Origin of the sequence: Microbulbifer sp. VAAF005 (assembly GCF_030012985.1) — a bacterium.
GTDB lineage: Bacteria > Pseudomonadota > Gammaproteobacteria > Pseudomonadales > Cellvibrionaceae > Microbulbifer.
Genome location: NZ_CP120233.1, coordinates 230686 through 288356 on the forward strand (window position 1 = coordinate 230686; position 57671 = coordinate 288356).

Consider the following 57671-nt stretch of genomic DNA (forward strand, 5'->3'; position numbering starts at 1 on the left):
CTTTGCAGCTTTCCAGGATTTCAATCGCTTCGGAGTAGTTGATGCGGGCGAAATCGTTGTCGACGATATTCTCCAGGCGGCTGATAGCCTCCTTGTCGATGCGCTGGGCAAAGAAGGCCATATCATCGGCGCGCTCTTCCAGTACCGCCTTGGATACATACTTCAGCATTTGCTCGGAGAGATCGGCTACATCTGCCAGGTCTGCAAAGGCAACTTCCGGCTCAACCATCCAGAACTCTGCCAGGTGGCGAGTGGTATTGGAGTTTTCTGCACGGAAGGTGGGGCCGAAGGTGTACACCTTGGACATGGCCAGGCAGTAGCTCTCAACATTCAGCTGGCCGGATACAGTGAGGAAGCTCTCTTCACCGAAGAAGTCCTTGCTGTAGTCCACCGCACCTTTATCTGTACGCGGCAAGTTCTCCATATCCAGGGTGCTGACCCGGAACATCTCCCCGGCACCTTCACAGTCAGAAGCAGTGAGAATTGGGGTGTGCACGTAGAGGAAGCCGTTCTCGTGATAAAAACGGTGGATCGCTTGGGCGATACAGTTACGTACGCGGGCTACGGCACCACTGACATTGGTGCGCGGGCGCAGGTGAGCGTGTTCGCGCAAGTGCTCCATAGTATGGCGCTTGGGGGACATGGGATAAGTATCCGGGTCTTCCACCCAGCCGACAACCTGGACTTCGGTGGCGAGCAGTTCGATAGACTGTCCCTTGCCTTCGGATGGTTTGATGGTACCGAGGATATCTACCGCGCAGCCGGTAGTCAGGCGCTGCACTTCTGACTGGTAATTGTGCAGGTGATTCTCAGCAACGACCTGGATCGGATCAAAGCAGCTGCCGTCGTGTACGGCCAGGAAAGAGAGGCCGGCTTTGGAGTCGCGGCGGGTTCTGATCCAGCCTTGAACGCGGACTTCTTCGCCCTCGCGACCGCTGGATTTCAATAGGCTATCTACGGATTCGACTTTTACTGTCATTTTCTATCGGTTTCTCATTAGTCCGGAAGGTGGTGTTCTGTCAGCTTGCCTAAAAGTTGACCACCCCACCAAGGTGAAGTTACGGCGGGCATATTGACTGGTTGTAGAGGGGAAATCCAGTCCCTTGGCTATCGGGCAGCTCTTCAAAATCTCCCTAAGGACTTTGAAGAGCTGTTATGGCCTCTATATTGGTGATGTCTCACCAGCGGATTGCAATGGGGGTGCCGATTTTTACGAGAGTCATAAACTCATCCATCTCGTCATTGGTAAGGGCAATGCAACCATCAGTCCAGTTAAAACGTTGGGTGATTGGAGCGAGCCAGCCGAGTCGATTGCGCTGGCCATGGACCATAATGAAGCCACCTGGCGAAACTCCCCGAGCCTCAGCTTGAGCGCGGTCTTCGGCATTGGGGTAGGAGATATGCATTGCCCGATAATAAGAGGAGTCTTCTTTTTTGTAGTCCAGCGTGTAGTGTCCCTCGGGGGTTTTTTCATCGCCTTCCTGCTGCTTGTGTCCTTGGGGTTGCCCGCCGAAGGCTACATGGTAGCTCTTTATAACCTTGTCACCATCGAGCAAGTGCATTTTGTTTTCGGACTTAATCACTTCCACCAGGGTGACTTCAGCCTGGGCAATGGTGGTTAATACAAAAAGCAGAATGGTGATGTAGCGCACAGCTTGTAACTCCAGTTGGAGGTGGTTGCTTCAGGTTACTGTGATATAAATTTTCCGAATCAGCAAAAAGCGGGGCTGAATTACCTTGCCGCTAGGGTGGGGCGTTTTACTTTGGATAAGGCAGGCAGCTTCAGTTGAGTGCCTGCCAGGATGCGCTAGATCAGCCGCTGGGCTTTTTCACTGTGTGTAGGACGGTGTCCTGCTCAAAGAAAACGTAGAACTCGCCGTATTCCCAGCGCGTGATAGCCGGTTCGCCAATTGGCCCCTCAATACCAAGGGGTTCTCCCAGGCGTGAGGTCACATCATGTTTTTTAAGCCCACGGACTTCTTCAATGGTGAGCTCCCCACCCTGGGTGCCTACGGGTACTTCAATGGTTGTCGCCTGGGCGCCAAAAGTAAGAAGTAGTGCCATTGAGCCAGCGAGACAATTCAATCCGCTGCGGAGTCTGCTGAACATTTTTTGTTCTCCGATGTAGATGTTCCATTAGCCGTCCCATTAAAACAGAATTTCCGCCAATGCTCCTGTTTTTCTTCACGTTTTGGCGTCAAGAATAGAAATAAATGCGCCTTTTGGGATGTTAGGTGCTACGAATTGACACCTATATTATTGCAGCGTTATTACATCGAATTTTGATGCGGCTGAACAGAAGACCACTTGGCTGGTTGTCTAGGCGCCTATGCTAGGCTGTTTATTATGCTTGGCTTGTCGAGCGGACAAGAATGAGGCTGGTTAATACCTTTTCAATTCTCGGCCTTCTTATTGGTTCCATCTGCTTTGCGCTCTCCCTTACGCCATCCCTTGTTCCTCGCAGTGACTTTATGCAAGGAATATTGGCCGGCGTAGCGTTCTTTGTTGGCTATGTCTTCGGGGTCATTCTTAGTTGGCTCTGGAAATATCTGGGTATTCCAAATCTGGCGGTTTCTCCATGGCAGAGGCGCTTATTTGATCGGAGCGTATTGGCTGTATGTCTCTTGGTTATCCTTTTATCTCTTTGGCAGGGAGTGAGGTGGCAGAACTCGATCCGTGCTCTTATGAGCATGGAGCGGGTGGGGTCCGTAGGACCGATTACTGTAGCTATGACTGCGCTCTTCATGTTCCTCGTGTTGTGGTGCTTAGGAAAAGGGTTTCAGCGAATAGTCCTCCTGGTGACTCGCTATGTGGAGCAGCATGTGCCGGAGCGAGTGGCGATGCTTGTGGGCGTGTTGGCGGCTGTGCTTCTTTACTGGGCTGTTTTTAATGGGGTGCTGTTGAAAGCAGGATTGTATGTGATTTCATCGACCTATCAGCGGCTAGATAATTCTTATGCACAAAGTATTCCCCCACCGGCGGACCCCAACCTTCCTGGCGGCGCCAATTCGCTGATCAAGTGGGATGATATTGGTAATCAGGGGCGACGGTTCTTAACGCTTGGGCCGACAGAGGAGCAGATACAAGAGGTGGCTGGTTCCGCAATACAGCCTATAAGGGTTTTCGTAGGGCTCGATAGCGCTTCGACGCCCATAAAGCGCGCTCAGTTGGCGCTGGAAGAGCTAAAAAGGGTAGGTGCATTCAGGCGTGAGATTCTGTTGGTGGCAACTCCAACGGGTGCCGGCTGGGTTGATCCGGGTGCCGTAAATTCCCTAGAGTTTCTATACCGAGGTGATACAGCTATTGTTGCGGCACAGTACTCTTACCTGCCTAGCCCAATAGCATTGGTGGCGGACGATTTAGAGGGAATCGAGTCGGCAAGGGTGCTGTTTAAAGTTGTCTATGACTATTGGGCCGAGTTACCGGAGAATGAGCGCCCCCGAGTTTACTTGTTTGGCCTCAGTCTTGGCGCCCAGCTCTCTGAAGATTCCTTCGATTTTTATGACATTATCGATGACCCAATTGACGGGGCTCTCTGGGCTGGGCCGCCCCTTGGTGTCGGCATATGGAGCCGGATTGTCAGGAATCGAGATCCGGGCACTCCAGCTTGGCTACCAGAGTTTAAGGGAGGGGAGGTGGTGCGTTTTGGTAATCAATATGGGGGGTATATTGGCCGTGAGCCTTGGGGGAGTTCAGGATTGCGTTTCTTCAGCATGCCAGTGATCCCATTGTATTTTTCAGTGTGCGCTGGGTGCTGGAAAGGCCCGACTGGCTGGATCAGCCCAGAGGGCCGGATGTGTCTCCAGACCTAGAGTGGTACCCGCTGGTCACAGGATTGCAGCTGCTTGCAGACTTAAATGTAGGGCTCGCTCCATTATCTTTTGGTCACCGGTATACCCCGCGGGGATATACCTTGGCATGGCTCGCTCTAACGGAGCCAGAGGAGTGGGATGAAGAGGCGCTGAAGCGTCTGGAGGCTCAGCTCAAGACTTACAACGTTCGGTAAGCTTGCCTAAATCTTTGGATTTCCTGACGTTTTTCCGTTTAAATCAACCCTATGTTAAAACCTGTTCCCCTATTTATTGGTCTGCGCTACGTGGCTGCTCGCCGCAGGCAGCAGTTTATTTCTTTTATCAATGGCTTTTCTCTACTGGGGATGGCCCTTGGTGTTTTTGCGTTGATCGTTGTCGCTTCTGTTATGAACGGCTTCGATCGTGAGCTTAAAACCCGAATACTAAGTGTTGTACCTCACGGCTTTGTCGAGCGGGAAGGCGGTCTTGTGGACTGGGAGACACCTGCACGGCAGTTGGAAGCTCTGCCACATGTCGAAGCGACCAGCCCTTTTGTGAATGGCTACGCCCTCTTGAGTGCTCATGGCAGCAGTCACGGTGCCCAGTTCCAGGGTGTGGAACCGCAAGCGCTGCGCAAGGTTTCTACCGTCGGTGAGCATATGGTGATGGGCAACCTGGATTTGCTCGAGCCCCGCAGCTACGGGGTGGTTCTGGGGCGAATCCTTGCCCATCAGCTCAATGTGATTCCTGGAGATTCGGTAATACTGACCCTGCCAGAAGTCAGCGTGACCCCCGCTGGTATATTCCCCAGAACAAAGCGTTTCACGGTTGCCGGTGTTTTCTCTGTGGGTGCGCAGGTGGATCAGAATGTCGCGCTGATCAATATTGAAGATGCTGCGCGCCTGACCCGGATGACGGGTAAGGTCCAGGGGCTGCAGTTGCGCTTTGACGATATGGACAATGCGCTGGGGCTTGTTTCTGTTTATGCAGATGAGCTGGGCGAGGGTTTTCAGGGTGAAGATTGGGGGATTCCCAGGGAAGTCTTTTCCAGGCAGTTAAAATGGAAAAGACCGTTGTCACGTTGATGCTGATGATTATTGTCGCCGTGGCCGCATTTAATATTGTCTCCGCATTAGTGTTGATGGTTGCGGATAAGCGCTCCGATATAGCGGTGCTGCGAACATTGGGGCTCACCTCACGTCAGATTATGGCGGTGTTTGTGATTCAGGGGAGTGCCATTGGCATTATCGGCGCTTTCGCCGGTGCTGTTTTAGGTATCGTGATAGCGATGAACCTGACTGAAATGGTGACCTGGATTGAGTCGGTGGTAGGCGCCAAGATATTTGATCCCCGTGTTTTCTTTGTTAGTTACCTGCCTTCTGAATTCCGTGTCGGCGATGCGGTGGTGGTGTTAGCGGCGGCAATTTGTATGAGCCTGCTGGCAACGATATTTCCTGCCTGGCGAGCGGCACAGATTGAGCCGGCGGAAGCTTTGCGTTACGAATAATTTATATAAGTCGGCCTGTTTTGGTGTGATTTATAGATGTTGAGAGACAGCGAATAGTTTGATGAATAGTCGAGTGGAAATAGATACGGAAAAAGCGCAGCCAGCTCCGGCCCCGGATGGTGCTGTTTTGGCTTGTCGGCAATTGCGCAAACATTATCGCCAGGGAGGTCGGGACCTGGAGGTTCTGAGTGGTGTTGAGCTTGAGGTAAAGCGGGGCGAGAAATTGGCCATCGTCGGCGCTTCTGGCTCTGGTAAATCGACACTGCTCAACTTGCTTGGTGGCCTCGATACCCCAAGCTCCGGTGAGGTCTGGGTTGCGGGTAAGAATCTCGCTGAACTCAACGCCAATGAGCGGGGCTGGTTGAGAAATAGCAGTCTCGGTTTTGTATACCAGTTTCATCATTTGCTTAACGAGTTTTCCGCCCTGGAAAATGTCGCCATGCCATTACTGATCGGCAAGCGTTCAGTTGCCGAAGCCCGCAAAGAGGCCGAGGCGATGCTCACAGCGGTAGGCCTGGGTGAGCGCATGGGGCACAAGCCATCACAGCTTTCTGGCGGTGAACGGCAGCGGGTGGCCATTGCCCGGGCACTGGTGACAAGGCCTGCCTGTGTTTTGATGGATGAACCCACCGGCAATCTGGATCGGGCTACGGCGGCAGAGATCCATAAATTGATGGATCGCTTGAATCAGGAGATGGGAATTAGCTTTGTGATTGTTACCCATGACCCGGATCTGGCGGCAGCCCTGGATCGCTGTCTGCATCTGATCGATGGGCGGCTGACTGCTGACTGGCACCAGGGTGATCATGTTTAAGCCTCTTCCCGCCTATATTGGGCTTCGCTATGCCGGTGCCCAGCGCAGAAATGACGATTCGGCCGGTTTGGTCTCATTCATTTCCGGTTTATCGATGATTGGTTTGATCCTCGGTGTTGCCTTGATGATTGTGGTGATGTCGGTGATGAATGGTTTTGACCGGGAGTTGCGCGAGCGAATCCTGGGAATCATGCCCCATGTCACTATTTACAACGGGAGCCCTGATGTGGATTGGGCCCAGTTGCGCCAACAATTGGTTTCCGACCCTGCGGTTCTCTCCGCGGCAGAAGTGTGGCAGGTCAATGCGCTTGCCAGGCGTGGGGCTGAAGTGACGCCGCTGTTGGTGCAGGGGGTCAACCCGGAGACAATTACCGAAGTCTCCAATATCGGGGACTTCCTTGAATCCTCATCCTTCGATGCCTTGCTGGACCCATCTGAACCGGGTGTGGTTCTGGGTAAAGGGCTCGCTGAGAAGTTGGGGGTTGAGGCGGGTGATTACCTTTCCCTGATTGTACCAAATAACGATAGTGCCACCGGTGCACGCAAGGCAGCCAGGGTTGCTGGATTTAAAGTGGCGCAGGTTTTTCACTCTGGCACTGTATTGGATCAATCTCTCGCCCTGGTTGCCTGGCAGCAGGCCAGGACTCTGGCTGGAGGTAGCGGTGGGGCAGGGGTCCAGTTACGGGTCAATGAAATGCTCGAGGCCAACTGGATTATGCGGCGTCTTCTGCAAGACCTGCCTCGGGGCAATTTCTACGGTACTGATTGGAGCCGAACCCACGGCAATCTCTACCAGGCTATTCAAATGTCCCGCAACCTGGTGGGGTTACTGGTTTTCCTGATTATTGCGATTGCCGCTTTTAATGTGGTTTCCACTTTGGTAATGGTGGTTATCGATAAGCATGCTGATATCGCCATCCTCCGAACTATGGGGGCCAGTACCCGGCAGATTTTGCTGACTTTTGTGAGTCAGGGGGCGCTGGTCGGGCTTGTGGGGGCTGTAGTTGGTGGTGCGTTGGGGGTGTTGGGCTCGCTGACGGTGACCAAATTGGTAGCGGGGCTGGAGTCATTGCTCGGCATTCAGTTCCTAAAGTCTGATGTCTATCCCGTGGATTATTTGCCGTCCCAGTTGGTATGGGCAGACGTGGCACTGGTTGTGGCGGCGGGCTTTCTGCTTAGCTTGCTGGCAACTTTGTATCCGGCCTTTAAGGCCAGTCGGGTTCAGCCGGCAGCAGCCTTGCGCAATGAGTGAGTCGGGCTGGGCTTTTGGGTAGGGTCTCAATTTTCAGAAGATATCTGCCGGTGCCCGCCGCAATTTTGGCTTGGGTGCTGGCTGCCTGTTTTACCTTGATGCTGAATGGGTGGTACCTACGGGTATTTTGTCCGCCTGATATGCGTAGTGGTTCAGTTTGCTACGCAGGGGGTGGGAGATCTGGCCCATTTGGATTGTTTCACTGGGAGCGGTGCTTTCAGCGTTTATGGTGGTGTGGGCGGCTGCGTTGGCTGCGGCTACCGCCAAAATTAAGGTGGCCCGCAAGGCTTTATTTGTTGGAGCTATTGCAGCTCTGGTGCTAGGTGCTCTTACCGAGTATTACCTGCAGGCATTGCTGGCAATTGCCTCAGGGGCTTTTGCCTGTTGGTGCCTGCAGAGGGGTTACAGTGGGAAAAGTTAACTGACCGCTGATCGCCTTTGGATTCGCAATTTCCATCTTTTCACAACGTGCCAGCGCCAGAGGGCACGCATGACAAAATAGGCCACTGTCGCAAAGAATGCCCCGGCAATCAGAGAGCCGGTAAATAGTGGCAGCCAGATCTTCCCGACTTCACTAGTCAACCATTCCCACGACAGTTCGATGCTGAAATCCACCGGTGGCGCCCCTAGAACCCAGGCGCCGAGCTTGTAAGTGCTAAAGAAAATAGCCGGCATGGTGATTGGGTTACTGATCCATACAAGGATCATTGACAAAGGTAGATTGCAGCGCAGCCAAAGTGCGAGCAGGGCGGCAATAACCATTTGCCCTGGCAAAGGGAGGAAGCTGGTAAATACGCCAACCGCAAATGCGACCGAGACTGAGTGTCGGTTCAAATGAAAAAGGTTGGGGTCGTGGAGAAGAGTCCCCAGAAATTTGAGGCCATTGTTGGCTCTAACTTCTTCGGGGCTTGGCAGCCATCGCCTGATAATACTCTTCGGCATAACTCTGTCTGTAACCTGGGTGGTGGCAGCCTAAAACAAGCGCTGTTCCGAGGCCTGGATATTCTATCTGTGGGATTTTCCCTAAGCCCCAAATAAAGCATAGAGCGCTCGCGTTAGTCGAACAGGCTCATCTGGCGCGGGCGCTATTATGCCCACTTAAACATGGCAAGACTACTGCTCTGTTGAAAGTCACCTATTTTGCCCTATTGTCAACAATCCTTAATGTTTAATCGTAGATGCCTGCAGTTGACGAGAGAATGCTGGTGATTTAATGTCATGCCCCATTAAGATTGTCGACAATCCAGGTCTTGCATGACTGTAGTTGGTACTGCCGGTTCAGCTTCAGAGGAACGCCAAAGCCTTGCTGAACGCTTATTTCTGACTTTGCGCGCTGAAATTGTGGAGGGGCAAATTGCCTCTGGCAGCAAAATTAGCGAGCCGGAACTGGCGCGCCGCTTTAATGCCAGTCGCGGGAGTTTGCGCGAAGCCGTGATGCGCCTGGAGTCTTTGGGGCTGCTGGAACGCAAGGTCAATGTCGGAGCCCGGGTTGTAGAGTTAAGTGAGCGCGGCTTACTGGAACTCTATGAAGTTCGCGAAGCCCTTGAGGGCATGGCCTGCCGTCTAGCAGCGGAACAGCGCACCGAGGAAGACCTGGTCGAGCTGCGCCAAATGCTCTATCACCATGAGCAGCAGGAAGAGCTGCAGGCCGGTAAGGCGTACTTCCAGCCGGAAGGGGATTTTGATTTTCATTTCCGTATCGTGCAGGCATCAAAGAATGATCTTCTGATCGATACCCTGTGCAATCGACTTTATTACCGTGTTCGTATGTATCGCTACCAGTTGGGGATGGCCAGTCCCCGGGCCCAACGGGCTTTCCGCGAGCACAACCATATTATTGAGGCCATTGAGGCTGGGGATGGTGAGCTGGCGGAGCTGTTAATGCGCCGGCATATCCGCGCCTCGAGAATAAACATTGAAAAGAAACTGAGGTAGAGCATGAGCCAAAAGCCTTCTGCTGGCGCGCGTTTCCGCGCTGCACTCGCCGAGAATCAACCGCTGCAAGTGGTTGGTACCATCAACGCCTATTCCGCCATTATGGCCGAACGTATTGGTCACAAGGCGATTTACCTGTCTGGCGCCGGTGTTGCCAACGCCTCCTACGGTCTGCCGGACTTGGGTATGACCAGTCTCGATAATGTACTGGAGGATGTGCGCCGCATAACTGCTGCCAGTGAGTTGCCGCTTTTAGTGGATATCGATACTGGTTGGGGCGGCGCTTTCAACATTTCCCGCACCGTTAAAGAGATGATCCGCGCAGGTGCCGCTGCGGTACACATCGAAGATCAGGTAGCGCAGAAGCGCTGTGGCCATCGCCCGAATAAAGAGATTGTTTCCAAGCAGGAGATGGTCGACCGTATCAAAGCGGCGGTAGATGCCCGTACTGATGACGATTTCTTTGTAATGGCTCGCACCGATGCCTTTGCACAGGAAGGGCTCGATGCAGCTATTGAACGCGCCCAGGCTTGTATTGAGGCTGGCGCTGACGGCATTTTCGCGGAAGCGGTTACTGAACTTGAGCACTACCGTGCCTTTAAAGACGCACTAAATGTGCCGATTTTGGCGAATATTACCGAATTTGGTAAAACCAAGCTGTATAACGCCAAAGATTTGGGCGAAGCGGGCGCAGATATCGTACTGTATCCACTGTCGGCGTTCCGTGCGATGAACCGCGCGGCGGAAAATGTTTATACCAGCATCCTGCAAAATGGCGATCAGCAAGCGGTTGTCGACACCATGCAGACCCGTGAGGAGCTGTACGATTACCTGAATTACCACGAGTTTGAGCAGAAGCTGGACGACCTTTTCACAAAGTAGGGACAAGCTGCCCGGTGCGAAAGCCGGGCGCTGCGCTTTCAATTGGATGAACACAGCAAATGTGTATACAACAGGGGAAATAAGAAGATGGTAGAGAAAGCATTGGGCGGTGCTGGTCTGCGCGGCCAGGTAGCAGGTAAAACTGCACTTTCTACAGTGGGCAAATCCGGTTCCGGCCTGACTTACCGCGGTTACGATATTAAGGATCTGGCCCAGCACTGTGAGTTTGAAGAAGTGGCCTACCTGATTTTCTATGGGGAATTACCCACTGAGGGAGAGCTGGCGGAATACAAGGCGCTGCTGAAAGCCAAGCGTGGCCTGCCGCAGGCATTAAAAGAAGTGCTTGAGCGCATTCCGGCTGATGCCCATCCTATGGATGTAATGCGCACCGGTTGTTCCATGTTGGGTAACCTGGAAGGTGAAGAATCCTTCGCCCAGCAGTTGGATAAAGCCAATCGCCTGCTGGCCGCATTCCCCTCCATAATCTGCTATTGGTACCGTTTCACCCACGACAATGTGCGCATCGAAACTGAAACCGATGACGACAGCATTGGCGGCCACTTCCTGCATATGCTGCGCGATGAGAAGCCCAATGAACTGCACGAGCAGGTCATGAACGTTTCCCTGATTCTGTATGCAGAGCACGAATTTAACGCGTCTACTTTTACCGCTCGCGTTTGTGCTTCCACTTTGTCCGATCTGTTCAGCTGCATCACCGGTGCTATCGGCACCCTGCGTGGTCCTCTGCATGGTGGTGCCAACGAAGCGGCAATGGAACTGATCGAGCGTTTCGCCAATCCCGACGAAGCAGAGAAAGAACTGTTGGGCATGCTGGAGCGCAAAGAGAAGATTATGGGTTTCGGCCACGCCATTTACCGCGAGTCCGACCCGCGCAATGAGATTATCAAAGGCTGGTCTGAAAAGTTGGCTGAAGATGTTGGTGATACCGTGCTGTACCCGGTATCTGTTCGCTGTGAAGAAGTGATGTGGCGCGAGAAAAAATTGTTCTGTAATGCAGACTTCTTCCACGCTTCCGCTTATCACTTTATGGGTATTCCCACAAAGTTGTTTACCCCGATTTTTGTAATGTCCCGGGTTACCGGCTGGGCTGCACATGTATTCGAGCAGCGCGCTGATAACCGCATTATTCGCCCGAGTGCGGAGTACGTAGGTGTTGAGCCCCGTACAGTAACTCCAATCGCTGAGCGCGGTTAATTTTCATTTCACTTTTGAAATGAGGCACACCCGGTGTGCCGGCTCCAGGTTGCCTTTGGTGAGTGGCCTGGAGCCACCCTCAGAAGAGATACGATTTTAAAAAAAGATTCGACTGATTTACCTGCTATGAATACTGATTACCGCAAATCACTGCCCGGTACAGACCTCGATTATTTCGATACCCGAGCCGCTGTTGACGCGATCCAGCCCGGAGCCTATGCCAAACTGCCGTATACCTCACGTATTCTGGCGGAAAACCTGGTGCGTCGCTGCGAGCCGGCAAAACTGACCGACTCCCTGAAACAGATTATTGAGCGTAAGCGCGAGTTGGACTTCCCTTGGTTTCCAGCCCGAGTGGTGTGCCACGACATCCTCGGCCAAACTGCGCTGGTAGACCTGGCCGGTCTGCGCGATGCCATTGCCAATAAAGGCGGTGATCCCGCCAAGGTAAATCCAGTTGTTCCCACCCAGTTGATTGTGGATCACTCCCTCGCGGTAGAGCACCCCGGATTTGAGAAGGATGCTTTTGAAAAAAATCGTGCGGTAGAGGAGCGTCGTAACGAAGACCGCTTCCACTTTATCAACTGGACCAAAACCGCATTTGAAAACGTCGATGTGATTCCCCCCGGTAACGGCATCATGCACCAGATCAATCTGGAGAAAATGTCTCCGGTGGTGCAGGTGCGCGAGGGCGTGGCCTTCCCGGATACCTGTGTCGGTACCGACAGCCACACGCCGATGGTAGACGCTCTGGGTGTGATTTCTGTGGGTGTTGGCGGCCTGGAAGCTGAGAGCGTGATGCTTGGCCGCGCCTCTTATATGCGTCTGCCGCATATTGTTGGAGTGGAGCTCACCGGAAAGTTGCAGCCGGGTATTACTGGTACCGACTTGGTATTGGCTCTCACTGAATTCCTGCGCCGCGAGCGCGTGGTTGGAGCCTACCTGGAGTTTTACGGTGAGGGGGCTTCCAACCTGACCCTGGGCGATCGCGCCACTATTTCCAATATGACTCCAGAGTATGGCGCTACTGCGGCCATGTTCTCTATCGATGAGCAAACCATCGACTATCTCAAACTCACCGGCCGCGATGATGAGCAGGTAGCTTTGGTAGAGAAGTTTGCCAAGGAAACGGGCCTCTGGTCCGACACCTTGAAGGATGCTGAATACGAGCGCGTACTGGAGTTTGACCTGGATACAGTGGGTCGTAACCTTGCTGGCCCCTCCAACCCCCACGCGCTGTTGCCGGCCTCGGAACTGGCTAATCGCGGTATCGCTAAAGCCTGGGAAGAGAAAGCCGGTGAGATGCCCGATGGTGCTGTGATTATTGCCGCGATTACCAGCTGTACCAATACCAGTAACCCGCGCAATATGATTGCCGCAGGCCTGATTGCCCGCAATGCCAACAAGCTCGGCCTGACCCGCAAGCCCTGGGTCAAGTCCTCCCTGGCACCAGGTTCCAAAACGGTAAAAATGTATCTGGAAGAGGCCGACCTGCTACCGGATCTTGAGCAGATGGGCTTCGGCGTAGTGGCTTTCGCCTGCACCACCTGTAACGGCATGAGCGGTGCCCTGGACCCGAAAATCCAGCAGGAAGTGATTGATCGCGATCTGTATGCTACTGCAGTCCTGTCCGGAAACCGCAACTTCGACGGTCGTATCCACCCCTATGCCAAGCAGGCTTTCCTGGCTTCACCGCCACTGGTCGTTGCCTACGCTATTGCCGGTACCATCCGTTTCGATATCGAAAAAGATGCGCTGGGATACGATGGGGAAGGCAACCCGATTACCCTGAAAGATATCTGGCCCAGCGATGAAGAGATCGATGCGATCGTACGTCAGAGCGTGAAGCCACAGCAGTTCCGCGATGTGTATATTCCCATGTTCGAAGAGCGGGATGCCGCAGAAGAGCAGGGCCACGCACTCTACGACTGGCGCCCGATGAGCACCTATATCCGCCGCCCACCTTATTGGGAAGGTGCTCTGGCAGGCGAGCGCAGCTTGAAGGGCATGCGCCCGCTGGCGGTGCTGGGTGACAATATCACTACCGATCACCTGTCTCCGTCCAATGCCATTCTGGCCAGCAGTGCTGCCGGTGAATACCTGGCGAAAATGGGATTGCCGGAGGAGGACTTTAACTCCTACGCGACCCACCGTGGCGACCACCTCACTGCCCAGCGTGCAACTTTTGCCAACCCGAAGCTACTCAACGAAATGGTGCGCGATGATAACGGCGAGGTCCGTCAGGGCTCCCTGGCTCGTGTCGAACCGGAAGGGCAGGTTACCCGTATGTGGGAAGCCATCGAGACCTATATGGATCGGAAGCAGCCTCTGATTATCATTGCAGGCGCTGATTACGGGCAGGGCTCCTCCCGTGACTGGGCTGCGAAAGGTGTACGCCTTGCCGGTGTGGAAGTGATTGTTGCCGAAGGCTTCGAGCGAATTCATCGCACCAACCTGATCGGTATGGGTGTATTGCCGTTGGAGTTTAAGCCGGGCACTACCCGTGAAACCCTGGGTGTCGATGGTACCGAGAGTTTCGACGTAATCGGTGAGCGCACTCCCCATGCCACGCTGACCTTGCTTATCCACCGTGCTAATGGTGAGACGATTGAGGCTCCTGTTACATGTCGTCTGGATACCGCAGAAGAAGTTTCCATTTATGAGGCTGGGGGTGTTTTGCAGCGCTTTGCCAAAGACTTCCTCGAAGCAGAAGCGACGGCCTGAGTTATGAAGTTTGCTCCTCAAGTGAAAATCCCCGCGACTTATATGCGCGGGGGAACCAGCAAGGGTGTTTTTTTCCGCTTGCAAGATCTGCCCGAAGTTGCACAAGTGCCGGGGCAGGCCCGTGACAACTTGCTCCTACGCGTGATTGGCAGCCCGGATCCATACGGTAAGCAGACTGACGGTATGGGTGGCGCTACTTCAAGCACCAGCAAAACGGTAATTTTATCGCCCAGCGATAAAGCCGATCACGATGTGAACTACCTGTTTGGTCAGGTTTCCATCGATAAGCCGTTTGTTGATTGGAGTGGTAACTGCGGCAATCTCACTGCCGCCGTGGGTGCCTTTGCGATCAATAGCGGTTTTGTAGAGCCCGCCAGAGTGCCAGAAAATGGCATCTGTACCGTGCGCATCTGGCAGGCCAATATTGGCAAGACCATTGTTGCCCATGTACCTATGACCAATGGTGAAGTTCAGGAAACCGGGGACTTTGAGCTGGACGGAGTGACTTTTCCGGCGGCTGAAGTGGAAGTGGAATTTATGGACCCTGCCGACGGTGAGGGTGCCATGTTTCCTACCGGTAACCTGGTCGACGATTTAGAAGTGCCCGATGTAGGTGTGCTCAAGGCCACCATGATCAATGCCGGTATTCCCACGATTTTCGTCAATGCAGAAGATATTGGCTACACCGGCACTGAATTGCAGGAGGCCATTAACGGTGACAGCAAAGCACTGGCGATGTTTGAGAGCATTCGCGTTCACGGTGCGGTAAAGATGGGATTAGTTTCTACCATTGAAGAAGCTGCCAATCGCCATCACACCCCTAAGGTTGCTTTTGTCGCTAAACCGCAGGATTACGCTGCATCCAGTGGCAAGGCAGTGGCATCTTCCGAGGTTGATCTCCTCGTGCGCGCCTTATCTATGGGCAAGTTGCACCACGCCATGATGGGCACGGCAGCAGTAGCTATTGGCACCGCTGCGGCGATCCCGGACACTTTGGTTAACCTTGCAGCTGGCGGGGGAGAACGCAACTCTGTTTGCTTCGGTCACCCATCGGGTACCTTACGTGTGGGTGCTCAAGCCAAAGAGGTCGATGGTCAGTGGACAGCTACCAAGGCCATTATGAGTCGCAGCGCCCGAATCCTAATGGAAGGTTGGGTGCGAATACCTGGCGATAGCTTTTAGGGCTTTAGTGATTTCTTTATAGGGGGCCTTTGGGCCCCTTTTTATTTTCCTTCTCTAAAAATTGATTAGGAATCGGTTTTAAATTTTTACTCCAATCAAATTTTATATTCCGCATATATTTAGCTTTATAGGAAAATATAAATTTCAGGTATTCTGACAGCAACTTTTCTTTCGGTTCTCCTATGTTTTTAGGTAGTTTTTTATCTTGGAAAAAGCTGTATTTTTATCATTGTGAGACAGGGCTTGCCTTAATAGTCACATCTAGGTCTGTTTAGATATAGCCTTTATTGCTCAGCGTACGTATATTTAAGGCCTGCTGCTGGGATGCGAGGCGTTGGGTAAGCAAGCAGATATTCTCTAAAAAACTCCCAATATTCGTAGAAAGCTGGTGTATGAATCCTACGGTTTCGGTACTTATTTGACTTGCTGGTCGCAACTAGTGACAACAAATTGTGAACTAGTCCTCTTTGTCCTAGTCGCGATCCGCTCTATCGTATCTGAGTTTCTAACGTCCCTTCTTTTTGAGATTTTAGCCTAGCCGCCGTACTGCCGACGGCCCTATGGGATGGCCATTCATTAAAAAATAAATGTGGCTTTCCTTTTGCAGCAGATTGGAGAGACATCAATGAGAATTAAAAAACCACTTACCTTTGCAATTGCAATGGCAAATGTCGCGGTAGTGTCGGCTTGGGCTCAGGAAGATAGCCAACAGGATGACGATTGGGCGCTGGAAGAAGTAACGGTTACCGCAACCAAGCGCGAAACCAATTTGATGGATACCCCCGTAGCGATCAGTGCATTTACGCAAGAAGAGCTTGATCGCCAGGGTATTAAGAATGTAAAAGATCTGGGCAACACTATCCCCAACGTGGATATTGGCTACGATGCCTCCCAGTCCTCCCCAGTAATTTCTATGCGCGGCGTGCGCTCTACTAATACCAGTGAACTTGGCGATCCGGCGGTAGGCCTGCACTTTGACGGTATTTACTCTGCACGTCCGCAGTCCGCAATGGCAATGATGTTTGACTCCGAAAGGGTTGAAGCCATGCGAGGGCCGCAGGGTACTCTATATGGACGCAACTCCACAGTAGGTGCCATCAACGTTATCTCCAAAAGACCGGTAATTGACGAATTTGAAGGTTCTGTCGGTGTTGAACTTGGCCGTTGGAATCAAGAGCTGGTTAAGGGTGTTATCAATATCCCGGTTTCTGACACCTTCGCACTTCGCGCATCCTTTATGGATGAAACTCGTGATTCCTACCTGACTGGTTATTACGATGCTAACCAGTACGACAATCGTTATATTGATGCTGATAGCCTTGGTGCATCTACTCTTTCCGACGATGCAGAACGCACTTTTACCCAAAATGGAAACTGGTGGGCATCTGAGGATGTTTCCCTGGTAAGGGCTGATGCAGATGACTTCTACGGGAATGTTGACCAGCAAGCCGTACGTATTGGTGCCCTGTGGGAACCAAGTGAAGATATTTCCTGGTATGCCGTAGTTGAGCATTATGAGGACAAAAGTGCCGGTGGTATTAATACCATTGACTGTGATAAAGCTGATGAGCGCGATGATGGCGTAAATTGCGAAACTTATTACGGTTCCGGTGCGGATGAATACACTGTAGCTGTGAATGTTCCTGGTGAACTTGATCTTACCATGAGTGCATTCCGTTCCAACTTCCGCTGGGACTTTAGCGATAGCATGGCATTTGTGTACAACACTGGCTATGCAGTACAAAACCGCAGTAACCTGATCGATGTTGATGCAGGTCGAAATACCTGGGACATGAGCATGAGCATCACTGATGCAGAAAATGTTTCATACTCCCACGAGCTGCAGCTCCAATCTACCGATGATGCTCCACTTCAATGGATCACTGGCCTGTTCTATTTCCATGAGACCAATGACCTTAATGGTTACTTCTTGGCTTCACTGGATAATGCCGTTTTCTGGCGCCAGCCAGATAGAACTGTTGAGGCTAGTGGCGCATTTGCTCAGGCAACTTACAGTCTTACCGATACAATCCACCTAACACTGGGCGGACGCTACACTCAGGATAAGAAGAGCGATGAGGGCGGCAACAATTTAAGTTGTACCCGTGATTGGTCCATAGAATGGGGCGCTGATGAATATGGCTGCTTCCCGGCTTATGATCAAGCTACCTTTAATACTCTCTCAACAGGTTACTTTGCTGACGACTCGATCTACACTGTAGAAACCTACAATGATACTAGTGATACATGGAGCAATGCGGATTATCGCATCGGCTTGGATTACGATCTAACTGATGACGTTATGCTTTATGCCTATGTTGCAACTGGATTTAAGTCTGGTGGTTTGGGTGACGTTATTTATCAATACGAGCAAGACCCAGATACCGCTGAGTATATTTATGATGAGGATGGCAATCGAGTAGTAGCTGGAACCTACGATACCAACTACGATGAAGAATCGGTTGTTACCTGGGAATTTGGTGCTAAAGGTACCTTCCTTGATGGCCGCTTAAATCTTGCTAATACTTTCTTCTTCTCTCAATATAAAGATATGCAGCTTGCCGCACCGGATACTGCGTATACTTACTATGTTGAGGAACGGGATGACGAAGGTAACTTGACGGGTGATATCACTACTGAGCCCTATGTTATCTATCTGACGAAAAATGCTGCTAGAGCAGAAATAATGGGTATGGAGTTTGAGTTTGACTGGGCTCCCTATCCGAATGGCAGAATTAGTGGTTTTGCCACTTGGATGAAAACAGAAATTACCTCTGATTTCTGGAACCGCTGGAACTTCAATAACCAATCTTTGTTTGAAATTGATGACTGGGGTGCAGCTCACGACAATAGTAACGAGGAGCTATACCGTAACTTGAAGGGTAATGAGCTGCCGGTATCACCGGAATTCAGCTTCACCATCAATTACGATCACACCTTTGAGCTGGCTCACGGTGGTGCAATTATTCCGTTTGTTGGTATTCACTGGGAAGACGAGTCTTACTTGACCTACTGGAACGTTGACAAGCATGAGTTCCCGGTTGGTGATACTTCGGCCTACGATGATAGTCGTGATGCATTCTGGATGGTCAATGCTTCTGTGAAGTACGTAAGCCCGGACGATCAGTGGAATGTTGAAGCCTATGGCAACAACCTGACTGACGAAGTTGTTCCGTACTACGCAGATGGAAGTGATGGTCTGGTATCTGGTCCATTCTCTACCCCAATGAGCTACGGTGTGCGCTTTAACTACAACTTCTAAGTAGTTACTGCTAGTCCATAACAAAAAGCCGGATCATTTTAAATGGTCCGGCTTTTTTATATCTCGCCTGTGGTGTCAAAGCTTCTTACGAGTTCTTTAGCCCTGTTAAGACATACAAGTATCTTGGAATTATGTGAGTAGCTAGGCTCTGGTTTTACGCCAAATTATGCGAATCATATAAAATAAAAATAGGGTGATAAGAGTCCAAGGTAAAAGGTATGCGATTGCAGTGATTGCCTCAGATAGCCCGTCAGACAAGTTTTCACCAAAATGAGATAGGGAGTCTGATATGGGAGCCCAGAAAGGGGTGTAGGATTTTGAGTACAACTCAATTTGAACCACATCCATCTGAGTTCGCTTGAACAGTTTAGCTTTTTTTCCCTGTAAATACTCAATATCAGATTGTACCGATGCTAACTTTTCAGCAACCTTGATTAGAGTATCGATGTCACTGGCAGATTTTTGTTCCAGCTCTACAAGCCTCGACTGATACTGGAGTAACATTTCAAGGCGCTTTTGGTTGTCGATAATGACATCTTGTAAATCTTCTGCTTTGGTTTCTCGCTGTATCACTCCTCCTTGCTCTGATGCCAGATCAATGATTTTGTCGACCCCGTTGGGGTGGATTCTAAAGTGGATCCTTCCGTAGGGCTTTTCATCATTACTGAGACTAGAATGCAATATTGTGCTTTCTTTCTCCATCTCTTGCTGGCAGAGAAATTGGAGCTTATGGAATACAGGTTTAACCTCTTCAGCAGGTAGCTCAGTTGTCAGGAAGTGTTCGTAAGCAATATATTGACTTCGCCCACCTTGATTGCCCCCTGAAATAGTTTCCGGGAACCGGATATCTGCAACTACCTTACTGGAGGCGCGAGCATTGTTATATGAGGTTACTGAATTTTCGCTGCCTGATTCTGAGCAACCGTAGTTACTGCCCAATATAAGAAGGGCAAGTAAGTAGTTAAAGAGTCTCATTTGGATCCTGTTTGATTTTAGTTAATCCGAATAGATTTGAATCTAGCATCGTTCGGTTTGCTGATAAAGGTTGACGTCGGTGTGTATGCTGCTCATTTGGGTTTCATTAAGGAGACTCAAGATTTGTGTTATTCTCCTACGAGTCTGAGTGTTTGTTCTGAATCTGTGTATTGGTGGAAAATAGATAATGTCTACAATAGAGCTGGAAGAAAGACGGAAATCAGAGCTAATCGAAAAGGTTAGGGGTTATTTGTCTAAAGAATTTGAGCTGGAAATTGGCGGTTTTGAAGCGGAGTTCTTTATTGATTTTCTTGCAAAGGAGATGGGAGCCGGATTTTATAATCAGGGTTTACATGATGCTCAGGTAATAGTGTCCTCTAAGTTGGAGGACATTTCTGATGCAATTTATGAGATAGAAAAGCCTGTCGACTAGAATTATTGCACCTGTTGATGGCAGTGCGATTCTATCTCTTATAAGCTGTTCAGAGATATTATTCCTTAGGTTTTTCCGCCTGGATAAATAGCATGGCTGCAAAGACCAACACTATTCCAGGTATAAAGCTGATATTAAAGTTTGCCATTTCCAATACTATGGCCACTATTAGTACAAATATCGGATTCAAGAAACTATATGCTGCTACTTTAGTTGCCCCGATCCTTAATGTACTGAATTGCAGCAGAAAAAAACTAATTAAAGTTGAGAATAAGGCTAAATAGAATAGCCCGCCGTAAGTCTCGGTGGGTATATTTCGCCATTCTATCTGGTTCAAGTTTGGAAAAGAGAGCAATAGTAACCAGAGCGCACCAAATAGAATAACCCAGAATGTCATGACCTCTGTAGGCTCCCCTGAGTGAACCTTCTTGATAAGCGGGTTATATAAACTGAGTGATATAGCACCTAGGGTGAATATCCAATCCCCTTTGTTTAGGTCTAGCGTTATCGCTGTTGAGGCACTCCCCTTGAATACAATCCAGGCTGCACCCAGAGTCCCAAGGGTTAGGCCGATAACTTTGCGGGTGCTGCTTCGCTCGCCATTGATGATCAAAGTAAAGATGGCTGTCATCGCCGGAACTGTTGTAAAAAGAGCGCCGGTATTCACTGCAGTGGTGTATTTGAGTGCTTCAAACATACACCAGAAAAAGATAACTAGTGGGATGCTGAGTAGAGCATATCCCAGCAGTTTTTTGGGTTCTGGAAGCTGAATCCCGTGCTTTAAAAATATGAAGGGTGCAAATAGTCCCGCCGCAATTAAGAATCGAATCAACATCATGGAATCCGCCGGGAGTGAATCGGCGATTAACTCCCCAATAGGAAATGATCCTGCAACCAGTAGTGTACAAAGAATCATCAGGCAGTGAACCCACCAGAGCGAGGTGTTGGGGCTTGTAGTTGATGGGGTTATGTCCCTGGTAAGCTCACTCATGCTTCTTCCCTCTATTAGCGAGAGATAAGTGTATGTCGTTTCTGGTAAACTGATAATCCAGCATTATAGACACTCACTGTTGAGGAGAAGGAAACAGTCGCCTATGGAGACAATTGCAGCAATTCCAATATTTGTGACTGTGGCAGAAACCGGTGGCTTTTCCCCGGCGGCAAAGTTACTTGGCATCTCAAAATCAGCGGTAAGCAAGCGGGTTACCCAGTTGGAGCTGCAGCTTGGGGTGAAGCTTTTGCACAGAACTACGCGAAAGTTGAGCCTGACGGAGGCTGGGGAGCATTTTTATGAGCACGCACGCATTGCTTATAAATCGGCCAAAGATGCACAAGACGCAGTTCTGCAGCTACAGGGGGAGCCTCGGGGGCGCTTGCGGATCAATGCTCCTATGTCCTTTGGTAGATTACACCTGGCTCCCTTAATTCCCGTATTTATGAAGCGTTACCCCGAGATTAGTATCGACATGATACTGGACGATAAAGTTGTCGATTTAGTGGGGGAGGGCTTTGATATCGCTATTCGCGGAGGTGACCTTCCCGATACCAGCCTGATTGCCCGCAAACTTGCACCTCTGAAAAGTGTACTCTGTGCGTCACCTTCCTACTTGAAGGAATTCGGAGAGCCCACAGAACTGGAGCAGTTGAGCGCCCATAATTGCCTGATTTTTACTTATTCCAGGGATGTGAAAGAGTGGGGTTTTATCAAAGACAATCACTTACATACCATCGAGGTGAAGGGTAACTACCAGGTAAATAATAGTGAGGCACTGAGGGAAGCTCTTCTTCAGGGTGTAGGGATAGGTCGCTTACCCACCTTCGTGGCAGGACCAGACATTGAGGCTGGAAAGCTAATTCCTCTATTTGAGGAGTACCAGATGCCTGCCAAGTCTATCTATGCGGTTTTCCCTGAGCGGCAGTTTATGCCAGCCAAAGTCCGCGCCTTTATAGACTTTGCAATAGAGTACTTTGGCGGCGATACACCTTACTGGGATCAGTAAATTGTTAACCTTTCGTCAACAGTAAGTCTCCGTCGAACCCCATTATCAACGATAAGGAAACCCAATAAGCTTCTTCTCATCGACATTCAATCAACGAACGATAGTCAGAGAGAAACTTATGGAATTGTTTAAAGCTGTTGAATCCCGCCGCTCGGTTAAGCATTTCGATATCACTGCAGAGATGCCTGTCGAGGACTTCACCCGTCTGGTCCAGGCGACCATGTTGTCGCCGACTTCTTACAATATTCAGCACTGGCGTTTCCTGCGTGTCACAGATATTTCCCTTCGCAGTCAGCTTAAAGATGCAGCCTGGGGGCAACAGCAAGTAGAAGATGCTTCTGAGTTGATCATACTTTGTGCAGATATTAATGCCTGGAGCGACCGGCCGGAGCGGTACTGGGCCGAAGCGCCGAAAGAGGCTAGGGATGTGTTAGTGCCAATGCTAACTGAGTTCTACAAGGGTAAGCAGCAACTACAGCGGGACGAGGCTATTAGAAGCTGCGGATTGGCAGCACAAACCATGATGTTAGCGGCAAAGTCGATGGGATATGACACAGGTGCAATGGTTGGGTTTGACCCAGAGAGAGTCGCTGAGCTGATCAATTTGCCCGAAGGTTATTTGATCGGGATGATGATAGTGATTGGAAAAGCGGCAAAAGTTGCGAATGGGCGTGGTGGACAGCTGTCGATAAATGACGTCCTGTTCGAGAATAGCTTTTAAGGAGACGATAAATAGGGGTGAATCGCTATTGAGGTTCTTTTAGTAGGCCTCAAGGATTAATTGGGTAAATTGTAAAGGCAATTACAGTGTCTATTTACTGGCGTTATCAAAGTTTCGTTATGCTTGCCTAGCTCAAACAATAGATGGGAGATAGAGCAATATAATGAAAGCCCCCTTAGGCTCAGAATAAATTCTTTTCATTGATATTGGAAACGTGAAGTGTGGCTTATGCCTACAATTTTCTTATATCAATGAGAGGGACCTGCCATGAACACCTGTTACCACAAGTTAGTCACAGCTTTCGTCACAAGTGCTACTTTGTTCTCATCACCACTAGTTATGGCTGTTGATTGTGGCGATGTTATAACAACAGCTGAAACCCTGTCGGAAACGCTAAATTGTGAACTGAGCCTGGCGAATCCCTATGCGGTAACAGTAACTGGACCCGGTGGAAGCCTTACGATGGCAGAGGGCGGGGAAATTATTTGTGACAACCCAAATCTAGAAAGTATTGCTGGAATTTTGGTTAATGGATTATCTGGTGCCGTTTATGGTGGGACGATAACCGACTGCCCAGATGGTTTAAACCTGGAGGGAGATGGATTTCATACCATAGATGGAATTATGATATTAAACTCTCCACGAGAGGGAATTGTTATTGATAGTAACTCCAATAATATTGTTGGGAATCAAATTATTGATACTGGCAATGATGATGGTATAGATGTTAGAGGCGATCGAAACCAAATTATCAATAATTATATTGAATCAGCCGGTGATCAGGGAATTACGGTAAATGGTGTGTTTACACTGGTTCAGCTAAATACTGTTGTCGGTAGTACTGATGGTGATAACGGAATTGATATTAATGAAAGTAACACAACAGTTATTCAAAACTTTGTTACCGGCAGTGCGAGTAATGGGATTGAACTCAATGTGGATGTATCAAGTACTTCTATAATACAAAATATAGTAATGGAAAATGGGACAAATGGCTCGCCTGATACAGCCGGTATCAATATCGCTGGATTCAATAATGAGAATAATGTGGTGGTAGGGAATACATCGCTTGATAATTCTGCATTTGATTTACGTGATCCTAGCGATCCAACCTGTAGTGGAAGTAATACTTGGATTGGCAATACTCATGTAACAGCAGAACCTGCCTGTTTGGATTAAGTTCGGGGAGGTTTTAATCTGGGGAAAGTAGAAGCGTGTAAGTGATACTGCTGGAGAAGACGGAAAGATATACTGCGTTTAAGGTGTGCTGTGCATTCGCGTCTTCCCTATTTTGGGTAAGTTGCGGAGTTACTAAAATTAAACCCGAACTACGATGTTTCACGCCAATGCTGACACTCGATTGCCGATAGGGTGACACTAAGGGATATGTTCAGTGAGAGAAACGACATGGCAGTCTTCTGCTTTATGAAAATCAGTTGTCGCTTCCTACAAAAATCACAATCCGATCGACATTCCCGCTAACATCCAGTACAGCAATTTGGTGCTTACCACTGCCCGGAAGTAGTGCCAGATTTTCGTTTCCGAGGGTTTCGCCCTTGGGTTCACCGTTTAGGAACCAATAGCGCTTTCCCTGTCCGCCAATCGCGCTCAGAGTCAAACGCGGAAGTGGGGCATTTTTGCCGGTAGGTCGATACTGGTTACCGTCTCCAGCTCCGATAATTTTTAGTGGAGTTCCTGTTGTTGCAGTCGGGGTGTAACACTCGGGAGCCGTCGGAGGAATTTGCTGGGCCCGGGTTTGGTTTGCGGGTAGCCAGGATTCCAGTTCTTTTGGCCAAAGGGCTAGGCTATGCCTTTCAGTAGTAGAATCCATACAACTGGGCTTTACCCGCATACCTTGCCGGTTTGCAAAGAAACTAAAGGTTTGTGCTGCCCGCAGAGGCTCACCTTGCGGCGATAGTGTTCTGGGTGTGCGCCCTTGGATTAACCAGGCGTTGTGTTGCAGATGGCAGTGGCTGGTTTGTGTGAGCGTCTTCTGGCCCCCAAGCGGCCAACAAATAGTCTCTTGAGTTACTGAATCTGGCTTTTTCAGGTGCTGTTGTTTGTTGTCTGGTAATGCGGCGATAACTGCGTTCAATAGAGGTGTAGCACTAATGGAGCCATAGTAACCGGGTAGGGGAGTGCCATCCGGTCGGCCTACCCAAATGCCGACGGTGTAGCCGGGAGTTACGCCAATCGCCCAGGCATCCCGGTAGCCGTAGCTGGTGCCTGTCTTCCAGGCGATATCTGCCTTGTTTTGTCGCACCAGATTGCGCCAACGGCGGGAACCTCCGCGATTGGAAGCGAGCATTTCAAATGTAATCCAAGCCGCCTCAGAAGACATCAGATGCCTTTCACGTACGGGCTCCTCGGGTAAATAGCGGGGAGCTGCAGTCTGGCCTCCCCGTGCCAGTGCGGCATAAATACCTGTCAGCTGGTCAAGACGAGCACCTACGCCCCCCAAAATCATGGCCAAGTTGGGTCTACCACCACTGGGAAACTCTAGTGCTAGTCCGGCATTTTCCAGGGCTGCGGCCAATCGACCGGGGCCGTAATGTTCCAGTAGCTGAACTGCAGGGACATTGAGAGATTTCTGAAGGGCGGCAGTGGCGGTGACAGGGCCGGCGAAGCCTCGATGGAAATTTTCAGGGCGGTAATCGCCGTGGATGCGGGGCGCATCGCTGAGCAGGGAGGCGCTGTGGATCAGGTCCTCATCAATGGCAAGTCCGTACAAAAAGGGCTTGAGCGTAGAGCCCGGTGAGCGTACAGCCCTGGCCATATCCACATAGCCATAGCGGCGCCCGTTACCAAAATGAGAAGCTCCCACGTAGGCGCGCACAGATAAATCGGAATTCTCCAAAACTACAACAGCTGCAGATGTTTTGGCTGGATAGCTATCCATATGATCGCGCAGAAAATCTTCCAATCCGCGCTGGATGTTGCCGTCGATTGTGGTGCGAATAACTTCTTGATCGCTGATGGTATTCACCAGCCTGCGGGCTAGGTGCGGGGCGTTTTGCGGGAATTCCAAGCGTTCCGCATAGACCTGCTCAAGCTGGGCGCGTTTAACATCCTCTGCACTCCAGACGGTAAATGACTGCAGCCTATCCAGAACTTTGTCCCGGGCATTTTGTGCCTTTAGAGGATGCCGATCTGGCCGCAGGCGGCTCGGCGCCTGAGGGAGTACAGCTAGCAGTGCAGCTTCCGCATGGGTAAGGTCGGAGGCTGATTTACGCAGGTATAGACGGCTGGCTGCTTCCACGCCTTCAATATTGCCGCCGTAAGGTGCGAGGTTCAGGTACAGATCGAGAATTTCATTCTTGCTGAAGTGCCACTCCAATTGCAATGCACGCAATATCTGCTTGGTTTTGCCCGGCAGAGTTTTGCGGTGTGGGTCCAGTAGTCGCGCTACCTGCATGGTGAGAGTGGAACCGCCGGAAACGACTCGTCCATTGCGAAGGTATTGGACTGAAGCTCGCAATAGGGCTAGCGGATTTACTCCGGGGTGCCGATAGAAGTGTCGGTCTTCGTAGGTGAGAAGAGCTTCGATAAAGCGCGGCGATACATTTTCCCGAGATATTGGGTATCTCCAAACTCCGCGACTGTCGGCAAAGAAACGTAGTGGTTTGCCGTAGCGATCTGCAACGACCCGTGCAAAGTCTTGAGTTTCGGGAAGAGGTGGAGGGAAAGCAAAGTCGAGCAGTAGCAGTACCGCTGTGAGGGCGGCGGGCGCAAGCAGCAGTGCGCGAACTCTGCGACTGCTGCTTTGCCAGGCTCTCCGGATAGTGGCCAACAGCTTCACTGTTTACCGATTACCCGCATTTGCGTTAGGGGATTTTCACCGATAGCGAAGCGTTCCGGTTTGTACATATCCTCTACGTAGGGTGGGGGCACCTGATAGTTGCCGGGGGTTACTGCGCGGGCGATATAGAAGAGATTGGTGGTTTTGTATCTCAGCTGATCCAGTGCCGCTACAAAGCGGTCATCGCGATATTCAGTATGTTGGATATTGTCCTGGGTGTCCTGCCATTGAGCGATACTTCTGCCATCGAACTCGAGTTCATCCACTTTGACACTGTCGGCCAGGTTTTGATTCTCCAGCTCAAAACCTGCGGGCAATAGGTCCACGGCAAGTAGGTCGGGTAGGCGCTGGTCCGCGTCAATTTGCAAGCGCACCAGGTAAAGCTCGCCCTCACGAACCTGATTGGGAATGACTTCCGTGCCACCCAAATTGTGGTAGCTGCGTTTGATTCTGACACCTTTATCCATCGCCGCCTCTGGCGACTCCTTGCTGTAACCATTGATAGTGATTGCTGCATAGAGCTTCTCTATCTGTGCAGTTACCTCAAGTGCGCTGGCGGCTTCGCGCCCTCGAAATAATGCGCTGTGCGGGTTATCGCTATTGAGCTCGCGCAAGCCATCAATACTGGCCAAAGTCGCAGACCAGTTTGCACTGCTATTGAGTTGCAACTGTGCTCCAGCCATAAACACACTATTGCGCTCCTGGGTGCTGAGATATTGGCGACCGTGGAGAAGATCTGCCAGTTCGAACACCAGGGATTCCGTTTTATCACCTGCGAAATTGTGCTCTAGGAGTAGGGAGATCATTTGGGCCGTATCCCGTAGGTCTGATCCATAATCGCCATAGTAGCTGCGGCGTTTGCGCTCGATTTTAAGCGCTTTTTGCAGGGCCTCCTGGGCCAGGGTGGCATCGCCCATGGTGTGCAAAGCGATTGCCATATGCAGATTTGGCAAGGGAGATTGGGTCAGGCTAGAGCCACTTTCATAAAGGGTACGCAGTTGCCCGAGAGACACTTTCTGTACTCGTGAGAGCACATAGGCTGCGTAAGCTCTTGAGGCATAAGCATAAAAATCGGGACTATAGCTATAGCGTTGCTGATAGAAAGCACCGCGCTCACGGGCATAGTCCTGCAGGCGCTTGAGTGCGGATTCCAGGCGGTTATTGTCAAATACGATTCCCTGGTCCCGGGCCCGCAATAGAAGATCGACTACATAGGCGGTTAGCCACTGGCTTTCGGAAGACTCGGAACTCCATAGGCCAAAGCTGCCGTTCCCTTTTTGCATACTGAAAATGCGCTCAATACCTGCGTCGATACGTTCGGCCCGCTCATTCTCATCCAGAGTTTCAAGGCCCAGTTTTTGCTGTCGCTGCGGCGTTGCCATGACTAGCGGGAAGGTCCGGCTGGAGGTTTGTTCCAGGCAGCCGTAGGGGTATTGCAGCAGGTTGGATAGGTGATCCTGTAACTGCAGTTGCGGTCGGCTGTCCAGGGATACCAGGGTTTGAACAGTTCCAGGCATTAGGGAATCCAGGAAGCTGCTATCGGCACTGAAGCTCTCGCCCTGGGACAGGAGTCTGCGCTGGTTGCGTGTGGTTGCCGGCCAAGCGGGGCGCACGCCCAGGCGCCACTGCTGTTCGATATCGATATCATTTCCATCTTTATCGACGGCACCCTGCACGACCAGTTTGAACTCCGCATCTCCGGTGGCATCTTTGGCGGTGATAGGGAAGCGCAAAGTTTTGCGTTCACCATCCGCCAGTTCCAGCATCCGCTCACCCATTTCCAAATCTACCGCGCCCACTGATTGCATAATTACAGTGAGTTTTTGGGAGCGGCCACTTAAGTTATTGAGGTCAAGGGCCAGAGTGCTGCTATCACCAGGGGCCATAAAGCGAGGCAAGGCGGCTTGGGTGACAACCGGTGAGGCGACTGTTACTTCTCCGTCGGTGCTACCGAATCGGTCTTTGCTGAAAGAAACCGCCATCAGGCGCAGCTGTCCGTTAAACTCCGGTAGTTGCAGTGCGACCTTTGCTTGGCCCTGAGTATCAAATTCAACGGGTCCTGAGAATAAAGATACTATTTGAACGTCGGAGTTGGGCTCGTCGCCGCCTCGGGCCAGTTCCGCATCGCCGCCAAAACGTTGCCCCACCAGTTTGCCACTGCTGGATTCAATAATGCGATGATAAATATCCCTTACATCCACACCGTAACGGCGCTGGCCAAAAAAGGCCTCGAAGGGATCCGGGGTTTTGAAACGGGTGATATTGAGTACACCGACATCGACGGCGGCCAGGGTGGCCCAGGCTTTGTTTCCGTTTTGTTCGATAGAATTTTCGTCGGCAGAAATGGTAACTTCAATTTCCGAGCCGGGCAGGGCATTCTTGGGCGCTTCGAGTGAAATGGGCAGACGCCGAGGATCGCGATCCAGGGGCAGGTGGGCGAGACCAAAAGCGCGATTGGGGGCGATACGCTCATTCTTGTCCGCAGGGCGCAGAGCAGTAACAGAAATATAGGTGTCGTGGCGATCCCACTCAGGAGAGATTGGGATTTCGATATTGGTACCCGACTTTTCTACAGGTAGTCGTTTGGACCACAATAGTTGGTCGCTCTCCACCAACACCAACGCCTCTCCGTCAGCGGGCGGTACTATGGTGAGTTGCGCCAGATCTCCAGAAGAGTACCTTGGTTTGTCCAGTGATAGGGCCACGGTATCCGGACGCGCAGCCTGGCCTTTGGCTACTTGATCCTTACGCCACCAGTAATACCAGTCCCGGCCGGCGTGGAAGCGTAAGCTGCTGGTTGCTCCCGTATTGGTATCAGTGACTTCTAAGCGGTAGTGGCCGTGTTCCACTGGGACTGTGAGCTTCAGGGGCTGCTCTTCGGTGAATTGGAGCTGGCGACTGAAAGTTTCAAATTCAGCACTTGAGTATTCATAGTGCCAGCCCCGATTTGCAGAGTACTCCCAAAAGTACTGGCGGTCTTCGGAAATTAACACCGCTTTGAGATCCCGCCCGATAACAGGCTCGCCCTGTGCGTCGGCAACCACTATTTCAAATTCAGGCCTGCTGTTGGCCGATGGGTTTTCCTCTCCAAAATTTGGGCGAATACCTACCACCGGGTGTGTGGGCCATACCAGGACTGGATGTTGGCGAGTTACCGGGCGGCCGCCGGATTCGAACAGGCTGGAAACCAAGTTGATTTTCAGCGGGCTCTTTGCTCGTTTCCAACGGGAGCGTAAGGTCAGATTGCTCAACCCTTCCTCATTGAGTTCAATCGTAGGCGCATGAAACTGTCGCGTGGGCAAAGATTCATTAGTGTTCCCAAATAAGAACCCTTTCCACTGGGGGAAGGGCTCGCGATAGTGGCTAATTTGCACCAGAGTTTCCAGGCGGTTCTTTGCCGCTGGCGCACCATAGAGATAACTACCTTCTACTTGAAGTTCGAAAGATTCTTTATGGCCCTCAACCAGACTGCGCTCTTCACCATCTTGCAAAACCAGCTTCATTCGCTCTGGCAGGAATTCTTCTACCTTAAATGGATATTTCACTTTGCGTCCATCGGCTAGCTCAACATCCAGGCGCCAGTCACCGGTAGGTGCATTTTGTGGAAGTGGGATAAGCTTTTCGTAGTATCCGGGCGCACTGGCGTGCCATGTGAATGCGCGCGCGCTGGTATTGTCCGGCTTTATGAGTTCTGCCTTGATCGGCAGGTCTTTGATATAGCGTCCATCATAATTGCGCAGCAGCCCGCTCACCTGGATCGATTCATTGGGGCGATACAGATCTCGCGGGCCATACATGAAAAACTCCATCGGTCTCGAAGGGCGCTGGCCCAACTGAAAATCCGAAAGGTCCAATGCAGGTTCACGCAGGTCTAGTATGGAGAAGTGACCGGTATCAGGGTCTCTTGCGATAAAGAAGCGCTGTGAGTCTTCCTGTTCCTGCGTCAGAGCAAAGCGCACCTGGCCGTCTTGGTCGGTTGTGTATTGCTGGATTAGCTCCCCTTTGTTGTTGAGCAGCTCAACTTCAATGCCCTTAAGAGCCTGCCCTTCATCCAGAGATGAAACATAGAGGTCCACACTGTTTGGGTAGTACCGCGCAAGAAGGCCTAAGTTTGAGATAGAGAAGTGGGTGACATCATAGAGGTTGGTGTCATACATGCCTGCCGGCTGCATAACCGCGACATAGATACCTGGTTGTTGCAGGGGCTTTATATGCCCGATAGAGAGGTCGAAATCTCGCTGGACATATTTCTCCTTGGTGAGATCGAACTGGGCACTATAGACAAAATCGGCCACTTGATTGAGGGACTTCAAGCGGTAGTAGTATTTTAGTGACTGGCTTTTGATCAGCCTGAAGAACTCGGAATAATGTTCAGGTTTCACTCTATGGAAGTGAATCTGTGCGGCCTCAACACTGACTGCAGTAACAGGTAGACCGGGAGTTACCGTCGCGGGAAAAATACTTCCATTGCTGGCAAAGCTGATACTGGGCTCAATCCGTCGGGTGCGAAGCCTCTCCTGTTTCTCTTCCTGTAATTCCAAGCCGTTTTCGCCGGGCAGACCCGGGAGCACGGTGAGTTTATAGCGAGTATCTGGTTCAATATGAGGAAAATAGAGAATTTTCTGGTTATCGGAGAGAACCCAACCACCATCTACACGCTCGCCATCGTCACGGGATAGATTCAAGTAGGAGCCAAAATGGGCATTGCCCAGTAAAGGTTCAGAAAAGATAACAGCGATGGCCCGTGCATCTTTAAACGTCCGCTCCCCAACATGGAGGACCTTTAGAAAGTGATCCCCGGAGATTTGAGTACTGGCTCTGGCTGTGACTTGTGCAGGGGTAGCATCATTCTCTGTCAGCTCAGTAGAATTAGTTTCAGAAGTGCGCCGAACTTCATCAGCTTTCGAGCTTATTTCACTAGAAGAGGCCGCTTCTTTTTTATGCACTTTCTCAGTGGCGCTGAGAGCTTGTGCCTGGTTGTTACCCTCTTCAACGCTCCCGCCTTCCGCAAGCTTGGGGGTGTCAGCGAGTTTCTTCTCTGACTTTTCTTGTGAGCAAGCCATAGCTATAAGACAAAGAAGAATGACCGCAATCCAGCGTGGTGAGCGGTGAAGGGACATGGGTATTTCCTTATAGAATCCATTTAGCGACGCACAATTTAGTCCGTCTTTAAATATGTCTCAAGTTTCCTCCAAGGTTTCCGTGCTCGGTATCTACTTCTGATGCAAGTGTGTATCAATAGTGAGGCGGGGATTATTGATGGCTGGAAAATAAATTTATGGAATAAAGGGGTGGCAATTAGGTGGCTTAGAGAGTAAGTGTCTTTTCTGTTCTATGGTACCAGGTTGAGGCGTGTAGTTTATTCGATAATCACTAGTTCAATTGAATCTAGCCGAAATAACGTTGTATCACTACACCTATGTTGGCTTCTTTTTACGTTTAAATAGCTTAATCCAGAAGATTCCTTCAAAGATAATGCCAAGAGCAAGGAAGATTACTCCTCCCACAGGGACTCCGAAAGCGTAGCAGGCAATCGCCGCAAATAAAAATAGCAGTGCGGTGGCAATTCTTTTCACTTTGATATTCCTTTGTTATGCCTCAGTTCTAGCCTAAGCTTGTTCTACTTCAAAGACTATACTGAATACCAGACTTAAACCCAACATAAATAATACCCAAGCATAGAACTGTGGAACAAAAAGCTAAAGGCAGATAGAGTTTGTAATGGCCATGCCTTTTTAATTACGTCCTCACAAAGCGGGACTAGTATTGCTATAAAGAAGTCATAGGTAGCGGCCTGGGTTTTTATTAAGAGTCTCAGACCTTATAGTCACTTTTACTCTTTCATGTGTACTATCTTAATGTTAGGTGGGGTTATATGAGGTAGCTTGTGAAAGTACTGATTGTTGGGGCTGGGCCCACGGGCCTTACAGCAGCGGTCGAGCTTGCTCGGCGAGGGCTATTGCCAAGAATTGTGGACCGCCGGGATAGCGCTTCAACCCTTAGTCGAGCGGTGGGAGTTACTTCTCGCAGCCTTGAGTTGCTTTCACACTCTGGCGTTTCTGAAAAGTTGATTGCTGAGGGGATCGCGGTTCAGAGCGCATGCATTTACCTAAATACGCATTTAGCACTAGAGTTTCCCCTTCATTCCGATCGGACTTATTTCCCCGCCATTCTTGGACTTCCTCAAGACAGAACTGAAGCTCTCATGGCTCAGGTTTTATTTGGTATGGGAGTCGAAGTTGAATATAGGAAAGAACTCAAAACCCTTACCGAGGAAAAGAGCGGGGTAGTGGCTTTTTTTGACAATGGTGAAGAGGAGCGATTTGACCTGGTTGTAGGAGCGGATGGTATTCGCAGTACTGTTCGTGAAGCTGCAGGTATCAGTTATCCTGGATTTGACTTGGAAGAAGTGTGGTCAATCGCGGATGTTGATACAGGGGATTGGCCTCCTAAAAGAAAGTTTACCTTGGTCAAAATGGAATCTGGCGTGGTCGCTGTTGCAGTGCCATTGGGAGAAGGCCGACACCGTCTGGTAGCTAGCTGTGATAATGCAATTAAAGCATTTCCGATGGCGGTGGATGTTAAGAGGGTTCGGCGGGAGGGAACCTTTAAAATCTCAATTCGGCAAGCGGAAACTTACTCAAAGGGTAGGATACATCTAGCTGGGGATGCTGCCCATTGCCACTCTCCGGTTGGAGGTCGTGGTATGAACCTTGGGATAGCTGATGCAGCCGAATTGGCAAAACGGATCACTGAGGGGCAGCTCCTAGGCTACTCTGAATTGCGCCATCAAGAAGATAAAAAGGTTATTGAGGTTACTGAGCGTGGTCGGAAAATGATTACTGGACAATCCCTGAAAGCAAGATTTGAATTTCGAGCGTTAATCGCTGCCGCCAGTTCTATTCCTGCAGTGCGGAGAAAACTGGGGCAGTTTGCGGTGGAGCTTTAGGGGTCAAATAAATTTGTAATCATTTGTAGGTTGAGCCAGTTGTCTGCGAGCATGCGTGTCAAAATTTAGGGATATTTCAATCTATCTTTTTAGTTTTACAGCCGTACCAAAAACAAGAATTTCTGAGGAGCCATCCATAATTGCGCTTGTAGTAAAACGAATGCCTACTACGGCATCAGCGCCTTTTTGCCGGGCACTGTCACTCAATCTTTGAAAAGCTTTGTTTCTCGCTTCGGTTAACATCTCTGTGTAGCCCCGGATTTCTCCTCCGACAATGCTTTTGATGCCAGCCATTAAATCACGGCCAATATGTTTTGACTGAACAACGTTACCCGTAACGATATCCAATATCTCCGATATCTCTCTTCCTGGCACTGTTTCCGTAGTTGAAAAAATCATTTTGCTCCCCCTGAATTAGAAATACTCTTCTATTTTACATTATTAGTAATCTTATCTCGATCTGTTACGCGAGTATATTCGATTGTTTGGTGATAATCGAATGTTCTTTTTTAGTTTTGATGTCGCATTTAATGAGTTGGGATTTCGTGATGAAAAGTGTAGTGGTCATATAGCCCGGTTATTTTTGATGGAGTATAAGCTAAATTAAATGCAGCCCAGTTATTGCTGCGGCTTTCTCGGTAGCAATTTTTCCACCCTTGTTTTGAGTGTAAATATGATGGGTAAAACCGCTTCCCTGAATATAGATAAGCTGTAAGTTAGGAAAGATCAGGCGGAATCGCCATTTATCACCAATATTGTAAGGTTAGGGCGTTAGGTAGCTATTGCGCGCCTTTGCAGAGGTAAAGGCTAAGTCGCAATTTTTCGTTTTCGACCTTTGGATTTCACCAAGTAACATTGATGCGGAGAGGTCATTGCTTATGTGAAACTAGCTAACTTTGTATCCTTGATGTGATGCTGGGTTTGTTTCATCCAGCTCTGAAATAGCCTCATCTTGGGTTAACTAATGGTCGAAAACTGAGCCCGTTATTTTATTGAGCCCTTTAGTAGTCCCATACTCAGCCAGCTGAAGCAATTATGAGAATTGAACTCGTAGCCGGCATTGTTGGTTTTCCGGTAATGAAATGAAGTCTCGATTACTCGATGCAATAGTCCTTGCGGCGTAAAAGTGTGCAATTATGATCTTTGAGAAATTTTGGTACCATTTTAAGGTAAAAAGTCCTGTTAGAGTTAACGTGGGTGCGCAGTAATATGTATTACAAATGCACTCCGGGTATGAAATTCTTGTTTCATGCTTTAACCATTTTTAATGGGAGTAAGCATTGCCAATAACCGACATCTATCCATTGGTTAAATTTTCGACCCACCTCTTTAAAATGAGCAACCTTTTCCATTCCAAACTTCTCATGAAGTGCTACGCTGCCAGTATTTGGTAGAGCTATACCGCAGATTACTGCGTGGACATTGAGTTCGCTTAACTGTTTAAACAGTTCTGCATAGAGCTTTGAACCCCAGCCTTTTGAGGCATAGTTCATATCCAAATATACGGTAGCCTCTACGGAGTACTGGTATGCACAGCGCCCTTTCCATTTACTGGCATAGCAATAGCCGAGTACGCGGTCTTCGCCTTCGGCAACAAGCCAGGGAAGCTTGTTTTTTGCGCATTCCTCGATTCGGTTGACGATATTTTCAGTGGAAACCGGTTCAGCTTCAAAAGTAATATAGGTGTTTTTTACATAGTAATTGTAGATTTTAGCGATTTCTAAAGAGTCAGAGTGTTTAACTGCTCGAATCATATCTATCCTCCTTTTTATAATGAAGGGTAGTGGATGGCCATCTAAAAGCCAATAGGTATCTTCTAGTCGGCTATTGGCTGCAATAAAAATCTAGATTGCTATTTAGTGATTCTTACTAGCTAGTGATTTTTCATTAGTGAGAACTGGAAAATTTATTTTTAGCTTCCGGTTTATTTAGCTGAAGAGCCCGCCCTGTGTTATTGAAGGTGAGAGTACTTATGCGCTACTTCCGAATTGGCTAGGTACTGCTGCCGGCAAAAGCAAGACCATCCACAATATTTTATAGCTAGACAGTTAATGCTGATTAAGGAGTAATCACTTGAGGTCACAGGTTTCCTTAGGGTATAGAGCCAAATATTACGACCCTAATCAATATCAACGCAGCTTGTCTGTAGGTAGCGGCAGATTTATACGTATCAGAATACCCACATTTTCAGATTTGGCAGATAAGGGTAAATGTGCCTGAAAACTAACCTTTATAACCAGTTCATGCCAGAAAATTTACATAGTAATCAGGGAGTCTCTGAGAGCTCCGTAGAGCGGGCCTTGAAGGCCTTAGTCCTTGGGAAGGACTAAGGCTGCGATGAGCTGTAGCTAGCATCGGTAGCGTCCAAGACCCGCAGGGATATTACGGAATTGTGCAGAGGTTCCGTTACGATCCTAGCAATGATCAATGTAGTCAGTGGTAGTTATACTTATAAATTCGGCCATCTGTGCCTCCTGTCACATATATATGGTCGTCGACAACCAGTAAGTCAGCTGTGAAACCTGCGACAGGATCTGCGCAAGTAGCTTCGGAATCCTCCGTCAATGGTGCAGCCAGTAAACAGAGTTGGCTGTTCTGAGAAATGTAGATCAAGTTGCCCAGAAAATCTGTTGCACCATTAATCTCATTCGAATAGTCGTTAATATTAGGCGAATGATATGTGAACTCGAAAACAGGTTCGTTAATCTCAGATTTACCGTAAATCTCAATGTCCTGATAAGAGCTAACATACATCTTCCCATTGGCAAAATTGATATCAGTTACCTGTGTTGTGTATGCAGAAAATTCAGAGAATTCTATATCGTATGGCCAGGTGGTCAGATCTAATCTCTTTATCCAGCTACCAGACCCTGTAAAATATAAATTATTATCATCGGCAACCATTGCATAAGCGTCAAATTCAAGTGACACAGATTTTCCATCTGAAAACGGAAGAGTTTTATCGTCAGTAAATGAGAGCACTTGATCGTCTGCCCCCCAGACACTGGCGAAGATAAAAACCATATCATTTTCAACAACGATACTTTCTGCCCAGCCATATCCAATTGGATCGAGGTAGTCGTTAAGATCAACTTCACTCAGTTGAGCAATTTTATCAATATCAGTAATATCAAAAGCTTGTACGAAATTCGTAAATGTTGGCCCGTTTGCTGCGTACAACAATCCCTTTTCTGAGATGGCCATATTCCTAAATTGACCATCGATAGCGTTTATCAACTGCAAGTTCTGATCGAGAACCCTAATTGGGCCAGCATAATTTAATAAGAATATATATTCATCGTACACTAGGAGTTTATTTGCATTTCCTTGACTATCAAGGACAGATTCCAGCTTTATGGTGGTCTCGTCGTAGTCGACCAATTCCCATAGCCCCGTAGTACTTGAAATATAAAGGCTTCCATCAATCACGCCTATGGTATAGACCTGTCCAAGTTCCACGTTGACAGACTGTCCTCCGAGATAACTGTCGTCGGAAATGCTGTATATGGAAAGGGGGTGATAGTATGAGGAATAAAATAGGAGTCCATCGTGTGTTGTTACCGCATCTCCATAGGTACCTCCAATAGTCTTGAGCTTAATAGGGTTAAATGCATCTGAGATGTCGTAAACATCCAATCCAGAAGTGCCCACTGAATAGAGCCTGTCGACATCCAGATAAAATGCTGCGGCACCTAACGCACCGGCACTATTAATTATTCGCTTGGTTATAATCTGGGGGTTAGCCAAATCAGTGATATCGATAATATAGAAATTATTGTAGTCTGTGACATACATGACATCTCCGTTTATTGCCATATATCCCATCTCACTGTAAGTGCTGTCTTCGTTGTAAAGGCCGACCTGGCCTACTTCACTAATTTGTTCAGGGTTATGGATATCAAAAACTGCAATTTTTCCGTAAGTCAAGAAAACGTAGGCGTAGTTCCCTATCACTTCAATATCGTTAACGCCCGCGTAGTCTGAACCCGGAAACTCACCTAATAAAGTTGGAGTATCAGGTATAGTTACATCATAAATTGTTATCCAGTTTCCACGACTGCCCACATACAATTTGTTATCAACTAACTTTATATCACTTGTTTCAGGAGAATTCTTGCTGGTTTGGGCGGTGTCGAGATTGCCGATAGGGACAAATTTACCGGGCTCTATACGATATATTTCTGTTCCTGCCCCTTTTGCTGCGCAATACACAATGTCATTTCTCATAGTGAAATCTAGGCAGGCACCGTGTCCCCAGTGGTTCACTAATTCCAATGCCTGCTCGGGAGCTGGCTCGGGCTCGGGCTCGGGATCTGGGTCGGGTTCTGGATCCGGTGTAGGTGTAGATGATTCTGTCGTTGAGTCGTTATCCGTGCCCGATCCAGAGCCACCACCACCACAACTGGCGAGCAGTACTAGTACAACAATTAGAAAGAGATGATTGATATATCTGATGTCCATATCTATCCCCGACCTTTAATTCCAATTAAAAGAAAATGATTGTTTCTCGGCCTACAACTACCAAATTGAAGCGTCTAATCTGACGGCTTTATATCAGAGTCATACCGGGTTTAGCCAGTTATTGGCTGGAGAGTAGGCGGATAAAAACACCCGTAAGCCTTCCTGGGTTTCAACTGTAACCTGGGTGTCAGGCAATCACGAAGGATATCATCTGTTTATGTCCCAGTTGGTGTTTAAATTGCAGTTTAAATCTTCGTACCAATTAAGCTTTAAGTGTAAACTTTGTACCAATTGTTTGTTGTCTAAATGGTGAAAGCTATTGTTAAGATATTTAAAAATCTGAGCATTACCTGGGTCTTTCTAGATTATGTCTCTTAAGTATATTATTTGCTGATATGTCTTTTTTTGTCATGGTACTGCCAGAGCACATTGATAATTTTCCATTCATCCTTGTCATTTTTATATAAGTGCATATAGTCAATCCATTCATCTACAGATAATTTTACCGATGCAGCTCGACTGTCGATATCGAGAATATCTATATCAAGTCTTGGGGTCGGAGGAAATTTATTACCATCCTTGTTGTAGTTCTCAGCTACCCAAAGCATAGTTTCATAATCTGTCTCCATTATAAACTCTGAGCCATCCTTGGCTTTCCAGTAGGTCCTTTTCGCTAGTTTTTTGTCTAAACCTCTACTCATTAAGTCGGGCTTAACTTGATGTTGTGATTCAATATAGTCGAGTACAGCCCTTTCTATGTTTTTTTTATCATTAGATGAGTCGGCATTTACAGCGTTAGCGAGTAGGGTGGATAGGGTAAAAAGTATTATTCGAAGCATAGGTATATCCTTGAGTTCTTTTGGTTTATGTCTTCTTTATTCGGGAGGTGTTGGTTTGAAATATTCAGACTATTTATGAGTAAAGTTGGTTTCCTATTAAATTTTAGATTTGAGTTATTTGCCGTCTCTATCTGTGTTCGGAAATTTGAAAAAGAAACACTACAGCTTGGTGTGGCGATTTATGTCAGTCACTTTAATCTTTCTTTATCGATAGAATTCAACATAAAATTTTACTGCCCCCAGCGGCTTAACATGGTGCTTTACAGTTGGCTCTACTACGCCAGATCTTTCTGGACTTAGCTCAATAATCTCCACCTCGGGCTCTTGAATCGTATATTCCAGTGACCCAGCGAGGATTATTATCTTCCCCCATACGCCCTCCTTGGTAGTGTGATCTTTCAGTAGTCCTGGGGGGATATTCTCCTCAGTGAATTCAGGGGTTTTCTTATATGGAGCTATACATCCTGGTAATTCTTTCATTGATACTGGCCTTTTATCAATTTAAGTGGGTTTTGGCAGTCCAGGCTTTGTTTATAGGCTGACCTGGGTCTCTTTGTTTGAATAGGCCTCAATAAACTTTAGATAGTTCGAGACTAGAAGAGTAGGTGCCTCCCACTGCGGATAATGCCCAATCGTCCCCAGCTCAATAATATCTGCTGGACGATCTATCAGTTGCCGAAATCGATCCACCATATGCTTCCCTGAAACTGGGTCCAGTGAGCCATTGATTAGTAGCAGGGGGCCGGGGTATTGCTTTAGGGCGTCGACCCAGCGCTGACGATGTTGGCGCCTGTCGCGCATATAACTGATTAGTTTATAGAGGAGCCGGTTGCCATTCTTATATTGGAGAATTTGCCACAAGTCTCGCAATTCTCTGCCAGAGGGTTGTGTGTCTGGTCCGAAAATGGCACTGAAGCTGCGGCAAAACTGTCGGTAACTCATCAGTTTGTTGATCAGGAAGCCTGCGGGAGAGAGCAGCAGTTTTTGTACGAAACGTGCTTGATGAGTTTCTGGAAATAGACCGCCGTTCAGCAAGCATGCTGAGGTATACCTCGTGGTACCACCGCTATTAGCTCTGGCGAGTAACTCTTGGGCAACGGTATCCCCATAGTCATGGGCCAGCAGGTGGACCTTGTTGATGTTTAAATGTTGCAGAAGAGCTTCATGTAAATCAGCTTGCCCATAGATACTGTAGTTATGCTGCTTGGGTTTGTCTGAGTAGCCGAATCCCAGCATATCCATAGCAATACAGCGATAGTGCTCTGTCAGTTGGGGCCATACCTTTTGCCAGTCATAACTACTGGTTGGAAAACCGTGAATCAAAAGCAGCACTGGTTTATGTCGGCAGCTTGGGTTGCTATCGACATAGAAGAGTTGGTGGTTTTGATAATCAAAAATCTTTCCGTTTGATAACCACTGCTGAGGCTGCATTGGCTGTTCCAGTTCTTATTGTTGTATTTGCTGTAAAGATTGCACGATGAGCGCGCAACCTCAAGCAGCGGCTATCAGGTGGAAAGTAATTATCCTGTTCCTTGCAATGCGTAAATCGCGGGCTTGTTGATTATCTTCCATACTGAAAGCAGGGTCACCGAGGCGGTTAGGCCGATAATAAGTAGTGGTGGTAGCAGCCAGCCCCAGAGGCTGGTTTCAATACTGAACTCGCTTTGCTCAAGCCAAAGCGCCAGAGGGACTAGGGCCAAAGCCGCTACAGCGATACCAATAACGACGGGAATCAGGCTATCGATCAGGGTGTGATAGAAAATCGTCGCTGGACGGGCGCCGATTGCCATGCGCACGCCAAGCTCTGTACGCCGCAGTTGTACACTGTAACTGAGTACTCCAAAGATACCGATGGCAGCGAGACTGAGTGCCAGTAACGTCAGGGCGGTGGTTACCCAAACTGACACCCGGTCATTGCTTAGGAGTAGGTCTCGCGCCTGCTCCAGGGAGAATAGCTCAGAAACTTTGTACTGCCTGTTTACTTGGGCAAATTCCCGATTTATTTCTGTGGTGCTGAGCGGTTGGTGAGGTTTATGCCTGAGTACGAGTAGGGGATAGCTCACGTTGATACCGCGCACAAATAAGCGGGCGGGTTCCTTTTTGCCGGGCAGGCTTGCGTTGCGTACTACACCGACCACTTGGTAGGGCAAGTCACCTCGCCAGTAGTAGCGATTGCCTAATACTTCTCCATCCGGCTCCAGTTGCTGGGCCAGGGTTTCGTTGACGAGCATCATGCGATTGTTATCGGAAAATTCAGCCGCATTGATATGGCGGCCAGCTATCAAAGGCATACGCAAAATGGAAAGGTAGTTTTCGTCGACCACTGTGGTCTTGGCCATCACCGGGTTTTGTCGGCTGGCATCATGACTCAGGGATGTGGTCCAGAGTGGCCGGCTGATGGAGATAGGAGTGTTTAGGCTCAGGCTGGCAATTTGTACTTTAGGGTGCTCCAGCAATCTTTGCCTGATGGCCTTCAGGTAACTCTCCCGTTCGGCAGCGGGGGCACTCCTAAGATTGCCGATATTCAGAGTCATTACTTGAACGTTGTCCAAGGGGAAGCCAAAGGGCTGGTTAATCAGTCGGTTAGCTTGAAGGAAAATCTGCAAGCTGGCGACGATAAGCAAACTGGTCATCGCCACTTGGCTGCTGATGAGGACTTTGCGGATTAGAGGCGAGATCTGTACGCCGGAACCTTTGCCGCTGCTCTGCAGCATTTGATTCAGTGCGCGGTAATTAACCTGGCGACTGACTATGGCTGAGAAGAACAGGGCGAGCAGTAAGGCACACAACAGTGCAAAAACCAGTGTCTGCCAGTTTAAGGTGAGCTCTTGAATGCGAGGAATTTGTTCCGTAGCCATCACCTTTAATACTTCCGTCGATCCCAGGGCTAAAAGTAGAGAAAGTAATGCAGCCCCTAACATAAGTAGGCCGATTTCACATAGGAGGGCCAAAAAGATATGTTTTTTATGTGCGCCCAACGCGACCTGTATCGCCATATTGCGTTGTTGTTTGGCTGCGCGAGAAAGAATCAGGTTGGTAACATTGGCGCAGGCAATTAACAGAAGCACCAGTGTACCGCCCATTACCATTAGGGTTCGCGTGGCGCTGTCGCCAAGTATTTTATTGGCGAAGGGGGTGAGTCGGTATTCAACGGACCTTTCTACCGAAGAGGATCTTCCCGCTAGGGCCGCTTGATACTGGGCATTCATTAATGTGCTCAATTCATGCCCCGCACTGGCGGGGTCAATGCCCGGCTTCAGCTTTCCTGTGAGCATGCGAAAAGGCAGGAAGCCTCTCCAATTATTTCTGCGCTCTACTTGTGTATCGTTAAAGTCCCAGGGCAGCCAGACCGCTGTTTGCCGGCCCTGTTTATAGATCTGCGGTTCAATAAAGTCTTTGGCAATGACGCCGACAATACGAAAGTCCACCTCCCCAAATTGCAGGCTTTGCTCCAAGACATTTGGGTTGCGCCGGAACATCTGCTCCCAGGTTTGATAGCTGATAACCGCCACGGGGACTCGGCTATCGAGCCCTTCATCGGCACTGAATTGTCTGCCCAAGGCCAGGGGTGCCCCAGCCAGCTGGAGATATTCCGGAGAGACATAGGAAACATTAACCCGTGGTGATCCGGATAAATTGCGGACCACATCTTCCCAGAAGTACACCAAGGCGCTGGACTCGAAGAAACTGTCGTTTTTATAGATTTCAACCAGGGCGGGGTATTGGCTGTTGTTTTCCAGCCGCAGCTGCTTGTTCTGGTAGAGATTACCATTTACGACATACAGCCGATCTTCGTCCGGGTAGGGTAGGGGCGCGGCCAGCAGTTGGTAGTTGAGATTAAACAGCGTTACCAGGGCGCCGAGAGTGATACCCAGGGTCAGAGTAATAGTGGTGGCGTAGCTCCGCGCCCGATTGAGGGACTGGAGGGCAATGGACAGGTCCTTTGTGGTGATCATAGGGCCATCTCATGGGGCTCTAGTATGGGCTGCGGCGTTGAGATTTTTCCATCCAGCAGATGCAATTGACGGCTGGCCATATCTGCATAGCGAGGGTCATGGGTCACCATGCATAAGGTGGTACCTTCATTATTGAGTTGCCGCAGCATTTCCATTACTGCATCGCCATTGTGGGAATCCAGGTTGCCGGTGGGCTCGTCCACCAGTAGCAGGGATGGATTGCCAACTAGCGCGCGGGCTATGGCGATTCGCTGCTGTTGGCCACCGGATAACTGGTTAGGTTTGTGAGAGGCCCGGTGACTCATCCCCACCTTCTCCAGGCAGTGTTTCACTTTTTTGTCGGCTTCAGACTTGGGAATAGGATTGCGGCGGTATCGCAGGGGTAGGGCGATATTGTCGTAGACTGAGAGTTCGTCAATCAGGTTAAAGGATTGGAAGATAAAGCCTATTTTCTCGTTGCGAATAGTCGCCGCCTCACTCAGCGACAATTGAGCGACTTCAAACCCTTCAATCTGATAGCTGCCATTGGTGGGGAGGTCCAGCAGGCCGAGAATCGAGAGAAGTGTGGATTTACCGCAACCCGAGGGGCCGCAGATAGATACAAATTCCCCCTGGTAAATACTCAGGTCAACGCCCCGCAGGGCGTGAGTTTCCATTTCTTCGGTGCTGAACACCTTGGTGATCCCGGCCATATGGAGGATTGGCTTGGACATAGCGAACTCCCTGTTCTCGCTTTAGTCAACAATCTGGATATGCTCAGCTTCATTAAAATTGGCCATATCCGAGAGGATGATGCGGTCTGCTTCATTGAGGCCTTGGGTGATCTGGATATATCGACCTGACTCCTCGCCGAAGCTGATGGGCTGGAGTGCCGCTTCCTCCCCGTTTTCATTAATCAGGAAGAGATTGGCCTCACTGTGTCTCTGCACATTGATAGGCCTCTCGATGAACAGCGTATCTTCCATCGTGGCAGTGAAGATCCGGGCATCGACGTTGAGCTGTGGCCTGGCAGACTCTGGCGCGCCCGCGCTAAAAGCAATTTCCACTTCAATATTGCCGTCCCGAACCTCAGGAGTAATACGGGTTACCATACCTTCGACTTTTTCTCTGCGGGTATCAATTTCAGCGGGCTGGCCAACCTCCAGTTGTTCTGCTTTGGATTGTGGTACTTGAACCAAAGCGAGAAGATCAGTCTCGCTGCCGATCAGTGCCAGCTCCTGCCCGGGATCGACGCCTTGCCCCAGCTCTACCGGTAGTCGTTGCAGTATGCCGTCCAGGCCGGCGCGTACTGTCAGTCGGTCTGTACGTTGCTGGATACTTTGCAATTGGGTTTGGGCTTGGTTGATTTGCTCGCGCTGGATCAACTCTGATTCGACGGCGACTTTGCGCAAGTGATTGATACGCTGTTTTTGCAGGTCCACACGTTTTTTCATCTGTTCCTGGCGTAAGACGGTGGTTTGGTAGGTGAGCTGGGAAACCACTCCACTTTTTACCAGCTCGTCCTCAGCTTCGCGACGCAACTTGATCACTTGGTAATTGGAGTTCAGTTCCGCGAGTATGGCTTCCTCCGCGAGAACATCGCGCTGGTTGTTCAGAACAAGCCGACGCAGATTAGCTTCCTCTTGTTCCAGGGAGGTTTCGGCTGCATCCAGGTCGCGCATTAACTCTGGATTACTCAGCTGCATAATGATGCTATCACTTTGTACTTCTGCACCAGGACGCAACATGATTTTTTCAACATTCGCTGCGGTTAGAGCGGTAATTAACGTCTGCTTGTCTGAACGCAGCCTACCATAACCATCTACCACAACTTGCAGGTCTCCCCGTTGGACGGTGCCTAGCATCAGTTGTTCCCGCTCAACTTTGTAGGCGCTATCAGGAAGTAAGAGGAGAGTGCTGGTAAATGCCACTAAAGCAAGAGCAGCACCACCCAGCATTAAAGGGTGCTTAATCAGGGGGCGTTTCTTGGTTTTAATTATATCCATTTTGAGGCATTTCCTGAGTTAAGTAAACGTTATGCAATTTTCTTTTTGTGTAGCTTTTTTACCTGATTCTGTAAAATATGAAAAATTAAACATATTGAGATTTAGGAGATATCTATTGGAGTTTTGAGAATTTCCGGATCTCGGTGCTTGTAACTTGCTAAGCTGAACATGTTTTATTTATCCATACCCAAATATCAACGATCAACTTTCTGCTGAACCTTATAAGGAATGAAAGTGCAGTAAAATAGATAGTAGAGCTAGTTACTTGCGATGAATGGCGTGGAAATATAGATAGTGTGAATGACGTAAGCTTAATAGTTGACTCTACTGGCAATATATTGTTCAGTGAGCATTAAAGAGTAAAGCTGTTGAATAATCTGGAAATCTCAGTCTTGCTACATTGAATGATTTGTATTTGGTGTCTAGGATTTGTAATGGAGTGCCATATTGGATGACTATATCGCAGTGAGTACTTTAGTTACCAAAATCCATGAATACGAACAGCGAATTGATTTGTGTCGTCACTTAGAAATCTATTGTTCCCTAAAGTTATATTTAACATTAAACGCACTCTGGGATTGAAATAATAATTAAATCCAAATACGAAATTGCTAGCCTTCATGTCTGGGATATCCCTATTTTCTATAGACTGATATCGAGCGGTTAACTCAAGAGCACCTGCCGGAGGGATAGGCTTTATAGACTTAAAAGTGCCTCTTTTTTCATTGTAGGGCTTTCGTTCTCCGGTAACAGCCCAGCTGCCAGTAATATACCAAGTGCGAACGTCCTGATCGCCTATGAAGCACCCGAAGAAAGGGTCGCAGAAAAAGTCTGGTGGAGCTCCAAAAAATTCTTCGAAGGTTAGCTCGGAGAGAAAATAATCCCCGGTAAATTTTCCAAAAGCATATTCTGACTGAAAATAAAATGGCCCATAGGTGCCAGCTAATTCTAGCCCAGTGAAGTGGACGTTACCTTCAGGGCTGCCAAGGTAAAATTCGTCGTCACCAAATTCCCCAAAGAAAAGGTCATCTCCGCCAGGGCTTAGTGCAATTAGCTGACCAAGGCCACGGCGTCCAGAATATTCAACAAAGGCTGTGCGTGGAAGGGTGAATCTATTGGGGTTTTCGTAGCTCACTGATGCACCCAGGTGAAGGGTGCTTATCTGATCATTGATCGGGGCCCATGTGAACCTTGCTGCAGTACCGATACCTGAGTTCCGTGGGTTGCCTGGATTGCGCAGATTAAACACATCAATGCCGAATGTATGGCAACACCAATAAGTATGCCAACCAAGCCCCTGTTGCCTGACGCGGCCAAAGTAAATGCCGTCTGAAGCAAAGGGGCGCTCCATCATCAGGATGTCATTTTGTCCGATTAGCTCACCAAGAGATCTACTTGGCTTATAATTCCCTGTGATGAATTTTCCATTAAAGACTTCAGTATTCATATAAACATCTAAAAGTCCGCTAGTGCCGGCAATGGAGAAATCACGTTCCAGTTTGTATTCCCACTTCCATAGTTTTCCTCTCATTATCAAGCGTACAGCGCGAAAGTCAGTGGTGTTTACAGGCTCGTCTATATCTCGAAAAACAAAATAATCCTCGTCTAATTCAGAGTAAAAAGAGTCATCTTTGTCAAAAATATATCCATCAAAGAAGATAATTCCGCCGAGTTCACCATAGAAATTGCCATCATCAGAGGTGATTTTTAATCCCCCTTTTGTTTCGGCTATATCCGCGATAGAGGGGCTGGAGAAGTACAAGCAGGCCAAAACAAGGTGCAGGCCATAGCGTTTCATGTCACGCTCTCTGTAATGGTTGCCATTATTAATAGATATGTGTCGCAGCAGTGTAGTAGTCAGTAGCGGGTACGTAAACCTTAAAGTAAGTTGTTGATCTATACCCCGACAAGTAGATCTAGATATTGAAAAGTGGTAGGCGTATTTCGATTTCTAGATACCTTAAATATTCGCGAGGTTGCTTATAGGTCACACTTGATCGAGCATTTATTTGGTTTTCATAGGTGTGGTTTGATTGGTTCTTTATCTTATAGTCATGTTATTTCCGGCAGTGTCCGAAAGGATGGTGCGAGTTATATCTTGTCCTGAGCAGGTAGGGAGTTGGGAGGGGCGCGTATAAATTGATTGGATTGACACTCAATCTAGAGAGCTTTAGATAAACTGCTTAAGCTAGTTGTATCTCCGTGGTAGAGGCTGATTTGGTAATACCAATAAAGAATTTTCTAAAAAAAGAGGCTGAACTCTTATCTTCTATTTATCTTGGCAGTCCCTGTCAGAATTTGACTCTAGTTAAATAGAGCTATTGTTGCCCGCAAATCTCTCTACCTATTTGGGGGTAAATGCACTATGCCTACCTATTATGGGCAGGTGTCACTTTTTTATTGATTTTATATATTATCCGGGTGTATCACAATTTAACTGTATTTAAATGCTCCGGGTGGCAAATTATTTATTTTGTAGTGTGTGGTTATTCTCGTGGAGCCACTCCTATAGAGTTTAGGACATGCAGAGATACCTCTGATTTATTCAGGAGGTTTTTGCTAGAAATTGAGGGGAGAGTTTACTGCGCCTGCGGCCGTGTGAGGCATGGATACCGATTATGCGTTTATAGAGACGTATTCTCAGCGCGTCTGGGGTGCATAAATTCTTGTCTTCTGTTTCATAGTGGTTCGGTTAATGAATTGCTCGAAGCGCATTCTGCTGAAGAATATGTCCGCTGATCAAAAATGTCGCGAATCCAGTGATAGATACCCGGAACAAATTTACATGGGGTAAATCGATAGTGACTAGTAAATCAGGTTACCGGGAGTTGCCTTTGGTCTATGCATGCTCCGGGTGTTCCAGTGCCGCACAGTTAGCAAATACTTTAGCTGTGAAGCTAGACCGGAATGCGCAGGCAGAGATGTCCTGTGTGGCTGGGGTCGGAGGAGATGTAGATGCATTGGTTAAAACTGCAAAATCAGGGCGTAAGAAAATTGTCCTGGATGGCTGTCCTTTGCACTGTGCCATCAACTGCTTAAGGCGCCAGGGGTTGAACCCGAAGTACACATCGACCTTTCCAAGGAGGGGGTCCGAAAAAATGCATGCGGACCCGTGTGAAGAGGAAATAGAGCGTATCTGGAATTCCGTGGTGATTCCCCAGCTGTCTATGATGACAGAACCGTGACCCACTTATCCGCTGAGTTTAACGGCCATCTGCCAATAGTGATCCTTTGCCGTATGGCCGCCATGATCAAGGTAATTCTTAAAATATAGGGGTCCATTCCTTTAGCTTGATGTTTTACAAACAATGGATGTCGACTACTCATCTTTGGAAGTATTTGGTTCTTACCCTGAGGGGGCTTCCTGCGAAAATCACTAAACATTGAATACTCCTGTTGAAGAAGGTCAAAGGGAGTAACGTTTTCCACAATGATGCATAGCAGGCTTCAGGGCAAATGATAAAGCTGGAGCTAAGTTGTAGCTGTTTTATCGGATATGGAGGGAAAATGCTGGCGATTAGAAAATCAATTTCACATATGGGCTATCGACTCAGCTGCAGAGTAATGCCGTTGTTACCCAGCTGGCCGGGTGAGATCGCATTTATCAAATTGCTAAATACGAGGCTTTCAGAGGAGTTAAACGATGGACTCTTCGACTTTCTCGATGGTCAGGTGCTGGAAGTTACCGTTAGGGATATGGGAGTTTGTCTTAGGGTAAGTAAGCGCGACACACTCTTTGTACGCGCGCCAGCTCACGCCGTGGCTGACTCTACTATCTCAGCTGATATTGCCGATTTTCTGGCAATTGCCAGCGGTCGTGAGGACCCGGATACGCTTTTTTCCAACGTAGGCTATGCCTCGGTGGACAGACCGAAATTGGCCTGACAGTAAAGAACCGGCTTGATGCACTCGATCGAAGCCGCATACCGCAGTGGACCCTGCGCTGGCTGGATATTATTGCTGCTGAATTAGCAATGATTACCCGAATTAATTAGGGAGCAACTATGGAACTTGTATGCCCGGCCGGGAGCCTGCCAGCACTGGAGGCCGCAGTCGATAATGGTGCAGATGCGGTTTATATCGGTTTTAGCGATGAAACCAATGCACGGAACTTTGGCGGACTAAATTTTAACGACAAGAGTGCGTTGCGTGCCTTGGAGCGAATTCGCAGCCGAGGTAGAAAGTTATATGTGGCTATTAATACCTACGCAAAGCCAGATACTTTTTCGCGCTGGCAGGCAGCGGTAGATAGGGCGGCAGGGCTCAGTGCTGATGCCGTGATTTTGGCAGATATCGGTCTTATGGAATATGCGCAGAAAAAGTATCCGCATTTGGCTCTCCATCTATCGGTGCAGGCATCTGCTACCAGTGGACCCGCATTGGAATTCTACCGGCAGCAATTTGGTGTCCGCCGTGCGGTTCTACCCCGGGTACTGTCACTTAAACAAGTAGAGCAGTTGGCAGTTGCCAGCCCAGTGGAGTTGGAAGTTTTTGGTTTCGGTAGCCTTTGTATTATGGCTGAGGGGCGCTGTCATCTAAGTTCCTACGTAACTGGAGAGTCGCCTAATAAGAACGGCGTTTGTTCGCCGGCCAAGGCGGTGGAATGGAGGAATGTAGCGAACGGACTGGAAACCAGGCTGAATGGAGTGCTGATCGACCGGTTTACCGAGGGTGAAAATGCTGGCTACCCAACCTTGTGTAAGGGCCGGTTTATCGTTGACGAAAAGCGTCAGCACGCGCTTGAGGAGCCGACAAGCTTGAATAGTATGGCTCTGCTGCCGGAGCTGAGGTTGGCGGGTATAAAGGCTATTAAGCTAGAAGGCAGACAGCGGAGTCCTGCCTATGTATCGCAAATAGTGCGCACTTGGCGTGAGGCGATTGATGCGGTGTTACAGCTTGGTGATGATTTCTCTGTGAGGGATCGCTGGCGGGATACATTGGCAAAAAATTCTGAAGGCAAGCAAACGACTCTGGGCGCTTATGATCGCCCCTGGCAGTAGAGGACAAAAGATGCGGCTAGCTCTGGGACCTGCGCAATATTATTGGCGGCGTACCGATATTAATTTTTTCTATGAAGAAATTCTTTCGGCACCGCTGGATATTATTTATTTGGGAGAAGTGGTGTGTGGTAAGAGACATGAGTTGCGAGCGGCGGACTGGTTGGATCTGGCCCGGATGTTGGCGGAGGCTTCGGACAAGCAAATAGTCCTGTCTACACTGACGTTGCTGGAATCCAATGCGGATCTCAACTGGGTACGGAAAATCTGTGACAATGGTCAGTGGTTGGTTGAAGCTAACGATATGTCGGCAGTACAGCTTTTATCGGAAGCCCGGCTGCCGTTTACCTGTGGTCCTGCCGTCAATATTTATAATCACAAAGTCGTGGAGCGCCTAATGTCAATAGGCATGATGCGCTGGACGGTGCCGGTAGAAATGGGGGCGCAGCAATTGAGAGCGGTGCTTGAAGTCTGCACCAATAAACCAGAAATTGAGCTGTTTGCCCATGGCCATATGCCACTGGCTTATTCGGCGCGCTGCTTTACTGCCCGCCACCACGGGCTGGCAAAAGATAATTGCGATTACCGTTGCATGGAGTATCCCAATGGGTTGCCCTTGGCATCTCAGGAGGGAGAAGATTTATTCGTGATAAATGGGATTCAGACGCTATCCGGGGAAGTAGTCAATTTACTGCCACACTACCCACAACTATGTGAAATGGATATTGATATTCTGCGCCTGTCTCCACAATGGCAACGAACGCTCCAGGTTATTGAAGCTTTCGATCGTGCCCGGCACGGTGAATTGCTCCCACAACTCTTGCCGCCGGGGGTGGATGGCTACTGGTGTGACCGCCCCGGACTTGAGCTGATTGCCCGCAGTGGTAATGATGCGATTATGTAATTGAGCACAGGCTCTAATAATTGGGGGTTGCACAATAGAGCCAATCTCCTGACTCTTTATTCTATTCTTATGTCAATTATTGCAGGAACCGCGCTCTACGTCGTAAAGTAAGCCATACCTTGAAGAATAGAAGCGCCAGGTGATGACCAGGCAAATCAGGTAAAAGATAAGGAATCCCCACAGTGCCGCCAAGGGGCCACCGGTAACCTCTATGGATGTTCCGTACGCCTTGGGAATAAAAAAAGCTCCATAAGCTGCGATGGCACTGGTGAAAGCAATTATGGCAGCACTCTCGCGGTCGATCTGGCGTTTCTGTTCCTCACTGTTCAAGCTGGGTATAAGGTGTGGGATCTCTTTGCCCATAATCACTGGAATCATTTGGAATGTTGAGGCATTGCCGACCCCGGTGAGGAAGAACAGGGCCATAAAGCAGGTGAAGAATCCCCAGAAAGCCCCGGCTGCTTCATTGTTGGCAATAAAGTAAATTACCCCGAGTACTGCAAGCATCATTCCGACAAAGGTCCAGAAGGTAACCCTGGCGCCCCCGTATTTATCCGCTAGCCAGCCACTACCAGCACGGCTCAGGGCCCCCACCAATGGCCCTAAAAATACCAGCTGTAACGCATTAACATCCGGAAACTGCAGCCGTGTCAGCAACGGAAATCCAGCGGAGTATCCAATAAAGCTACCAAATGTGCCGGTATAGAGGATGCACATCAACCAGTTGTGCTTGCGCTGGAAAATAACAGCCTGTTCTGCAAAGCTGGACTTTGCATCTGCGATGTCATTCATACCCAGCCAGGCGGCCGCCGTGGAAGCAATAATCAGCGGGACCCAAATAAAGCCTGCATTCTGCATCCATAGCAAGGTGCCATCATCCGCCTGTTGTGGACTGCCACCCAGCGCGCCGAAAATGCCCGCAGTGATCGCCAGGGGTACCAGAAACTGCATCACCGATACGCCCAGGTTACCGAGCCCTGCATTCAGTGCCAGAGCATGGCCCTTTTCCTTTTTCGGGAAGAAGAAAGCAATATTTGCCATTGAGGAGGCGAAGTTGCCCCCGCCCAAACCGCAAAGCAGGGCCAATACCAGGAAAATCAGGAATGGTGTGGTTGGGTCCTGCACGGCATAACCCATGCCAATTGACGGCACCAATAGGGATGCTGTGGATACTGCGGTCCACAGCCTTCCGCCGAAGATGGGCACCATAAAGCTATAAAATATTCTCAATGTGGCGCCAGACAGGCCGGGTAGGGCGGCAAGCCAGAATAATTGGGCGGAGTTAAAGTTAAAGCCGATCGCAGGCAATCTCGCCACCACTACTGACCAGACCATCCACACCGCAAATGCGAGAAGCAAGGCCGGGATAGAGATCCATAAGTTCTGCCGTGCAATGGCGCGGCCTCGGGTTTCCCAAAATTCTTTGTCCTCTGGGTTCCAGTCTTCCAGGACCCGATCTTTTTTGGCTTCTTCCTCCGTTGGGCGCAGATCTTCTTCAGCATCTTCAACCTGTTCTGGGCGCTTGGCCTCAGCTTGAATCGACAAATGCATCCAGATTAAGGCGAATACGACCAGGGCAAAGAGGATTGCGAAGCAACTGGTGTAAATACCTGTTAAATCTAATGCGATGCCAAAAATAATCGGCAGTATGAAGCCGCCCAACCCCCCGATCATTCCCACTAGTCCACCGACGGAACCGATATGCTTGGGGTAATAAACCGGGATGTGTTTATAAGTTGCCGCTTTGCCCAGGCTCATAAAGAAGCCGAGCAGGAAGAGCACCACTACAAATGGCAATAGGTCCATCTGGGTACTGAAACTCAGTGGCCCATTTTTAGTAGTGATAATGTACTGGGTGGGCGGGTAAGACAGCATCAGCAGTAGTAACAGGGAGAAACCAAAGGTCCAGTACATTATGGTCCGCGCGCCGTGACGGTCAGAGAGATGTCCCCCATAAGCGCGAAATAGTGATGCCGATAGAGAGAAGGCTGCGGCGCAGATGCCAGCAGTGCGCACATCCACTTCGTAGACTTCAATCAGGTAATTGGGGGTCCACAGTGCCAGGGCGACAAAACCGCCGAATACAAAGAAGTAGTACAGAGAAAATCGCCAAACACGAATATCTTCCAAAGGCTTGAATTGCTCTGCAAATGAGGGCACTGGCTTGCCAGATTTCTTCTGCGCCACCCACTGGGGTTCATCCTTAGCGAATACAAAAAAAGTGACCGCCATCAGCGCCAACGCAGCGGCCCAGATATAGGCCACCATATGCCAACCGAAGGCCACCAGGATAAAGGGGGCTACAAACTTGGTAACGGCAGCGCCCACATTACCTGCGCCAAAAATGCCCAGAGCGGTGCCCTGTCGCTCGGGCTCAAACCAACTCGCGACATAAGTAACCCCGATAATAAATGAGCCTCCGGCCAAGCCAATCCCCAAGGCGGTCAGCAGATACATTGGATAGGTAGAGGCGAATGTCAGCAGCCAGGTGGAAAGAGCGGTGAGCAGCATTTGCAGGGTGAAGACAAGGCGGCCACCATAGCGTTCTGTCCATATGCCAAGAATTAGGCGGGTGACAGAGCCTGTGAGGACCGGGGTTGCAATAAGGAGGCCGAACTCGGATTCGCTGATGCCCAGCTCTTCTTTAATCGCAATACCAATGATCGAGAAAATCGTCCACACCGCAAAGCAGGCGGTAAAGGCGATGGTGCTCAGGCTCAATGCCTGAACCTGATCGGGCCGGGAGGCGGCAGGTAGTGAAGCCATGATAGATTTTCCCTATCCCGAGGCTTAAGGAATCAGTAGAAACACCGCAATCAGTACACAGGCAATAGTCACAATGGCCCACACCATTGGCCATAGGCGTTTTTTTCAGGCTTGACGGAGACTGACTCCATCGGGTCGTGTCCTTCTTGGTCCGGGCCATAGGTGTCATCCCGCACGGCGTGCAGGTCCGGGTTCAAGTGGGCATCCTTGGGAGGTTTTTTGATACTCATGATGCTGGGCTCTCAGTCGTCGATGCATTTAAATCGAGTTGTACGCCCTCTATATTGGCAGTGCGCGCCAGTTCACCAATAAACCTTGAGGCCGATGTTACCCAAGCGCGCGCTTCCAGCATGTCGAGGATTTTTTTCCTGGCCAACTCAAATGGCAGTGTCTGCCCGGGAATCCGGCGATGCAGGCGCACCACATGCCAGCCGAAACGGCTCTGTACCGGTTCCCGCCCAGTGCATCCCTCTGCCAGCGCTTCCAGGGCCTGTTGTACAGCCCGATCCAGCTCGCCACGGCGAACCTGGCCCAGTGAGCCATCCTGCTGGGCTGTTGGACAGCCGGATAATTCCCGAGCGGCTGCGGCAAAGCTCTCTGCATCGTCGCCTAATTCGCTGGTGAGCTGTCGAGCCTGCTGCTCTGCCTGCAGCCGACCACTGTCGGTATCTTCGATGGGTTCAATCAGGATATGAGCGGCCTCAAATAAGTCAGGCGTGCGGAAACGATGGATATGCCCATCGTAATAGCGGCGGCATTCCTCTTCAGTGACGTGGGCTGCGGGTAGTTCCCGCTCCAGTAAAGCACTTATTTCTGTATTTTCTTCCGTGTCATTGGGATTGTCGGTATCGTTTTGTCTCTGTCCTTTGTGACGTCTGCTGGCGATAACCTGCTGCAGAAGTTCCCTAATAGCCAGAGCCCTTGCCGCTTGGTGCCAAGCGATTTCGCCCTCTGGGGCTGGGTGATATTGCATCTCCCGCGCAATCTCCTCGGCTGTAATCTCTACTCCATTGACTCGCACCTCGGCAAAGGCAGGCATCGGTGTGTGTTCAACGTCTGGACCATAACCGCAACCGCCGACCTCGCAGGCAGATGGTAATACGGGGTCTTGGAGCTTTGCCCCAGTAGGAGAGGGGGCAGTTCGATATACTGTATGGCGTTGTCTTTGCTCATATTGAGCCTTCACTTGGGTGCTGAGCTTGTCGGTTGAGGTGCGGTCGGATCAGGTATCGGCGTCGTACTTTTGCGAGCGAGTCTTCGCGATCTCACTATTTGGTATCCGGGGCGCAACACATAGGCAAAGGGCGCACTCCAGATGTGCACCAATCGTGTAAAGGGGGTAATCAGGAATAGTGTCAGCCCGAGCACAATGTGTATCTTGTAGACGAGCTGGGTATTGATAATCAGCTCAGAGGCAGAGGGAGTAAACGTGAGTATGCCCTGAGCCCAGCCCATAAATAATACCATTTCCTTACCGCTCAGGTGATCCATGGTCCAGATGGTCGTGGCCAGTCCGATAAATAGCTGCAGCCAGATCAGCACAAGGACCAGGATGTCACCGACCGAAGAGCTGTGGCGGATGCGAGCGTAATAGAGCCGACGATGTAACAGTATGCTGCAGCCAATAAATCCGGCAATTCCGGCAAGGCCGCCAACGATCAGTGCCATTAACTGCTTGAAACTATGGCTTACTCCAAAATAATCAAATACCCCAATAGGAGTCAGTAAGCCAACAAAGTGGCCGAAAAACAGAATCAGGATTCCCAGATGGAGCAGGTTGGACCCCAGCATCATCTGCTTGCGGCGCAGGAACTGTGAAGATTGTGATCGCCAGCTGTATTGGCCTTTGTCGAAGCGAATGATGCTACCGAGTACCAGTACGGTAAGGGCCACATATGGGTACCAACCAAATAATAAGTAGTTGATGACGCTGTGCATGGTGTTTGTCTCAATAAACTTTTGGGTGGTTTATTTCACGTTTCGCTGGAAGACATAATCAATTTACCGGCGGCTTTCAGCCGCGCGATAATCCCGCTTGGTGGAACTTGGTGCTGGGGCGTTGTAAAGGTGATGGGTTTTTCCTCCCATTCTTCCTCGACAGACGTTTCCGTTGCTTGTTGGTTTCGCGCAAGTAATTCCTTTACCGCTTGGGCATCGGGCTGTTTTCCTGCGAGTTTTATGAGCAGGTGAAAGATCCCTGCGTACGCTGACTGGCGCTCGTCGAGGCGCTGGGCTAAGGCGGCAAATACATGGGCCGGTTGCGATAGCCAGTCACGGATTTCGGTTTCTGGCAAGCAGGAAATAAATTCCAGAAAGATCGGGATGTAATCAGGCAGTTCATCGCGTTGAAGGAAGCAGCCGTGTGCAATGTACTCTTCGCCCAGATTGAGCATTGCCTGGCCGCGCTCGCGGCTTTCACCGTGAATATGTTCAAAAAAATGTAGTGATAGGGCGCGGGAGCTGTCGAATAAATCGCTGTAGTCCACTTGTAAGCTCAGCAGCTCCTGCTGTAAATAACTACGTAGCAAGGGGGCAATCATGGCGCGATCTATGCTGGAAAGTGCTTGCTCACTGTCCAGTGTTTCGCGAATATCATTGATATGCGTTTTCACGGATTCACTGGGGTAGTCCAGTAGTAACGCCAGAGCACGTAATAACCTTTTCATTAGGGGGTATCCGTATAGCGTTTGCCCGGCATGCGCTTGGGGCCGCCAAATAGATCAAGCTTGGTACTTCCGTTATGTGGTTCCGTAAAGCTAAAGCCCATAGCACCGCGCAGGTGGTATGCATTTTCTTCGGATTCACGGTGGTTGGTCGGGATTACGTAGCGGTCTTCGTAGGCGGCGAGCGCCATATAGCGGTACATATCCTCAATGGTTTTCCGGGTGAGACCGACGCTCTTTGGAATTTCCTCATTGGTTACCCCCCCAACAGTTTTAGCGCGCATGTAGGCACGCATTGCCAGCATTCGCTCTAATGCGCGGGTTACCGGTACTTCGTCGCCGGCCGTGAGCAGGTTGGCCAAATAACGCAGAGGGATACGCAGTGAACTGACATCCGGCATACCGTGATTCACTGCGATCTTGCCGGCCTCAGCGGCGGATTGGATTGGCGATAGAGGGGGCACATACCAAACCATCGGCAGCGTGCGATATTCGGGGTGCAAGGGGAAAGCAACCTCCCAGTCCATCACCATTTTGTACACGGGTGAGTGGGTTGCCGCATCCAGCCATGCCTGGGGAATACCATCGCGGGCCGCTTGCGCCTGGATCTCGGGATCGTGGGGGTTGAGGAAGATATCCCGCTGCGCGGGATACAGGTCCTTTTCATTCTCTACGGCAGCGGCTTGCTCGATTCGGTCGGCATCGTAGAGCATAACGCCCAGGTAGCGGATTCGACCAACACAGGTTTCCGAGCACACGGTTGGCATCCCGGCTTCGATCCTGGGGTAGCAGAAAATACATTTCTCAGATTTGCCAGTGGACCAGTTGTAGTAAATCTTCTTATAGGGGCAGCCGGAAACGCACATACGCCAGCCACGACATTTGCCCTGGTCAATCAGGACGATGCCATCCTCCTCTCGTTTATAAATAGCACCAGAGGGGCAGGAGGCTACACAGGATGGATTCAGGCAGTGCTCGCACAGCCTGGGTAAGTACATCAGAAAGGTTTGTTCGAACTGGCTGTAGATCTCCTTTTCGACACCGGCGAAGTTATAGTCCTTTGAGCGCGCACTGAATTCGCCGCCCAGATCATCCTCCCAGTTGCCGCTCCATTCGATTTTTGTCAGCACATCACCGGTGACCAGAGAGCGGGGCTTGGCTGAGGGCTGTGCCTGGAGCTCAGGAGCCTTTTGCAGCCAGTCGTATTCGAAGGTGTAGGGCTCATAGAAATCATCAATTTCCGGCAGGTCCGGGTTGGCAAAAATATTGGCCAGTAAGCGCCACTTTGAGCCAGCCCGGGGCTGGAGTTTGCCATTTTTCTTGCGAATCCAGCCGCCGTTCCAGCGCTTTTGGTTTTCCCAGTCCTTCGGGTAACCGACACCGGGTTTGGATTCCACGTTGTTAAACCAGGCGTATTCGACACCTTCACGGTTGGTCCATACATTTTTGCAGGTAATTGAACAGGTGTGACAGCCAATACACTTGTCGAGATTCAGGACCATCCCAATCTGGGCACGGATTTTCATCTCAGCTTCCTGTCTTTATGCCGGCGACCTTGCGCGTCCATTTTCAAATCCATAACAACTCACAAAATTATTGTGCTGGGGCACTGGTGAGGGTGAGGCTGTTTAAGTCGTAGCCGGTAGTACTTCCTTGTCA

General features: G+C 49.5%; 45 protein-coding genes and 2 pseudogenes (2 of these 47 only partly in view). 21 read left to right on the plus strand and 26 right to left on the minus strand.

The genetic code is table 11. The features are described from left to right. The 3 genes from asnS to P0078_RS01040 all read right to left on the minus strand — a co-directional run. Positions 1–979 carry the 5' portion of an asparagine--tRNA ligase gene (gene asnS / locus P0078_RS01030; RefSeq protein WP_282932626.1) on the minus strand. The gene continues 428 nt to the left of window position 1, outside the view, so only the first 979 of its 1407 coding nucleotides appear in the window; its start codon is at positions 977–979; its stop codon lies beyond the left edge, outside the window. 199 nt (positions 980–1178) lie between these two features. Then, the gene (locus tag P0078_RS01035) at positions 1179–1652 is read right to left on the minus strand and encodes a L,D-transpeptidase family protein (protein ID WP_282932627.1); all 474 of its coding nucleotides are present in this window, start codon (positions 1650–1652) and stop codon (positions 1179–1181) included. A gap of 160 nt (positions 1653–1812) precedes the next feature. Next, a complete protein-coding gene (locus tag P0078_RS01040) occupies positions 1813–2109 on the minus strand; it encodes a hypothetical protein (RefSeq protein WP_282932628.1) in 297 nt (98 codons plus the stop codon). 362 nt (positions 2110–2471) lie between these two features. On the opposite strand from P0078_RS01040, the pseudogene P0078_RS01045 reads away from it, so the two are divergent. From P0078_RS01045 to P0078_RS01065, 6 genes and pseudogenes are all read left to right on the plus strand, one after another. Then, positions 2472–4006, plus strand: a pseudogene (locus tag P0078_RS01045) (alpha/beta hydrolase). 51 nt (positions 4007–4057) lie between these two features. Beyond that, positions 4058–4876 (plus strand): ABC transporter permease, encoded by an 819-nt coding sequence (locus P0078_RS01050; protein ID WP_353057031.1) that lies wholly within the window; start codon positions 4058–4060, stop codon positions 4874–4876. Next, positions 4852–5298 carry an FtsX-like permease family protein gene (locus P0078_RS24390; RefSeq protein WP_353057032.1) on the plus strand — a complete coding sequence of 149 codons (447 nt, stop codon included), beginning with the start codon at positions 4852–4854 and terminating at the stop codon, positions 5296–5298. The genes P0078_RS01050 and P0078_RS24390 overlap by 25 nt, the downstream gene beginning before the upstream one ends. Positions 5299–5359: 61 nt before the next feature. Further along, entirely contained in the window at positions 5360–6112 is a 753-nt protein-coding gene (gene lolD, locus P0078_RS01055) for a lipoprotein-releasing ABC transporter ATP-binding protein LolD (RefSeq protein ID WP_282932629.1), read from the plus strand. Further along, entirely contained in the window at positions 6105–7364 is a 1260-nt protein-coding gene (locus P0078_RS01060) for a lipoprotein-releasing ABC transporter permease subunit (protein ID WP_282932630.1), read from the plus strand. Before lolD ends, P0078_RS01060 begins: the two co-directional genes overlap by 8 nt. A 157-nt stretch (positions 7365–7521) precedes the next feature. Continuing rightward, positions 7522–7785, plus strand: coding sequence for a hypothetical protein (locus P0078_RS01065; RefSeq protein WP_282932631.1), 264 nt, complete (start codon positions 7522–7524; stop codon positions 7783–7785). On the opposite strand, the gene P0078_RS01070 is transcribed toward P0078_RS01065, so the two are convergent. After that, a complete protein-coding gene (locus P0078_RS01070; RefSeq protein ID WP_282932632.1) occupies positions 7782–8306 on the minus strand; it encodes a DUF2062 domain-containing protein in 525 nt (174 codons plus the stop codon). The two genes, P0078_RS01065 and P0078_RS01070, sit on opposite strands and share 4 nt — an antisense overlap. Positions 8307–8618: 312 nt before the next feature. Between P0078_RS01070 and P0078_RS01075 the strand changes: the two genes are divergently transcribed. The 6 genes from P0078_RS01075 to P0078_RS01100 all read left to right on the plus strand — a co-directional run bounded on the left by P0078_RS01075 (position 8619) and on the right by P0078_RS01100 (position 18564). After that, positions 8619–9299: a GntR family transcriptional regulator gene (locus P0078_RS01075; protein WP_282932633.1), complete on the plus strand. Its 681-nt coding sequence runs from the start codon at positions 8619–8621 to the stop codon at positions 9297–9299. Between the two features lie 3 nt (positions 9300–9302). Then, a complete protein-coding gene (prpB, locus tag P0078_RS01080; RefSeq protein ID WP_282932634.1) occupies positions 9303–10181 on the plus strand; it encodes a methylisocitrate lyase in 879 nt (292 codons plus the stop codon). Between the two features lie 87 nt (positions 10182–10268). Beyond that, positions 10269–11396, plus strand: a complete 1128-nt coding sequence (gene prpC / locus P0078_RS01085) for a bifunctional 2-methylcitrate synthase/citrate synthase (protein WP_282932635.1) — start codon at positions 10269–10271, stop codon at positions 11394–11396. A gap of 126 nt (positions 11397–11522) precedes the next feature. Then, complete coding sequence (acnD, locus tag P0078_RS01090) at positions 11523–14120, plus strand: Fe/S-dependent 2-methylisocitrate dehydratase AcnD (protein WP_282932636.1); 2598 nt, start codon at positions 11523–11525, stop codon at positions 14118–14120. Positions 14121–14123: 3 nt separating this feature from the next. Next, a complete protein-coding gene (gene prpF / locus P0078_RS01095; RefSeq protein ID WP_282932637.1) occupies positions 14124–15302 on the plus strand; it encodes a 2-methylaconitate cis-trans isomerase PrpF in 1179 nt (392 codons plus the stop codon). Positions 15303–15927: 625 nt separating this feature from the next. Continuing rightward, positions 15928–18564, plus strand: coding sequence for a TonB-dependent receptor (locus P0078_RS01100; RefSeq protein ID WP_282932638.1), 2637 nt, complete (start codon positions 15928–15930; stop codon positions 18562–18564). A 141-nt stretch (positions 18565–18705) separates the two neighbouring features. Here the strand turns inward: P0078_RS01100 and P0078_RS01105 are convergent, their stop codons facing one another. Further along, positions 18706–19539 (minus strand): DUF4349 domain-containing protein, encoded by an 834-nt coding sequence (locus P0078_RS01105; RefSeq protein ID WP_282932639.1) that lies wholly within the window; start codon positions 19537–19539, stop codon positions 18706–18708. Positions 19540–19726: 187 nt separating this feature from the next. Here P0078_RS01105 and P0078_RS01110 point away from each other — a divergent pair, with 187 nt between their 5' ends. Beyond that, positions 19727–19972: a DUF2164 domain-containing protein gene (locus P0078_RS01110; RefSeq protein ID WP_282932640.1), complete on the plus strand. Its 246-nt coding sequence runs from the start codon at positions 19727–19729 to the stop codon at positions 19970–19972. A 58-nt stretch (positions 19973–20030) separates the two neighbouring features. Here the strand turns inward: P0078_RS01110 and P0078_RS01115 are convergent, their stop codons facing one another. After that, positions 20031–20963: a DMT family transporter gene (locus P0078_RS01115; protein ID WP_282932641.1), complete on the minus strand. Its 933-nt coding sequence runs from the start codon at positions 20961–20963 to the stop codon at positions 20031–20033. A 103-nt stretch (positions 20964–21066) separates the two neighbouring features. Between P0078_RS01115 and P0078_RS01120 the strand changes: the two genes are divergently transcribed. From P0078_RS01120 to P0078_RS01130, 3 genes are all read left to right on the plus strand, one after another. After that, the gene (locus tag P0078_RS01120) at positions 21067–21972 is read left to right on the plus strand and encodes a LysR family transcriptional regulator (protein WP_282932642.1); all 906 of its coding nucleotides are present in this window, start codon (positions 21067–21069) and stop codon (positions 21970–21972) included. Between the two features lie 118 nt (positions 21973–22090). Then, positions 22091–22693 carry a nitroreductase family protein gene (locus P0078_RS01125; RefSeq protein ID WP_282932643.1) on the plus strand — a complete coding sequence of 201 codons (603 nt, stop codon included), beginning with the start codon at positions 22091–22093 and terminating at the stop codon, positions 22691–22693. Between the two features lie 267 nt (positions 22694–22960). Beyond that, positions 22961–23872: a right-handed parallel beta-helix repeat-containing protein gene (locus P0078_RS01130; protein ID WP_282932644.1), complete on the plus strand. Its 912-nt coding sequence runs from the start codon at positions 22961–22963 to the stop codon at positions 23870–23872. Between the two features lie 253 nt (positions 23873–24125). Here P0078_RS01130 and pbpC read toward each other — a convergent pair whose 3' ends face one another. The 3 genes from pbpC to P0078_RS01145 all read right to left on the minus strand — a co-directional run bounded on the left by pbpC (position 24126) and on the right by P0078_RS01145 (position 32068). Further along, the gene (gene pbpC / locus P0078_RS01135) at positions 24126–26492 is read right to left on the minus strand and encodes a penicillin-binding protein 1C (RefSeq protein ID WP_282932645.1); all 2367 of its coding nucleotides are present in this window, start codon (positions 26490–26492) and stop codon (positions 24126–24128) included. After that, entirely contained in the window at positions 26489–31612 is a 5124-nt protein-coding gene (locus tag P0078_RS01140; protein ID WP_282932646.1) for an alpha-2-macroglobulin family protein, read from the minus strand. Before P0078_RS01140 ends, pbpC begins: the two co-directional genes overlap by 4 nt. Before the next feature lie 297 nt (positions 31613–31909). Further along, positions 31910–32068, minus strand: a complete 159-nt coding sequence (locus P0078_RS01145; protein ID WP_282932647.1) for a hypothetical protein — start codon at positions 32066–32068, stop codon at positions 31910–31912. Positions 32069–32379: 311 nt separating this feature from the next. On the opposite strand from P0078_RS01145, the gene P0078_RS01150 reads away from it, so the two are divergent. Beyond that, on the plus strand, positions 32380–33441 hold the full coding sequence (locus tag P0078_RS01150; protein WP_282932648.1) for an FAD-dependent oxidoreductase: 1062 nt from the start codon (positions 32380–32382) through the stop codon (positions 33439–33441). A gap of 81 nt (positions 33442–33522) precedes the next feature. Here the strand turns inward: P0078_RS01150 and P0078_RS01155 are convergent, their stop codons facing one another. The 10 genes from P0078_RS01155 to P0078_RS01200 all read right to left on the minus strand — a co-directional run bounded on the left by P0078_RS01155 (position 33523) and on the right by P0078_RS01200 (position 46480). Continuing rightward, positions 33523–33840, minus strand: a complete 318-nt coding sequence (locus P0078_RS01155) for a heavy metal-binding domain-containing protein (protein WP_282932649.1) — start codon at positions 33838–33840, stop codon at positions 33523–33525. Positions 33841–34688: 848 nt separating this feature from the next. Then, on the minus strand, positions 34689–35195 hold the full coding sequence (locus P0078_RS01160; protein ID WP_282932650.1) for an arsinothricin resistance N-acetyltransferase ArsN1 family B: 507 nt from the start codon (positions 35193–35195) through the stop codon (positions 34689–34691). 679 nt (positions 35196–35874) lie between these two features. After that, positions 35875–37902, minus strand: a complete 2028-nt coding sequence (locus P0078_RS01165) for an LVIVD repeat-containing protein (RefSeq protein WP_282932651.1) — start codon at positions 37900–37902, stop codon at positions 35875–35877. 383 nt (positions 37903–38285) lie between these two features. After that, positions 38286–38741 (minus strand): nuclear transport factor 2 family protein, encoded by a 456-nt coding sequence (locus P0078_RS01170; protein ID WP_282932652.1) that lies wholly within the window; start codon positions 38739–38741, stop codon positions 38286–38288. A gap of 204 nt (positions 38742–38945) precedes the next feature. Beyond that, complete coding sequence (locus P0078_RS01175; RefSeq protein WP_282932653.1) at positions 38946–39221, minus strand: TehB family protein; 276 nt, start codon at positions 39219–39221, stop codon at positions 38946–38948. 51 nt (positions 39222–39272) lie between these two features. Further along, positions 39273–40172 (minus strand): alpha/beta fold hydrolase, encoded by a 900-nt coding sequence (locus P0078_RS01180; protein WP_282932654.1) that lies wholly within the window; start codon positions 40170–40172, stop codon positions 39273–39275. 89 nt (positions 40173–40261) lie between these two features. Then, the gene (locus tag P0078_RS01185; RefSeq protein ID WP_282932655.1) at positions 40262–42697 is read right to left on the minus strand and encodes an ABC transporter permease; all 2436 of its coding nucleotides are present in this window, start codon (positions 42695–42697) and stop codon (positions 40262–40264) included. Further along, positions 42694–43410 carry an ABC transporter ATP-binding protein gene (locus P0078_RS01190; protein ID WP_282932656.1) on the minus strand — a complete coding sequence of 239 codons (717 nt, stop codon included), beginning with the start codon at positions 43408–43410 and terminating at the stop codon, positions 42694–42696. Before P0078_RS01190 ends, P0078_RS01185 begins: the two co-directional genes overlap by 4 nt. A gap of 21 nt (positions 43411–43431) precedes the next feature. Beyond that, positions 43432–44682, minus strand: coding sequence for an efflux RND transporter periplasmic adaptor subunit (locus P0078_RS01195; RefSeq protein ID WP_282932657.1), 1251 nt, complete (start codon positions 44680–44682; stop codon positions 43432–43434). A 478-nt stretch (positions 44683–45160) separates the two neighbouring features. Beyond that, a complete protein-coding gene (locus P0078_RS01200; RefSeq protein WP_282932658.1) occupies positions 45161–46480 on the minus strand; it encodes an OprO/OprP family phosphate-selective porin in 1320 nt (439 codons plus the stop codon). Positions 46481–47483: 1003 nt separating this feature from the next. On the opposite strand from P0078_RS01200, the gene P0078_RS01205 reads away from it, so the two are divergent. The 4 genes from P0078_RS01205 to P0078_RS01220 all read left to right on the plus strand — a co-directional run bounded on the left by P0078_RS01205 (position 47484) and on the right by P0078_RS01220 (position 50583). Further along, positions 47484–47867, plus strand: a complete 384-nt coding sequence (locus P0078_RS01205; RefSeq protein ID WP_282932659.1) for a putative zinc-binding protein — start codon at positions 47484–47486, stop codon at positions 47865–47867. Between the two features lie 322 nt (positions 47868–48189). Next, positions 48190–48567, plus strand: a complete 378-nt coding sequence (gene ubiT, locus P0078_RS01210; RefSeq protein WP_282932660.1) for a ubiquinone anaerobic biosynthesis accessory factor UbiT — start codon at positions 48190–48192, stop codon at positions 48565–48567. A gap of 119 nt (positions 48568–48686) precedes the next feature. Then, positions 48687–49682 (plus strand): ubiquinone anaerobic biosynthesis protein UbiU, encoded by a 996-nt coding sequence (ubiU, locus tag P0078_RS01215; RefSeq protein WP_282932661.1) that lies wholly within the window; start codon positions 48687–48689, stop codon positions 49680–49682. Between the two features lie 10 nt (positions 49683–49692). Next, entirely contained in the window at positions 49693–50583 is an 891-nt protein-coding gene (locus tag P0078_RS01220; protein WP_282932662.1) for a U32 family peptidase, read from the plus strand. 72 nt (positions 50584–50655) lie between these two features. Here the strand turns inward: P0078_RS01220 and P0078_RS01225 are convergent, their stop codons facing one another. The 7 genes and pseudogenes from P0078_RS01225 to P0078_RS01255 all read right to left on the minus strand — a co-directional run. Then, a complete protein-coding gene (locus P0078_RS01225; RefSeq protein WP_282932663.1) occupies positions 50656–53349 on the minus strand; it encodes a nitrate/nitrite transporter in 2694 nt (897 codons plus the stop codon). Between the two features lie 68 nt (positions 53350–53417). Next, positions 53418–53579 carry a hypothetical protein gene (locus P0078_RS01230; RefSeq protein ID WP_282932664.1) on the minus strand — a complete coding sequence of 54 codons (162 nt, stop codon included), beginning with the start codon at positions 53577–53579 and terminating at the stop codon, positions 53418–53420. Further along, positions 53576–54535 carry a peptidylprolyl isomerase gene (locus P0078_RS01235; RefSeq protein WP_282932665.1) on the minus strand — a complete coding sequence of 320 codons (960 nt, stop codon included), beginning with the start codon at positions 54533–54535 and terminating at the stop codon, positions 53576–53578. Before P0078_RS01235 ends, P0078_RS01230 begins: the two co-directional genes overlap by 4 nt. Then, entirely contained in the window at positions 54532–55287 is a 756-nt protein-coding gene (gene narI / locus P0078_RS01240; protein ID WP_282932666.1) for a respiratory nitrate reductase subunit gamma, read from the minus strand. Before narI ends, P0078_RS01235 begins: the two co-directional genes overlap by 4 nt. Positions 55288–55322: 35 nt before the next feature. Further along, positions 55323–56015 carry a nitrate reductase molybdenum cofactor assembly chaperone gene (gene narJ, locus P0078_RS01245; RefSeq protein ID WP_282932667.1) on the minus strand — a complete coding sequence of 231 codons (693 nt, stop codon included), beginning with the start codon at positions 56013–56015 and terminating at the stop codon, positions 55323–55325. Next, entirely contained in the window at positions 56015–57538 is a 1524-nt protein-coding gene (gene narH / locus P0078_RS01250) for a nitrate reductase subunit beta (protein WP_282932668.1), read from the minus strand. The genes narJ and narH overlap by 1 nt, the downstream gene beginning before the upstream one ends. Before the next feature lie 102 nt (positions 57539–57640). Next, positions 57641–57671 (minus strand): annotated as a pseudogene (locus P0078_RS01255) (nitrate reductase subunit alpha); its annotated part runs 2960 nt beyond the window's last position; the annotation flags it as partial.

What these genes read in the sequence shown, in the direction of transcription:
- P0078_RS01040 (WP_282932628.1), bottom strand. Translation starts at nt 2,109, where the DNA reads ATGTTCAGCAGACTCCGCAGCGGATTGAATTGTCTCGCTGGCTCAATG.
- P0078_RS01050 (WP_353057031.1), top strand. Translation starts at nt 4,058, where the DNA reads ATGTTAAAACCTGTTCCCCTATTTATTGGTCTGCGCTACGTGGCTGCT.
- P0078_RS24390 (WP_353057032.1), top strand. Translation starts at nt 4,852, where the DNA reads ATGGAAAAGACCGTTGTCACGTTGATGCTGATGATTATTGTCGCCGTG.
- lolD (WP_282932629.1), top strand. Translation starts at nt 5,360, where the DNA reads ATGAATAGTCGAGTGGAAATAGATACGGAAAAAGCGCAGCCAGCTCCG.
- P0078_RS01060 (WP_282932630.1), top strand. Translation starts at nt 6,105, where the DNA reads ATGTTTAAGCCTCTTCCCGCCTATATTGGGCTTCGCTATGCCGGTGCC.
- P0078_RS01070 (WP_282932632.1), bottom strand. Translation starts at nt 8,306, where the DNA reads ATGCCGAAGAGTATTATCAGGCGATGGCTGCCAAGCCCCGAAGAAGTT.
- P0078_RS01075 (WP_282932633.1), top strand. Translation starts at nt 8,619, where the DNA reads ATGACTGTAGTTGGTACTGCCGGTTCAGCTTCAGAGGAACGCCAAAGC.
- prpB (WP_282932634.1), top strand. Translation starts at nt 9,303, where the DNA reads ATGAGCCAAAAGCCTTCTGCTGGCGCGCGTTTCCGCGCTGCACTCGCC.
- prpC (WP_282932635.1), top strand. Translation starts at nt 10,269, where the DNA reads ATGGTAGAGAAAGCATTGGGCGGTGCTGGTCTGCGCGGCCAGGTAGCA.
- acnD (WP_282932636.1), top strand. Translation starts at nt 11,523, where the DNA reads ATGAATACTGATTACCGCAAATCACTGCCCGGTACAGACCTCGATTAT.
- prpF (WP_282932637.1), top strand. Translation starts at nt 14,124, where the DNA reads ATGAAGTTTGCTCCTCAAGTGAAAATCCCCGCGACTTATATGCGCGGG.
- P0078_RS01100 (WP_282932638.1), top strand. Translation starts at nt 15,928, where the DNA reads ATGAGAATTAAAAAACCACTTACCTTTGCAATTGCAATGGCAAATGTC.
- P0078_RS01105 (WP_282932639.1), bottom strand. Translation starts at nt 19,539, where the DNA reads ATGAGACTCTTTAACTACTTACTTGCCCTTCTTATATTGGGCAGTAAC.
- P0078_RS01110 (WP_282932640.1), top strand. Translation starts at nt 19,727, where the DNA reads ATGTCTACAATAGAGCTGGAAGAAAGACGGAAATCAGAGCTAATCGAA.
- P0078_RS01115 (WP_282932641.1), bottom strand. Translation starts at nt 20,963, where the DNA reads ATGAGTGAGCTTACCAGGGACATAACCCCATCAACTACAAGCCCCAAC.
- P0078_RS01120 (WP_282932642.1), top strand. Translation starts at nt 21,067, where the DNA reads ATGGAGACAATTGCAGCAATTCCAATATTTGTGACTGTGGCAGAAACC.
- P0078_RS01125 (WP_282932643.1), top strand. Translation starts at nt 22,091, where the DNA reads ATGGAATTGTTTAAAGCTGTTGAATCCCGCCGCTCGGTTAAGCATTTC.
- P0078_RS01130 (WP_282932644.1), top strand. Translation starts at nt 22,961, where the DNA reads ATGAACACCTGTTACCACAAGTTAGTCACAGCTTTCGTCACAAGTGCT.
- P0078_RS01140 (WP_282932646.1), bottom strand. Translation starts at nt 31,612, where the DNA reads ATGTCCCTTCACCGCTCACCACGCTGGATTGCGGTCATTCTTCTTTGT.
- P0078_RS01155 (WP_282932649.1), bottom strand. Translation starts at nt 33,840, where the DNA reads ATGATTTTTTCAACTACGGAAACAGTGCCAGGAAGAGAGATATCGGAG.
- P0078_RS01160 (WP_282932650.1), bottom strand. Translation starts at nt 35,195, where the DNA reads ATGATTCGAGCAGTTAAACACTCTGACTCTTTAGAAATCGCTAAAATC.
- P0078_RS01165 (WP_282932651.1), bottom strand. Translation starts at nt 37,902, where the DNA reads ATGGACATCAGATATATCAATCATCTCTTTCTAATTGTTGTACTAGTA.
- P0078_RS01170 (WP_282932652.1), bottom strand. Translation starts at nt 38,741, where the DNA reads ATGCTTCGAATAATACTTTTTACCCTATCCACCCTACTCGCTAACGCT.
- P0078_RS01175 (WP_282932653.1), bottom strand. Translation starts at nt 39,221, where the DNA reads ATGAAAGAATTACCAGGATGTATAGCTCCATATAAGAAAACCCCTGAA.
- P0078_RS01180 (WP_282932654.1), bottom strand. Translation starts at nt 40,172, where the DNA reads ATGCAGCCTCAGCAGTGGTTATCAAACGGAAAGATTTTTGATTATCAA.
- P0078_RS01185 (WP_282932655.1), bottom strand. Translation starts at nt 42,697, where the DNA reads ATGATCACCACAAAGGACCTGTCCATTGCCCTCCAGTCCCTCAATCGG.
- P0078_RS01190 (WP_282932656.1), bottom strand. Translation starts at nt 43,410, where the DNA reads ATGTCCAAGCCAATCCTCCATATGGCCGGGATCACCAAGGTGTTCAGC.
- P0078_RS01195 (WP_282932657.1), bottom strand. Translation starts at nt 44,682, where the DNA reads ATGGATATAATTAAAACCAAGAAACGCCCCCTGATTAAGCACCCTTTA.
- P0078_RS01200 (WP_282932658.1), bottom strand. Translation starts at nt 46,480, where the DNA reads ATGAAACGCTATGGCCTGCACCTTGTTTTGGCCTGCTTGTACTTCTCC.
- ubiT (WP_282932660.1), top strand. Translation starts at nt 48,190, where the DNA reads ATGCTGGCGATTAGAAAATCAATTTCACATATGGGCTATCGACTCAGC.
- ubiU (WP_282932661.1), top strand. Translation starts at nt 48,687, where the DNA reads ATGGAACTTGTATGCCCGGCCGGGAGCCTGCCAGCACTGGAGGCCGCA.
- P0078_RS01220 (WP_282932662.1), top strand. Translation starts at nt 49,693, where the DNA reads ATGCGGCTAGCTCTGGGACCTGCGCAATATTATTGGCGGCGTACCGAT.
- P0078_RS01225 (WP_282932663.1), bottom strand. Translation starts at nt 53,349, where the DNA reads ATGGCTTCACTACCTGCCGCCTCCCGGCCCGATCAGGTTCAGGCATTG.
- P0078_RS01230 (WP_282932664.1), bottom strand. Translation starts at nt 53,579, where the DNA reads ATGAGTATCAAAAAACCTCCCAAGGATGCCCACTTGAACCCGGACCTG.
- narI (WP_282932666.1), bottom strand. Translation starts at nt 55,287, where the DNA reads ATGCACAGCGTCATCAACTACTTATTATTTGGTTGGTACCCATATGTG.
- narJ (WP_282932667.1), bottom strand. Translation starts at nt 56,015, where the DNA reads ATGAAAAGGTTATTACGTGCTCTGGCGTTACTACTGGACTACCCCAGT.
- narH (WP_282932668.1), bottom strand. Translation starts at nt 57,538, where the DNA reads ATGAAAATCCGTGCCCAGATTGGGATGGTCCTGAATCTCGACAAGTGT.